At 42.2% G+C, this 57,671-nt stretch carries 51 protein-coding genes, 1 pseudogene and 1 riboswitch; of the genes and pseudogenes, 8 read left to right on the top strand and 44 right to left on the bottom strand.

Translation table 11 applies throughout. The annotated features are described in order from the left end of the window. Nucleotides 1-8: 8 nt before the first annotated feature. The 3 genes from D1155_RS09460 to metK all read right to left on the bottom strand — a co-directional run bounded on the left by D1155_RS09460 (nt 9) and on the right by metK (nt 3,021). Complete coding sequence (locus tag D1155_RS09460; RefSeq protein ID WP_160202153.1) at nt 9-512, bottom strand: hypothetical protein; 504 nt, start codon at nt 510-512, stop codon at nt 9-11. 604 nt (nt 513-1,116) lie between these two features. After that, on the bottom strand, nt 1,117-1,650 hold the full coding sequence (locus tag D1155_RS09455; protein WP_160202152.1) for a PepSY domain-containing protein: 534 nt from the start codon (nt 1,648-1,650) through the stop codon (nt 1,117-1,119). Between the two features lie 189 nt (nt 1,651-1,839). Continuing rightward, nucleotides 1,840-3,021, bottom strand: coding sequence for a methionine adenosyltransferase (metK, locus tag D1155_RS09450; protein ID WP_160202151.1), 1,182 nt, complete (start codon nt 3,019-3,021; stop codon nt 1,840-1,842). An 80-nt stretch (nt 3,022-3,101) separates the two neighbouring features. Then, a riboswitch (SAM riboswitch) is annotated at nt 3,102-3,220 on the bottom strand. A gap of 121 nt (nt 3,221-3,341) precedes the next feature. Between metK and D1155_RS09445 the strand changes: the two genes are divergently transcribed. Further along, a complete protein-coding gene (locus D1155_RS09445) occupies nt 3,342-4,535 on the top strand; it encodes a hypothetical protein (protein WP_160202150.1) in 1,194 nt (397 codons plus the stop codon). A 267-nt stretch (nt 4,536-4,802) separates the two neighbouring features. Here D1155_RS09445 and D1155_RS09440 read toward each other — a convergent pair whose 3' ends face one another. After that, nucleotides 4,803-5,552: an N-acetylmuramoyl-L-alanine amidase gene (locus D1155_RS09440; RefSeq protein WP_160202149.1), complete on the bottom strand. Its 750-nt coding sequence runs from the start codon at nt 5,550-5,552 to the stop codon at nt 4,803-4,805. A 108-nt stretch (nt 5,553-5,660) separates the two neighbouring features. On the opposite strand from D1155_RS09440, the gene D1155_RS09435 reads away from it, so the two are divergent. Then, on the top strand, nt 5,661-6,866 hold the full coding sequence (locus D1155_RS09435) for an alanine--tRNA ligase-related protein (protein ID WP_160202148.1): 1,206 nt from the start codon (nt 5,661-5,663) through the stop codon (nt 6,864-6,866). Nucleotides 6,867-6,893: 27 nt separating this feature from the next. Here D1155_RS09435 and D1155_RS09430 read toward each other — a convergent pair whose 3' ends face one another. The 11 genes from D1155_RS09430 to D1155_RS09380 form a co-directional block, all read right to left on the bottom strand. Then, nucleotides 6,894-7,787: a DMT family transporter gene (locus D1155_RS09430; RefSeq protein WP_160202147.1), complete on the bottom strand. Its 894-nt coding sequence runs from the start codon at nt 7,785-7,787 to the stop codon at nt 6,894-6,896. 81 nt (nt 7,788-7,868) lie between these two features. Further along, nucleotides 7,869-8,525 carry a 3-oxoacid CoA-transferase subunit B gene (locus tag D1155_RS09425; RefSeq protein WP_160202146.1) on the bottom strand — a complete coding sequence of 219 codons (657 nt, stop codon included), beginning with the start codon at nt 8,523-8,525 and terminating at the stop codon, nt 7,869-7,871. Further along, a complete protein-coding gene (locus D1155_RS09420; protein WP_160202145.1) occupies nt 8,513-9,226 on the bottom strand; it encodes a CoA transferase subunit A in 714 nt (237 codons plus the stop codon). Before D1155_RS09420 ends, D1155_RS09425 begins: the two co-directional genes overlap by 13 nt. A gap of 251 nt (nt 9,227-9,477) precedes the next feature. Beyond that, nucleotides 9,478-10,272: an OAM dimerization domain-containing protein gene (locus D1155_RS09415; protein WP_160202144.1), complete on the bottom strand. Its 795-nt coding sequence runs from the start codon at nt 10,270-10,272 to the stop codon at nt 9,478-9,480. A gap of 17 nt (nt 10,273-10,289) precedes the next feature. Then, nucleotides 10,290-11,843, bottom strand: coding sequence for a lysine 5,6-aminomutase subunit alpha (locus D1155_RS09410; protein ID WP_160202143.1), 1,554 nt, complete (start codon nt 11,841-11,843; stop codon nt 10,290-10,292). A 14-nt stretch (nt 11,844-11,857) separates the two neighbouring features. Beyond that, nucleotides 11,858-13,501: a DNA mismatch repair protein MutS gene (locus D1155_RS09405; protein ID WP_160202142.1), complete on the bottom strand. Its 1,644-nt coding sequence runs from the start codon at nt 13,499-13,501 to the stop codon at nt 11,858-11,860. A 15-nt stretch (nt 13,502-13,516) separates the two neighbouring features. Next, nucleotides 13,517-14,533 carry a hypothetical protein gene (locus D1155_RS09400; protein WP_160202141.1) on the bottom strand — a complete coding sequence of 339 codons (1,017 nt, stop codon included), beginning with the start codon at nt 14,531-14,533 and terminating at the stop codon, nt 13,517-13,519. 86 nt (nt 14,534-14,619) lie between these two features. Next, entirely contained in the window at nt 14,620-15,879 is a 1,260-nt protein-coding gene (ablA, locus tag D1155_RS09395; RefSeq protein ID WP_160202140.1) for a lysine 2,3-aminomutase, read from the bottom strand. A 154-nt stretch (nt 15,880-16,033) separates the two neighbouring features. Then, nucleotides 16,034-17,101: a zinc-binding dehydrogenase gene (locus D1155_RS09390; protein ID WP_160202139.1), complete on the bottom strand. Its 1,068-nt coding sequence runs from the start codon at nt 17,099-17,101 to the stop codon at nt 16,034-16,036. A 200-nt stretch (nt 17,102-17,301) separates the two neighbouring features. Beyond that, nucleotides 17,302-18,348, bottom strand: coding sequence for a zinc-binding dehydrogenase (locus D1155_RS09385; protein WP_160202138.1), 1,047 nt, complete (start codon nt 18,346-18,348; stop codon nt 17,302-17,304). Nucleotides 18,349-18,546: 198 nt separating this feature from the next. After that, nucleotides 18,547-20,622: a sigma-54 dependent transcriptional regulator gene (locus D1155_RS09380; protein ID WP_160202137.1), complete on the bottom strand. Its 2,076-nt coding sequence runs from the start codon at nt 20,620-20,622 to the stop codon at nt 18,547-18,549. Nucleotides 20,623-20,791: 169 nt separating this feature from the next. On the opposite strand from D1155_RS09380, the gene D1155_RS09375 reads away from it, so the two are divergent. Then, a complete protein-coding gene (locus D1155_RS09375; protein WP_251615466.1) occupies nt 20,792-21,172 on the top strand; it encodes a hotdog domain-containing protein in 381 nt (126 codons plus the stop codon). 201 nt (nt 21,173-21,373) lie between these two features. Here the strand turns inward: D1155_RS09375 and D1155_RS09370 are convergent, their stop codons facing one another. The 4 genes from D1155_RS09370 to D1155_RS09355 all read right to left on the bottom strand — a co-directional run bounded on the left by D1155_RS09370 (nt 21,374) and on the right by D1155_RS09355 (nt 27,803). Beyond that, nucleotides 21,374-23,131 carry an NADH-dependent [FeFe] hydrogenase, group A6 gene (locus D1155_RS09370; RefSeq protein WP_160202135.1) on the bottom strand — a complete coding sequence of 586 codons (1,758 nt, stop codon included), beginning with the start codon at nt 23,129-23,131 and terminating at the stop codon, nt 21,374-21,376. A 16-nt stretch (nt 23,132-23,147) separates the two neighbouring features. Further along, nucleotides 23,148-24,887: an NADH-quinone oxidoreductase subunit NuoF gene (nuoF, locus tag D1155_RS09365; RefSeq protein WP_243151062.1), complete on the bottom strand. Its 1,740-nt coding sequence runs from the start codon at nt 24,885-24,887 to the stop codon at nt 23,148-23,150. A 108-nt stretch (nt 24,888-24,995) separates the two neighbouring features. After that, nucleotides 24,996-25,481, bottom strand: a complete 486-nt coding sequence (locus D1155_RS09360) for an NAD(P)H-dependent oxidoreductase subunit E (protein WP_160202133.1) — start codon at nt 25,479-25,481, stop codon at nt 24,996-24,998. Between the two features lie 330 nt (nt 25,482-25,811). Next, the gene (locus tag D1155_RS09355; protein WP_160202132.1) at nt 25,812-27,803 is read right to left on the bottom strand and encodes an Ig-like domain-containing protein; all 1,992 of its coding nucleotides are present in this window, start codon (nt 27,801-27,803) and stop codon (nt 25,812-25,814) included. Nucleotides 27,804-27,990: 187 nt separating this feature from the next. Here D1155_RS09355 and D1155_RS09350 point away from each other — a divergent pair, with 187 nt between their 5' ends. Beyond that, complete coding sequence (locus tag D1155_RS09350; RefSeq protein WP_160202131.1) at nt 27,991-29,091, top strand: fibronectin type III domain-containing protein; 1,101 nt, start codon at nt 27,991-27,993, stop codon at nt 29,089-29,091. Between the two features lie 183 nt (nt 29,092-29,274). On the opposite strand, the gene D1155_RS09345 is transcribed toward D1155_RS09350, so the two are convergent. The 11 genes from D1155_RS09345 to D1155_RS09295 form a co-directional block, all read right to left on the bottom strand. Further along, the gene (locus D1155_RS09345; RefSeq protein WP_160202130.1) at nt 29,275-30,966 is read right to left on the bottom strand and encodes a [FeFe] hydrogenase, group A; all 1,692 of its coding nucleotides are present in this window, start codon (nt 30,964-30,966) and stop codon (nt 29,275-29,277) included. Nucleotides 30,967-30,980: 14 nt separating this feature from the next. Beyond that, nucleotides 30,981-32,867, bottom strand: coding sequence for an NADH-quinone oxidoreductase subunit NuoF (locus tag D1155_RS09340; protein WP_160202129.1), 1,887 nt, complete (start codon nt 32,865-32,867; stop codon nt 30,981-30,983). A 1-nt stretch (nt 32,868) separates the two neighbouring features. Further along, nucleotides 32,869-33,342 (bottom strand): NAD(P)H-dependent oxidoreductase subunit E, encoded by a 474-nt coding sequence (locus D1155_RS09335; RefSeq protein WP_160202128.1) that lies wholly within the window; start codon nt 33,340-33,342, stop codon nt 32,869-32,871. A gap of 228 nt (nt 33,343-33,570) precedes the next feature. Beyond that, nucleotides 33,571-34,767, bottom strand: coding sequence for an FprA family A-type flavoprotein (locus D1155_RS09330; RefSeq protein ID WP_160202184.1), 1,197 nt, complete (start codon nt 34,765-34,767; stop codon nt 33,571-33,573). A gap of 152 nt (nt 34,768-34,919) precedes the next feature. After that, the gene (glsA, locus tag D1155_RS09325; RefSeq protein ID WP_160202127.1) at nt 34,920-35,831 is read right to left on the bottom strand and encodes a glutaminase A; all 912 of its coding nucleotides are present in this window, start codon (nt 35,829-35,831) and stop codon (nt 34,920-34,922) included. A 33-nt stretch (nt 35,832-35,864) separates the two neighbouring features. Then, a complete protein-coding gene (locus D1155_RS09320; protein ID WP_160202126.1) occupies nt 35,865-37,232 on the bottom strand; it encodes an aldehyde dehydrogenase in 1,368 nt (455 codons plus the stop codon). Further along, a complete protein-coding gene (locus D1155_RS09315) occupies nt 37,219-37,809 on the bottom strand; it encodes a class II aldolase/adducin family protein (RefSeq protein WP_160202125.1) in 591 nt (196 codons plus the stop codon). The genes D1155_RS09320 and D1155_RS09315 overlap by 14 nt, the downstream gene beginning before the upstream one ends. Then, nucleotides 37,799-38,425, bottom strand: a complete 627-nt coding sequence (locus D1155_RS09310; protein WP_160202124.1) for a hypothetical protein — start codon at nt 38,423-38,425, stop codon at nt 37,799-37,801. The genes D1155_RS09315 and D1155_RS09310 overlap by 11 nt, the downstream gene beginning before the upstream one ends. Further along, entirely contained in the window at nt 38,418-38,843 is a 426-nt protein-coding gene (locus D1155_RS09305) for a GtrA family protein (RefSeq protein WP_160202123.1), read from the bottom strand. The genes D1155_RS09310 and D1155_RS09305 overlap by 8 nt, the downstream gene beginning before the upstream one ends. Nucleotides 38,844-39,061: 218 nt before the next feature. Continuing rightward, nucleotides 39,062-39,766 (bottom strand): phenylalanine--tRNA ligase beta subunit-related protein, encoded by a 705-nt coding sequence (locus D1155_RS09300; RefSeq protein ID WP_160202122.1) that lies wholly within the window; start codon nt 39,764-39,766, stop codon nt 39,062-39,064. A gap of 444 nt (nt 39,767-40,210) precedes the next feature. After that, nucleotides 40,211-40,723, bottom strand: a complete 513-nt coding sequence (locus D1155_RS09295; protein ID WP_160202121.1) for a hypothetical protein — start codon at nt 40,721-40,723, stop codon at nt 40,211-40,213. 132 nt (nt 40,724-40,855) lie between these two features. On the opposite strand from D1155_RS09295, the gene D1155_RS09290 reads away from it, so the two are divergent. From D1155_RS09290 to D1155_RS09280, 3 genes are all read left to right on the top strand, one after another. Further along, entirely contained in the window at nt 40,856-41,692 is an 837-nt protein-coding gene (locus D1155_RS09290; protein ID WP_160202120.1) for an AraC family transcriptional regulator, read from the top strand. 10 nt (nt 41,693-41,702) lie between these two features. Then, nucleotides 41,703-42,125 (top strand): DUF2000 domain-containing protein, encoded by a 423-nt coding sequence (locus D1155_RS09285; RefSeq protein ID WP_160202119.1) that lies wholly within the window; start codon nt 41,703-41,705, stop codon nt 42,123-42,125. 223 nt (nt 42,126-42,348) lie between these two features. Beyond that, nucleotides 42,349-42,894, top strand: coding sequence for an NADH peroxidase (locus tag D1155_RS09280; protein WP_160202183.1), 546 nt, complete (start codon nt 42,349-42,351; stop codon nt 42,892-42,894). A 347-nt stretch (nt 42,895-43,241) separates the two neighbouring features. Here D1155_RS09280 and D1155_RS09275 read toward each other — a convergent pair. The 3 genes and pseudogenes from D1155_RS09275 to D1155_RS09265 all read right to left on the bottom strand — a co-directional run. Beyond that, nucleotides 43,242-43,490: pseudogene (locus tag D1155_RS09275) on the bottom strand (Txe/YoeB family addiction module toxin); the annotation flags it as partial. Between the two features lie 122 nt (nt 43,491-43,612). Further along, nucleotides 43,613-43,762: a type II toxin-antitoxin system RelB/DinJ family antitoxin gene (locus D1155_RS16110; protein WP_347560989.1), complete on the bottom strand. Its 150-nt coding sequence runs from the start codon at nt 43,760-43,762 to the stop codon at nt 43,613-43,615. A 236-nt stretch (nt 43,763-43,998) separates the two neighbouring features. Next, entirely contained in the window at nt 43,999-44,508 is a 510-nt protein-coding gene (locus D1155_RS09265) for a helix-turn-helix domain-containing protein (RefSeq protein WP_160202118.1), read from the bottom strand. Nucleotides 44,509-45,417: 909 nt separating this feature from the next. Here D1155_RS09265 and D1155_RS09260 point away from each other — a divergent pair. Next, nucleotides 45,418-45,651 carry a helix-turn-helix transcriptional regulator gene (locus D1155_RS09260; RefSeq protein WP_160202117.1) on the top strand — a complete coding sequence of 78 codons (234 nt, stop codon included), beginning with the start codon at nt 45,418-45,420 and terminating at the stop codon, nt 45,649-45,651. Nucleotides 45,652-45,969: 318 nt separating this feature from the next. Here the strand turns inward: D1155_RS09260 and D1155_RS16000 are convergent, their stop codons facing one another. From D1155_RS16000 to D1155_RS09205, 11 genes are all read right to left on the bottom strand, one after another. After that, complete coding sequence (locus D1155_RS16000) at nt 45,970-46,092, bottom strand: hypothetical protein (protein ID WP_279261689.1); 123 nt, start codon at nt 46,090-46,092, stop codon at nt 45,970-45,972. A gap of 306 nt (nt 46,093-46,398) precedes the next feature. Beyond that, nucleotides 46,399-47,340 (bottom strand): DNA-binding protein WhiA, encoded by a 942-nt coding sequence (whiA, locus tag D1155_RS09255; protein WP_160202116.1) that lies wholly within the window; start codon nt 47,338-47,340, stop codon nt 46,399-46,401. Nucleotides 47,341-47,412: 72 nt separating this feature from the next. Further along, nucleotides 47,413-48,270, bottom strand: coding sequence for an HNH endonuclease (locus D1155_RS15830; RefSeq protein ID WP_243151061.1), 858 nt, complete (start codon nt 48,268-48,270; stop codon nt 47,413-47,415). Then, a complete protein-coding gene (locus tag D1155_RS09245) occupies nt 48,270-49,631 on the bottom strand; it encodes a VWA-like domain-containing protein (RefSeq protein WP_160202115.1) in 1,362 nt (453 codons plus the stop codon). Before D1155_RS09245 ends, D1155_RS15830 begins: the two co-directional genes overlap by 1 nt. Then, nucleotides 49,631-50,953, bottom strand: a complete 1,323-nt coding sequence (locus D1155_RS09240) for an AAA family ATPase (RefSeq protein ID WP_201759571.1) — start codon at nt 50,951-50,953, stop codon at nt 49,631-49,633. The genes D1155_RS09245 and D1155_RS09240 overlap by 1 nt, the downstream gene beginning before the upstream one ends. Then, on the bottom strand, nt 50,954-51,589 hold the full coding sequence (locus D1155_RS15585; RefSeq protein WP_201759570.1) for a hypothetical protein: 636 nt from the start codon (nt 51,587-51,589) through the stop codon (nt 50,954-50,956). It lies immediately after the preceding gene. A 15-nt stretch (nt 51,590-51,604) separates the two neighbouring features. Continuing rightward, entirely contained in the window at nt 51,605-54,913 is a 3,309-nt protein-coding gene (locus D1155_RS09230) for a DEAD/DEAH box helicase family protein (RefSeq protein WP_160202114.1), read from the bottom strand. A gap of 82 nt (nt 54,914-54,995) precedes the next feature. After that, nucleotides 54,996-55,220, bottom strand: a complete 225-nt coding sequence (locus tag D1155_RS09225) for a hypothetical protein (protein ID WP_160202113.1) — start codon at nt 55,218-55,220, stop codon at nt 54,996-54,998. A gap of 2 nt (nt 55,221-55,222) precedes the next feature. Beyond that, complete coding sequence (locus tag D1155_RS09220; protein WP_160202112.1) at nt 55,223-55,702, bottom strand: DUF3990 domain-containing protein; 480 nt, start codon at nt 55,700-55,702, stop codon at nt 55,223-55,225. Nucleotides 55,703-55,945: 243 nt separating this feature from the next. After that, a complete protein-coding gene (locus D1155_RS09210; RefSeq protein WP_160202110.1) occupies nt 55,946-57,082 on the bottom strand; it encodes a restriction endonuclease subunit S in 1,137 nt (378 codons plus the stop codon). Beyond that, nucleotides 57,082-57,540 (bottom strand): GNAT family N-acetyltransferase, encoded by a 459-nt coding sequence (locus tag D1155_RS09205; protein WP_160202109.1) that lies wholly within the window; start codon nt 57,538-57,540, stop codon nt 57,082-57,084. The genes D1155_RS09210 and D1155_RS09205 overlap by 1 nt, the downstream gene beginning before the upstream one ends. Nucleotides 57,541-57,671 lie beyond the last annotated feature (131 nt).

Below are 57,671 nucleotides of genomic sequence, written 5' to 3'. Positions count from 1 at the left end.
GAATTTTTCTACTCTTCTCGGGTAGCCAGCTGTTTCATTTTTTTCTCTATCACCGCAATACGCTCTGACATGTCCGCTATTTTAACTCTATCGTATAGTGAAAAAGTAAAACGCATTTTAAAACCTTCCTTTTCTGGAACAATCGAAAAACTATCCGCGGCAGACAAAATCTCATTAAAGTCTGCCAAACCTTCAACGCCGTCAATATCCAATATGAGATTCTCTCCGATATAGATGAGTTCTGCAAAATAGGTATCTTCACACGCATTCATTTTAACATATCCGCCCTGAATCTCTGCAATATGGCAAAGGGATGGGTAAAGTACCTCTACAAAATTATCCCACTTCTGCTCATTTCTTCTTCTTTCATATTGAGACTCTTTCGTTTCTATTAGTGATCGAAGCAAATCAAAATGCGCTTTTTGCTCATTTGTCAAAGGCATAGCCACCCCTTTCTCAAAAACTGATTTGTCCCACTGATGTTCTTCAATGTAATTAACTTCTTTTTTCATACTGCAACTCCCTATTAAACAAATATTAAGCCAACAAAGAATGTCATGTCTAAAGTTCCATTATATATGGGCATAGGCGTTAGTGCTGTTACAGGAATTGACAAAATGACAAATGCAACTAAACAAAGCTATTAGCAAACGACTATTGGGACTGCTTGCAGAGCGAAATATTATGCAGTATCAGCTTTTTACTAAAAGCGTTGTGCACAAGAGTACCACAATGGAAATGTGGTTAACGATGCTTACACATTATGCGATTTTCGCTCATCGCTATTCGATGATGAAAATCTTGAATCCTAGCCTCAAATCAATATGTCAAATTTATAATGTCATTCTCTTCTCCTAGTATACCATGAGATGTACAATTAATCTTCTATTTTTTTCTTCCATTTGTAATTATTATTGCAAGATGACATACAAGCCAAAAGTAATCGAAACTTCTCAGCACTAATCAGAAAGAACAATCCGCCATACTGCACTATTTCTCTTGTTTCAGCGTCAAATGGTACAAAAACACGAATTGCACCATTACCAGCATTTTTGCCTAAAATGGTGCAATCTATTGCTCAGTAGCTTATTGAAACAGCCTCTTTCTTTTCATCTTTTACACTTTATCTCTCTCATACTCAAGGATTGCGCCTCTCTTTGAGAATTCAAAATCATATTCGTAACCATCCTTATACGCCTCTGCCTCATAGACGTATCTTCCATCATCTCTAGTCAATTTTACGTAGATGATGATAGCGCCAGGCACTTTGTTTTTAATTTTGTTGCGAATGGTGGTTTTGCTTACAGCACCCACCTTGGAAGCTGTGTATCTGGAACCTTCGTTGTCCTTATCCTTATCTAAAATTCTGCCGTCAGACGCCGCTATTTCTATAGAGTACACATACTTGCTCTTTACCGCTTTACCTTTATAAACGCTGCGCCCGTCATCTCTGGTCAAATGCACATATTTTACAGTTGCACCCTTTGGCAGTTCTTCCTTAAAAATCGCTTTAGCTTTGCTCCACGAAATCTTAGAAGCCGCGGCGGCATCAGCACCTCCCGCTGCACCTGCATATGCAAAGGCGGTCACTACCAGCGATAAAGCCAGCAATATGCTTAACATTACTTTTCCAGTTCTTTTCTTTGTCATTTTTCTATCCTCCTAAATTAGATTTCTGTTTGATATGCTCTTACTATACTGAAGAAAAATGAAAACAAAATGAAAACGCTTTTTTATTTTAAAAAATTTTTTTCACCAGTTTTCTCCTCAAAGTCACAAAAAATCCCCGGCGTTTACCTTTGCTGGGGATTTTGTATTGCTCTATTATTCTGCTTACGCTTATTTCAAATAACCTTTCAACTCATCCACTTTATCCAGTTCTTCCCAAGGCAGCTGGACGTCCTTTCTGCCGAAATGTCCGTAAGCGGCAGTCTGTCTGTAAATCGGTCTGCGCAAGTTAAGATCGCGGATAATCGCTGCAGGGCGCATATCAAAATGCTTGTCGACAATGTCAGCAATTTCCTCATCGGAAAGCTTGCCGGTACCGAAGGTATCCACCATGATGGAAACCGGTTTTGCCACGCCGATTGCGTAAGCTAGCTGGATTTCACACTTGTCCGCAAGTCCTGCGGCTACCACATTCTTAGCAGCGTGTCTTGCCGCATAGGAAGCGGAACGGTCCACCTTTGTAGGGTCTTTACCGGAAAATGCGCCGCCGCCGTGACGGGCATAACCGCCATAAGTGTCAACGATAACCTTTCTGCCGGTCAGACCGGAATCGCCATGAGGTCCGCCGATTACAAATCTGCCAGTCGGATTGACATAGTACTTAGTTTCTTCATCCAAAAGTTCTGCAGGAATCACCGGTTTAATCACATGCTCAATCAGATCATTTCTAATCTGCTCCTGGGCTGCCTCCGGATCATGCTGCGTGGAAATCAAAACGGTATCGATTCTCTTCACCTTATTTCCATCGTATTCCACAGTAACCTGGGTTTTTCCGTCAGGACGAAGATATGCAAGTGTACCGTCTTTTCTTACCTTAGTCAGCTGCAGCGCCAGCTCGTGTGCCATCTGAATCGGCATCGGCATGTATTCCGGTGTTTCATTGCAGGCATAGCCAAACATAATCCCCTGATCGCCTGCTCCGATGGTGTCAATCTGATCATCGAGGGTGCCATCTTTATATTCCAAAGCCTTATCCACGCCCATCGCAATATCGCCGGACTGTTCATCGATGGCAGTCAGCACTGCACAGGTATTTCCGTCAAAGCCGTACTCTCCTTTGTTATAGCCGATATCCGTAATGACGTTTCTCACAATTTTCGGAATGTCGATATAGCACTTGGTGCTGATTTCTCCCATAACCATTGCATAGCCTGTGGTAGTTGTCGTTTCGCAGGCAACGCGTCCATAAGGATCCTGCTCCATAATCGCATCCAAAACGGCGTCAGAAATCTGGTCGCAGATTTTGTCAGGATGTCCTTCTGTCACGGATTCTGATGTAAATAATTTCTTCATGTTTTATTTCCTCCCAAATATTACCAAACAAAAAACCTTTTCTCTCATATGGAAGAAAAGGTCTGATTATCGGTCATCATTCCTCATCTTTCAGAATAAGATAATTCTGTAGGATTTAGCACCTTTTCTGTCAGTACTGGCTGACACCTAGGTTGCCGGGCTTCGCAGGGCCTATTCCCTCAGCCGCTCTTGATAAGGATTATCACATAAATTATACTCTTTTTAAATTCTTTGTCAATGACATATTGTATTTTTGTCAAAATAGGATATACTCTATTTATTGAACCATTTAAAAATTTTTAGCTTATTGAGGTAGATGTTTGAAAAAGAATCAATTTACAGTTTTACGCGGCGGCTTGCTTGACAGTGCCGCTACCAGCAGAAAAGAATTTGTATCAGCTTATATAACAAACACCCGATTGATGGGCGTACTGGGCATGTATATGCATTTTAAACTCCCGGATAATCTCGTCCAGCGAGATTTACATCAATTCTTTTACTTTGACGCCGAAGAATACGGCTTTGAAACCTATCACAGCGTTCTGGGCGAAAACAGAACACGCATCTTTGAAATTGAAAATTCCCTGATTGGCGGTCTTGGCGGCAAAAAAATCCCGCTAACAGAAAAGCAGGCACAGTATCTGCTGCAGGAATATGCCGAATTTAACCGTGCTCACAATATCCCTTTGCCGGAGGGACTTTCCGAATATGAATTTCTTCTTAGCGAAAAGGCTACTCTTTCAGAGCCCGAGCTTTACATTTTGATGCAAAAACAGTGTGTCAGACCCGAAAATGCTTACGAATCAATCAACTATTTTCTCATGCGTATTTTTGGCAGAGATTTCAAAGCCGCTGCATTTCTCTCTGATAGAGACATTTTGCTGGATGTTTTTCCAGAATATGACGCAGGAACCTTCTGCAAAAATACGATCGAGCCCACAGACGCACCGAACACTTTTCTGTGTCAGTCCCTGGTTGAATTTCGCAATTCCTATTATATCGTACTGACGGAAATCACATTGTCTGGTCTGACTGTTTGCAGCTTTGAAAGAAACAGCATCATGAAAATTTCTCCGATTGAAGCCGCTATGCTGCTATCTCGTTCGGAGTTTGTTACCGTCTATGAAATGCTAGAGGAGCCAGATTCCTTCTCCTCAGAAACGACTCCAAAAGCCATGACTGCAATGGTAACACCTCACGACACCGGAAAACTTTACATGATTTTTCATTCTGATAATAAACATGTCGCACGAAAGGAATATCGTCTCAATGAAGATGTCCTGGGCATGTATTTCGTTTCCGATGCGGGGCAGGTAATTGCTGCTGCTTATACGCTTGAAGATATCTATCTCTTGGAAAAAGACCTCGCAGGCTCTGCCATTTCCAAAAGTCTGATTCCAACTCAGCGTTACGAATTTCAGGAGCCAGTTCTTTATGAATTTATCCAAAGTACTATGGATCGTTTTGAAACTTTTGTAGATATTATTCAGAACAATCCTGGTGATGAAATCTAATCCCAAATTTACACTCAAAAAGAACACAAGTTGTCGTTTTATGTCAACCTGTGTTCTTTTTTAACGAAGATTTTTCAACAAGGGAGAATTCCTTGAATTTAGACATTTCAGCGACTTATCCACAAGGATAAGTCGGATTGTATACATTTTTTCGCACATTACGATATGGATAACTTTACAAAGCATAAACGTTCATTTTTCAATACTACTTCGTATATTACAAATTTGTCAATAGGAAGTTATCCACATTTTTTGTATAAATTATCCTCATGGATTTGTTCGACTGTCTACAATCTTTGTTCGCCCATTTTTTGGCAAAGATAAATTATAATATTCTGCCACTGCACTGATTATTCCTTCTGCAATCTTTTGCTGATATGTCGGATTTTTCAGATTTCCAAGGTCCTCCGGGTTAGATAAAAAACCGCATTCCACTAAAATCATCGGATGATCTGCATTTCGAAACAGATACATCCCGCTCTTAGGAAGTACAATTCTGTCAGCACCATCTCCCAGCTGCTCTTTTAGACTCTCCTGTATCTTCTCTGCAATTTCCTTGCTATCCTCCATAAGCGACGTTTCCACTTCTTTCGGATAAAACACCTGTGCCCCATGAACACTGCTATCCGATGGAAAACTATTGAGATGTATGCTGATAGTCAAGGTCGGTGATGCCGCCTCTATTACCTCTTTTCGCGCTTTTAAATCTCCAACCTTTGTCCATTTTTCTGTCCCTTCAGCAATAAGACCGTCCTCTGTTGCTCTGGTTAAAATAATCTGCATACCATAATTCTCCGCCTCTTCCTGCAAAGCCTTTACAATATCTAAATTTATCTTCTGCTCTTTTGTTCCGTCACCGCCTATCGCGCCGCCGTCCATACCTCCATGGCCAGCATCCAGCACCAGAATCACCTGTGGTTCCATCTTCCCTGCCGTTTCGACCACCTTACTGTAGCTCGGACTGAAACACACAAATGCAAGCAGCAAAAGAACCATCACTCCTTTTTTTACTCTCAAATTCTCTCTCCTTCCTTCTTTTTTCAATATATGAAGTAAAAACTAAAATCATGTAGATGTTTTAAGACCAAAGCTGTGTTATACTGAAAGGAAGAAAAGGAGCACAAAATGGATACAAGAAGACTATTTAAAGAAGATGTATACTTAAAAACTGCCAAGGCGGTAATCACCGATATACAAAGGGAGGAAGAAAATCTCGTGCTGATTCTCGATCAGACGATTTTCTTTCCCGAAGGCGGCGGTCAGAGCAGTGATATCGGCACCATTTCTGACCTTACTGTAACACACGTGTATGAAGATAAAGACTACATCTATCACCGCTGTGTCGAAAAAGAAAGCGAATTGTCGATAGGCGATGAAGTAGATATTGCAATCGAGTGGAAGCATAGATTCGATAATATGCAAAGACACTGTGGGGAACACATCTTATCCGGCAAATTCTATGAACTCTTCGGCGGCGTCAACCGTGGATTTCACATGGGTGAAGATTATATGACCATCGACATCAGTCTGGAAGAAAATCCAGCATATAATAAAATCACTTGGGAAATGGCAAAGGAGGCAGAGCTTGCTACCAACGAAGCAATCTGGGCAAATCTTCCGGTCATTACCCGCCACTATGACAACAGACAAGAAGCCGAACACCTTCCGCTGCGCAAAGCCCTTGCCTTTGACGAAGATATTTCCATCGTTTGCGTGGGAAGTATAGAAAACCCTGCCGACTGTGTCGCCTGCTGCGGCACCCACCCTGCTACTTCCGGTCAGGTCGGCATAGTAAAACTCTACAAGGTAGAGCCGAATAAAGGCATGTTCCGCATTTACTTTGAAGCCGGCAAGCGTGCCTTTCTCCACTATCAGGACCGTTACGATATCCTTACGAATCTGGAACATAAACTTTCCGCAGGTACAGACGACCTGCTGGACAAATATAACGCTCAGAACGCAAAAAACAAGGGTATCCGGGATGAACTTTATCATTTGAAGAAATGGGTCGTTGCACGAGAAATAGAAGATATAAAAGCGCAGATTTCCCCGGCTTTTGTCAGATATTACGATAAATTGTCTATTGACGATATACTGGAGATTGGACGCAGTCTCTCCGGCTGCATCCCCACCATCGCTTTTCTTGTCCATCAGCCGACGAACACCATTCTCCTGTTCTCCGATCAGCACGACTGCGGTAAACTGGTAAAAGAAAATGCCCCTATCTACGGCGGCAAAGGCGGCGGCAACCAAAGTTCTGCCAGAGCCATCTTCCCTAAAGCCGAATATGTAGATACTTTTATCGACCTAATAGAAAAACACCTGCGCTAACAGGTGTTTTTTCTATGTAATTTAAATTTACTTCTGTCTCTGTCCACCTAGGTTCATAATGGCGATGGACGCTAGCACCAGAACAATTCCGGCAAGCTTCCACAAGCTAAAATCTTCCTGTAAAATAACAAATCCGATGATTGCAGCAACTACTGTCTCTACCGATGCGATGACTGGTACCTTTGAGGTTTCCAGATTCATGGAAAGCCCTTTCATATAGATAAAGTATGCCACCACCGCTGTAATCAGTCCATATGCAAAAGCGCCCGCCATAAAGCCAGCAGAACACAAATCTCCTATCTCCAGCCATGGCTTTGCAATCACCGCCATAGTAAGAGATGCAAAGAGAAAACTGTAAAAAGTCACCGTCGTTGTATCATAGTCCTTCGCAATGGTTCCGAAGATTGTCATCAACGAGTACAAAAAACCGGCCGCAATACCGATTAGAACGCCATATCCTAGAAAATCAACTGTATCAAAATTACCGCCGGTTACCGTCAGTGCACAGCCTGCAATATTTACAGCAAGTCCTGCAATCTTATTTGCACCTATCTTCTCTTTAAAAATGATTCTGCTCATAATGCAGACAAAAATCGGTGATGTATAAAGCAGTACGGCAGCAGTTGCAGCACCAATACTGCCGATTGCCTCGGTATAGGCGTAGTTAAACATCGCCTGACATACAACACCTAGAACTGCACAGAGCAGCAGCCCTTTTCCATCGATGCGAAATAGCTTCGTTCCGCCAAGAAAAAGCATTACCGGTATAATCCAAAGGGCAGCCGATGCCATACGAAAAAATACGATCGTTGCTCCCGATGCACCGTAACTTCCAAGCAAGTTAATGAAAAGTCCCATGGTTCCCCAAAGGCAGCCGGAAACGAATACATAGATATATCCTTTGTTTGAATGATTTTTCATAACTTTCCCCGTAACAAAGAGGAGATCCGCATGCGGGTCTCCTCCGTAATTCTCAATCAGATTTTTCGTCCTGTTTGAAGATTATTCTTCTTCCATCGGTTTCATTTCTGGATCGAAGTGAAGTTTGCAGCCAGTTGCTGCCTGAATATCTTCTCTGCTGTAATCCGGATGTAATTCTGTTACCCAGATGCCATCTTCTCTGACTTCCATTACGCCCATTTCAGTAATGATTTTGCTGACGCACTTTTCAGCGGTCAAAGGTAATGTGCACTTTTCTAAGATTTTGTGATTACCCTTCTGGGTGTGCAGCATTACGATGATAACCTCAGGGCAGCCTGCACAAAGGTCCATAGCACCGCCCATACCAGCAACCTTCTTGCCTGGAACAATCCAGTTTGCCAGGTCGCCGTTTTCAGCAACTTCCATAGCACCAAGGACTGTAGCTTTTACGTGTCCGCCTCTTACAAGACCGAAAGATTCTGCAGTATCAAAGAACTTTGCTCTTGGCAGTGCAGTTACATATACACCACCAGAGTTGATGATATCAACATCTGTATTGGTTTCGTCTGCAACAGCATCAATACCTGCAAATCCATTTTCGGAGTGGCAGGTTACTGCAATGTCATCTGGAATATAGTCTGCTACCATGGTAGGAAGGCCGATTCCCAGGTTAATAAAGTCGCCGTCTTTAAATTCTTTTGCGCATCTCTTCGCAATTCTCTGTTTTAAATCTGCCATCTCTTTTCTCCTTCCACAATAGCATCTACGAGAACGCCTGCAACTGCAAAGTAGTCAGGGTCAATCTCGTTAATTTCAACAATCTTTTCCGGTGCAATGATGGTGTGCTCTGCAGCACCAGCCATTACATAGTTAAAGTTTTTCGTTGTCTTGGAACAATAGTAGTTACCAAATTTATCAGCTACAGTAGGTCTGATGAACGCATAGTCAGCGCGCAGCGGCATTTCGAATAAGTACTTCTTGCCTTCCAGTTCTACAACTTTCTTTTCTCTTCCTAATTCGTCCAGCTCTTCCTGCACCGGTGTACCAACACCAGTCGGAGTCAGAACACCACCAAGACCGTAAGCTGCTGCTCTGATCTTTTCTGCTAAAGTACCCTGTGGAACCAGTGTGCACTTCAGTGTGCCTGCTACCATGCCATCGCCAATCAGCGGGTTCATACCTACGTGGGAAGCGATGATGTGGTCAACCATACCAGCTTCGAGCAGTTTACCGATACCTCTTGCAGTCTTAGCGCCGTAAGTTCCTACTGGCAGACCGCCGTCGTTACCGATTACTGTCAAATGCTTAACGCCTTTTCTTACAAGTGCGTCCATGATAACTTCCGGGGAACCTGTGCCCAGGAAACCGCCGACCATAATGGTCATGCCGTCTTTAACGCCTGCAACTGCTTCATCAGCAGTCATAATTTTGTTAATCATTTTACAATCACCTTTCTATATCATATTAGTTTAAACAATAACAACCCCACCCTTCCACGAAGCAAAGCTTCGGGCGGGTGCCCGGGAACCTTGTTGTCCTAAGGCAATAAGTGTTCATGAGAAAATCATACACCAAACGGATACATCTTGCAAGAGGATTCTTGTCCAAAATCTGTACCCTCCGCATGTGATAATGGGCGCTGAACTTAAAGTTCAGGCGCCCGCAACTCATGTCATATTATCATATGAGATTAGCGATCAGCGATATTTTTCTTATCCTGCCAGCCTCTCTTTTCTACTTCCTGCATGATGTAGGACATAACGTGTTCTGCATACTTTCCAGGACCAAAACCTGCGTCGTAGCCCAGTTCCTGTGCTAATTCGTGGGAAATTCTAGGACCGCCGCAAGTCAGGATAATTTTGTCACGCAGACCTTCTGCTTCCATCAGTTCAACCATTTTGGTCAGCTGCTGGATGTGAATATCCTTCTGTGTTACTGTCTGGGATACCAGAATTGCATCAGCGTTCAGTTCTTTTGCTTTTGCAATTAACTGTTCACAAGGAACCTGGGAACCCATGTTATGCGGATCTACATTCTTAAATCTTTCCAGACCGAAGTGACCGTGGAAGCCCTTCATCTGAATGATTGCGTCGATACCTACAGTATGCGCGTCAGATTCGATGGATGCACCTACAACGGTGATATCTCTGCCTATGTGTTCGCCAATCCATTCGCCGCATTCAACACGATCCATTACAGTACCTTCAACCTTAGGAACATTGATAGCTGTAAAGTCGATAGTTGGCTGTGCGGAGCCGTAAACGTTAAAGAATGTATATCCTGTTGTCAGTTCGCAGTAGTAAGCTACGTTTGGCTCAGCCAAACCTAATTTCTTGGCATACTGCTTTGCGCATTCTTCAGCTTCTTCACCGTAAGGTACAGGAAGAGTGAAGGCTAACTGAACTTTACCGTCGTTAAGTGCATCGCCGTAAGGCTTAACACAAGTTAAATCTACACTGCTTGTTGCTTTGCATTCTGTTGTCATGACCTTGCACCTCCTTATTATTCATGATCCATAAACAATTCAATAAACGGATTGAAGTAGTTTTCACCTTTAGTGGAAACACCTTCCAGACCGTGACCACCGTCAAACGGACGTTTCACGCCACCGAAGATACCCTTTTCGATTGTGGAGAAGAGACCTTCTTTTTCAACTTCAGCAAGAAGAGCGTCTGCTTTGCCCAGAACTTCCTGTGCTCTCTTCTGAATGATACCGTCCTTCTTGAACTCAACTTCTTCACCGATGTGTCTGCAGTTGTTGAAAATGTAACGAGCATTTTCAATGGACAGATATCTATCCTGCATCAGCGGTGTATGAATTGCTTCTGTCAGCATACCAGTCAGCAGCAGGGACTGATTCGTCCAAACTGTTACTAAGTTGAACAGCGCATCCTGCAGATGACCTCTAAAGATGTTACCTGTCATGAACTTTGTAGGAGGCATGTATTTTAATCTTGCCTTAGGGAAGATTTCTCTTGCCATCTGTGCCTGAGACAGTTCAAGCAGGAAGCCGTCTTCAGTAGCAGGATCCATTTCAAATGCGTGACCCAGACCCATCTGTTCTTCAGGAATGTTAGCAAGTACTGCAAACTGTTCGTTGATGAACTGAGAAGCAGTTACAGTGTGAGCTGCTTCGATTGCGTCGTCTGTTGTCAGGTAGTTGTCTTCACCGGAGTTAAAGATGATACCGCAGTAACCGATGATAACACGGCTCATGAACTGGTCAACCAGTGTTCTCTGCATGTTGATATCTCTGAACAGGATACCGTAGATAGCGTCATTTAACATTACGTCTAATCTTTCCAGTGCGCCCATTGCAGCGATTTCAGGCATACACATACCGGAGGAGTAGTTACACAGTCTGATGTATCTGCCAACTTCTTCACCAACTTCGTCCAGTGCTTTTCTCATGATTCTAAAGTTTTCCTGCGTAGCGTAAGTACCACCAAAGCCTTCAGTTGTTGCGCCATAAGGTACATAGTCAAGCAGGGACTGTGCAGTAGTTCTGATTACAGCGATGATGTCTGCACCCTGTCTGGCAGCAGCCTGTGCCTGAATCACGTCTTCGTAAATGTTACCAGTAGCAACGATTACGTAGATGTAAGGCTCTGATCCTTCACCGATAGTGTCTAAGTACTCCTGACGCTTTGCTTTCTGCATGTCAATTCTTTCGAAAGTAGCTTTGATTGCAGGCTTTAATGCTTCAGCAGCTTCTGCCTGGGAGCAGGTCGGAAGTTTTGTGATATCCAGTTTGCCTGCAGCCATTTCTTCTGCGATTTCCTGCGGTGTCTTGCCAGTCTGTACGATTGCATTACCAATCCAATAAGCGACACCTGTCGGCAGCGCACCCGCATCCTTCAGCTGGTCTACTACCACGTTTGGAAGCGGTGTGTCAACATCGTCTACACCGTCAACTCCCAAAAGTCTCAGAATTGTTCTCTCTGTGCTGACTGTAGTGTGTCTGTCAATGAAGTCCTGCATGTCATGTGCAATGTTTGCCGCATGCTGACGAGCACTGTCAACTACTTTTGGGTCAAGGTTTAATTTGCTTTTCATCCTTTTCTCTCTCCTTATTTTATATATTTTTGTGCTCCATCAATAATTTCCTTATTGATGCCTAACATTTTCGCGATATTAAGCGCGTCTTTTGGTATTTGCCCTTGTTTTTCTACCGTATATAAACGATAGTCCATATACTTAGAAATTATATTAATCCGCTCTTTCCTATTCGCATATTTTAACTCGCTGTCGAGTTTGCGGAAGTCAACATCTGCCAGGCCTCGCACCTGCATATTCTTAACCCCGTTTTCCTCGGTCACCGCCTCAAAATGCGTAGTCATGAGGGTAATATACGGTTTGTCTTTGAGGTAATCCACAAGGCTTCTGGTCAGCGCCAGACCCTCAATCGGATTGGTTCCGCTGGCAATCTCATCGATGAGAAGCAGCGAACGATTCTCACTGTGATCTAAAATTTCTTTGAGTTCTTCCATCTCGCTTCCGAAACTGGAAAGGCCTCTCTCGACCGACTGGCTGTCTCCAATTAGAATCTGCATATAGTTAGAAAGACCCACCTTTGCCTTTTGACAAGGAACAAAGAATCCATACTGCGCCAAAATCGGCACCAGTCCGGAAAGCTTCAGTGAAATGGTCTTACCTCCCATATTGGCACCTGTAATACAGGTAACTCCGTCAGTCAAGGAAATGCTTACCGGACAGTAAGTTTTCCCCTTGGACTTCAGCACGTCTTCAACTTTGGATTGTCTGCCTTCTACGATTTCAACGATATGCGCCTCAACGATTTCCGGCTTTACGCAGTCGTGCTTGATGGCATAAAGGGCTTTGCCCAATGCCACATCGAGAAGTCCAATTCGTTTACAGTTACGCAGAAGCACATCTGCAAACTCTGCTATTTTTAGGGAAAGACGCTGCCTTACAACGGTTTCTTCTTCCTCAATTTCGGTAACCAGATTTTCCATCTGCTCTGTCAGCGCATAAATCTTTTCATCAGGTTTTAATTCAAAGGTTACGGTCATGTAATCTTCATCCACCTGCTGCAAATCCGGCACGGCTTTATACTTTTCCAGCTCTCCGCCGGTCTTCGATACTGCACAGTCAAACTTCGGTGTTAAAATGATACCGTATTCTCTCTGAATCTCCGCTTTTTTCGCCTTCTGCGTCTTTCTGATGGAAACCTCTATGCTGTGCTTTTCCTTTCGCAGCTGCGCCAGCTTTTCAGAAAAGTCATCATAGATATAAAAAGTATTAATTCTGTCTTTGCTTGGATCCAGCTCGTCCAAAAGGGCTTCCGTCGGTTCCAGCGTAAACTCTACCGGAACTTTCGTGGTCGTTTCCCCACAAATCTTTTCAATTTTTCTCATCATCAGAAGCAGAGTCTTTACTTCGTAGAGTTCTACGACGGAAAGTGCATTTCTACTGCTTCGCTCGATGGTATATGTAGTATCTTTAATTTCCATGAAGGCTTCTGAAAGCAGCTCTACGCAGCGCTGATTTTCCTTCGCAAAGGCAATCATGTCCTCGATCTTATCAAGTTCTGCGCGAAGCTCCTCTTCTTCACCCGGAAAAAAAGGTTTGGTTTCTTTTAATATATTTTTACCAAAAGGGGTATTTAAGTCAATCTGCTGCATGACATAGTCAAGACCAGTTTCTGCTTTAGTCTTGACATTGGCAAGCCGCCTGTTTGAACCGTGTTTCATAAATCCTCCTTCTGTTTATATTCTAACGTCAATGACCGGAATATCCGGAAGCGCTTCCTGCATAGCATCTCGCAGAGCTTTGTGGTCGAAAGAGTAGCCGCTAGGCGCAATCGGGTTGACCGTTACCGCCGCAACTTTGATGTTCTTCATGACACTGACCTTGAACTTCTTCTTGCGAAGCTTGCCCCAGTCCATCTGATTGATGAAAATCTTAGTCGGGTCTTTGAGAACAAAGTGGACTCTTTTTAGCTTACTTGGGTTGATGTCTGCAATTACGCTGTTTGTAAATGCGCCCGGAATGTATACATATTCCGTTTCATCATCAATTGCTTCATCGATAAAGCGGCTGGATCCAAGACCCGTTGCAAGGTCTAAGGCTTCTATATTATCACCTTTGATAAGCAAAATCTTGTCCAGATTCATATGCTCTGCAATGAGCGCTCTTGCCTTGCATTCTTCCAATTCAGGAAGGCTGTAAAGCCCGATGATGTGCGCTGTATCCTCGATTACTTTCTTCATGCTGCGGGACAAAACTGCGCCAGTGGACAAGATAATTGCGTCTGATGTCTCCGGCGAAGCGATAGACTTTCGGTCGATAGCTCCGTCGATGAGAATCAGTTCACAGCCCATTTCAAACATCTCTTCACACATTTTCTTCGTGTGAGCAGTCGCCACAGGTCCTGCTATCTGCACATAGCCGCTATCAGCGACTCTGCAGAGGAGCAAATCTCCGATAGAAGTTCTGTAATCTGATTTTTTTACGATTTCAAGTCCTGCTTCCGCCAAATCATAAAGCTGTGTCGGAACGGACACGATGGTATCTTCGTAGAGATATACCTTTGGTTTTTCGGTTCCCGTTACTAAGTCCTGTGTTTCCCCGTCTCTGCCGGTAGAAGTAATGCCCAGAGTAATACCCTCATCATCAGCTTCTTCAATGAGATAATTGAGCGCTGTAGTCTTTCCTGCATTCTTCGCCATGCCAACGATGGAAAGCGTTTTATATTTTTGTGACAAATCGTAAAGTAAACCCATTTCTTATCCCTGTTTGTTCTAAAATTTCTGTATTCCTCGTTATAAAGGTATAGGGAGACCCAAGCCTCCCTATACGCATACACCAATTAGTGTTTGTTTCTTTCGTGTCTTGCCAGGTTGGAAGGTTCCATAGATTTAATCTGTAATCCTTCTCCTAATGCAGATACACCCTGATACTTATAAGTCTTCTTACCAGTGCAGTAGTCGCAAGTGCACTTCAGATCCGGCAGACGAGGCTGAGTGTAAGTAGTGATAACGCCTTCGTAGTTTCTGAGAATTACCTTATCAGGTGTCTCGGAAATAATGTACTGAGGCATTACCGGAGTCTTACCACCACCACCAGGAGCGTCAACTACGAATGTAGGAACTGCATAACCGGAAGTGTGTCCTCTCAGACCTTCGATGATTTCGATACCCTTCGCAACGGATGTTCTGAAGTGTTCGATACCAACAGACAGGTCGCAAATGTAGATGTAGTAAGGTCTTACTCTATTCTTAACCAGCTTGTGTACTAATTCTCTCATGATGTGCTTACAGTCGTTAACACCTCTGAGCAGTACGGACTGGTTACCAAGAGGAATACCTGCGTCAGCAAGCTTACGACATGCTTCTGCTGCATCTTCAGTGATTTCCTGTGGGTGGTTGAAGTGAGTGTTCAGCCAGATTGGGTGATACTTCTTCAGCATGTTAACCAGGTTATCAGTAATTCTCATTGGCATTACAACCGGAGTTCTGGAACCAAGTCTTACGATTTCCACGTGGTCAATCTTTCTCAGTTCGCTGATGATGTATTCTAATGTATCATCTTCTACGCACAGAGCGTCACCACCGGAAAGCAGAACGTCTCTAACAACCGGTGTCTTTCTGATGTATTCGATACATGCATCGATATCTTCTCTGGATCTAGCACCGTCAGTTTCACCTGCAAGTCTTCTTCTAGTGCAGTGTCTGCAGTACATGGAGCACTGGTCAGTGATGAGGAACAGTACTCTGTCCGGATATCTGTGAGTCAGACCAGGAGCCGGGGAGTCAGCGTCCTCGTGAAGAGGGTCAGCATCGTCAGCTTCAGATCTGTGCATTTCAGCCAGTGTAGGAACTGCCTGCATTCTAACTGGATCTCTCGGATCATCTGGATCCATCAGGGAAGCATAGTAAGGAGTGATACCTACTCTGAATCCACCGATAACTTTCTGGATTTCTTCTCTTTCCTGGTCAGTCAGGTTTAATACCTGTTCGATATCTTCCAGAGTAGAAAGTCTGTGAGATACCTGCCAGTGCCAGTCATTCCACTGTTCATCGGTAACATCCTTAAACAGAGGAATGTCTTTCCAATTTCTGATTGCCATAATAATAAATCTCCTTAAATTCGTGATTTAAATTTGTATGATTATAAATTAAATTGAAGTTTTTCTTATGATAGCCACAGCTTCCGAAAAGGAAGCCGTGGCAGTAAAGTTTGTGTTATGTTGATTTTATAATTTGATGTACATCATCGATTGATTATGCGTACATTTCTTCGAATAACTTTCTCAGTCCTTCGTGTTCTCTCAGGCACTGCAGAGTGATTGCTGCGTGACCCTTAGTGTAACCGTTACCAACGATCATGTTCACGTCTTTACCAACACCTTCTGCACCAAGAGCTGCCTTAGTGAAGGAAGTAGCCATGGAGAAGAAGTATACAACACCGTCATCCTTAGTAGCTAAGATGGAGGCCATTTCTGTGTTTTCAATGTTTACACAGTTAATAACTACGTCGAACAGTTCGCCGTCAGTTAATTCCATAGCTTTGTTGTACATGCCAACTGCATCTGTAGCGTCCATGTGGAAATATTCGTCAGCTAAATCTAATGCTCTCGCTCTGTCTTCGGACTTCTGGGAACCAGCTGCGCAAACAACTTTACCAGTTACGCCAGCTCTCTTCTTTGCTTCGTATAAGCACAGCAGGCCGGATTTTCCGCCGCCACCGATAACCAGAATTTTCTGACCGGACTGGCACAGTTTAGCAGCCTGTGCAGGAGCACCAGCTACGTCTAATGCGGATAAAGCAAGTCCTTCCGGCATATCGTCAGGAATGATTCCGTAGATACCGCTCTGGAACAGGATAGCCTGACCTTTGATATCAACCTGGTCGATGGTTGGTCTCATTTCCAGAATTTCTTCGATTACCAGTGGAGTCAGGGACAGGGATACTAATGTAGCAATCTTGTCGCCGACTTTCAGTTCTCCAACGTAGTTAGGACCAACTTCTTTAACAGTACCAAGCAGCATACCGCCGGAACCAGTCCAAGGGTTCTTGTGCTTACCAGCTTTAGCAACAATGTTCATCATTGTCTGCTTTACTTTTTCCTGATCTTCAGGAGAGTTTTCGATATCTGCAGGCTTCTTGCCATCGCAGGATCTTCTAACGATTTCAGTGAAAGAAGCAGAGTCAACGTTTAAAGTCTTAACGTCAATCAGTACTTCGTTATCGTAAATTTCCATAGTGTTATCGATCACATCTGCTGGCTGTGGTAAAACACCTTTTGGTGAAATAACTCTGTGGGTTCCGTAAGGGCATCCTTTTTTCATAATAATCATCCTCCTAGAAAAATATTAACTCTTTTAAAATTTATGCCAAGGCATAATTTATGACTATCTATATTATAAAACTGTTGCCGCTTAGTGTCCATAGTCCAATTTTAGCTCACTTCTAAATAATTTTTAAATTAACAATCGAACCGATTTGTGTTCGTTTTTCAAAAGAACAGAACCACTTTCGGTTCATTCGTTTATGCATAAAGTTCAGCAAACAGTCTCATGATTCTTTCGTCTTCTCTAAGAACCTGAAGAGCTGCATTGGCATGTCCCTTTGTATAACCGTTACCAATGAGCATGTTTACGTCTTTGCCGACACCTTCTGCACCTAAAGCAGCCTTTGTAAAGTTGGTCGCCATGGAGAAGAAGTATACCATACCGCCATCTTTGCATGCCATAATGGAAGCCATTTCTGTGTTAGGAATATTAACTACGTTGATCACAACATCAGCCAGTTCACCGTCAGTTGCTTCCATGATTTCGTTATACATTTCCACAGCGTCAGTTGCATTGACTACCATGTATTCGTCAGCACATTTTACAGACATTGCTCTGTTCAGGGATTTCTTGAAGCCGTCAACGCAGATAACTTTGCCGTTGATACCTACCTGCTTCTTTGCCTGCCAGCAGCACAGGATACCGGATTTTCCGCCGCCGCCCATTACGACAACAGTGTCGCCAGGCTTACAGATCTTTGCAGTCTGCGCAGGTGCACCAGCTACGTCCAGAACAGACAATGCCAGTTCTTTCGGCATATCTTTCGGCAGAATACCGAAAAGTCCAGACTGGAACAAAATAGCCTGACCTTTGATATCAACCTGGTCAATGTCAGCTCTCACTTCTTTGATCTCGTCAATCTTCAGCGGTGTCAGAGACAGGGATACCAGTGTTGCGATTTTATCGCCAACGCGCAGATCCCCTTTGTAGTTCGGTCCGATTTCCTTTACTTTACCGATTAGCATACCGCCGGAACCAGTCCAAGGATTCTTGTGTTTTCCTGTTTTTTCTACAATGCCCAGAATGATTTCCTTAATTTTTTCTACATCACCCTCCGCTCTCTTTTCAATTTCAGTAAAAGAAGCAGAGTCAATGTTCAGTGTGTGAACATCGATTAAAACCTCGTTATCATAAATCTCCATCGTATTGTCGATGATGTCAGCCGGCTGCGGAAGTGCTCCTTTCGGACTGATGACTCTGTGGGTGCCATAAAGGTCGCCTTTTTTGTAAGTTTTGCTTTCCATATATATCTCCTTTTTCATTATATTAACGTATTTGTGCAACGATCATTCTAATAAGCAAAAGTCGTGCCAAAACTAAAAACCCACTGTTACCAATGGGTTTGCAGTTTTTCCTGTTTAGTTTTTCTATTTTTCGAACCGTTTTGTGTTCATAAGCTTTTTATGCGAACCGTTTTGTGTTCGCTTGTGGTGAGAACTCATTTAAAGCTCATACTTTTTCTTCTTGCGCACCAGCTGTGTCTGGCTAATTCCAATAGCTTTAGCAACTTTTCTGGTCGACCCGTACTTTTCACAGGCATGCTTGATAATGTTTTTTTCAAAGTTGTCTACCATCTTCTCCAAATCCATCACCTTTCCAGTCTCCTCCTGCATAGAAGCAAAGTCCAAGCTGCTGGTTTCAAAGACCTCCGCGTGAAGTTCTCGCATGACATCAAGAAGGGTAATCTGCTCTCCTTTTGCCGAAATCATCAGCCTCTGCACCATGTTTTCCAGTTCCCTGATATTACCCGGCCACTCGCACTGTTTCAGATATTCCACAGCATCGTCGTCTATCTTTCTTTGAATTTCAAACTTATCACTATATTTTTTAAGAAAATGGTTCACCAAAGCCGGAATGTCTCCGGAACGTTCCCTCAGATTTGGCACTTTAAGGCGCACTACGTTGAGTCTGTAGTAAAGGTCCCGACGAAAGCGCTGTTCTTCTATCATATCCTCAAGATCCCGGTTGGTCGCCGACAGAATTCTCACATTGGTCTTAATTGGCGTAGTGCCACCGACCCTGAAAAACTCACCATCCTGAATGACACGAAGCAGCTTTGCCTGCATGTCCGCCTGCAGTTCGCCGATCTCATCCAGAAAAATATCCCCATTATCCGCAAGCTCAAAAAAGCCTTTTTTCCCCGCAGCGTTAGCGCCAGTAAAGGCCCCTTTCTCGTATCCAAAGAATTCAGATTCTATCAGGGTTGGGGAAATTGATGCGCAGTTCACTTTGATAAAGGGCTGCATCTTCCGGTTACTGTTTTTGTGAATGATATTGGCAACTTTTTCTTTACCAACGCCGGTATCTCCTGTAATCAGCACGTTACAGTCGTATTTTGAAACGGTCAGAATCTCGTCCAAAACGCTTGCCATGGCTCTGCTTTCACATACAAAATCCTCCAGCAAAGTCTGTCTCATCCCGGAGACCTCCATTAGACGTGTCTGCCTGTTAATCGGATAGGATGGGTCGTCGTCCACACTTCTGTCCGTAGTTTCAGCCTTTTCGATATACGGCACCATATCCTTGACAATTTCAATATCGAATTCATCATAGGCCTCCAAATAGCCGTCAGCACATCTGATATCCAGCTGTCTGGAGATAGATTCCGTGATATAAAGGGCGATATTATAATTGTTAATCAGGTTCGCAAATACAACAGTTCCACCGCTTTTTGTAGCAAGAATATTGATTGTTTCCGCTCCCGGAATGTCCGCACAGTTAATAGATAAATCAAATAGCGAATCCGCCTGCAGACCGGAAAGACACTCCATCGGCTTTAAAATATCCACATAATGAACTTTAGTAAATACTTTTGCAATCAAATCGTCAATGGACTTTCCACACAGCACTGCGTCGGTTTTTTTGTCCAGTAAACACACAACCTCTGCATCTTCGCGCGCCACTTTACGTACCGCATAGCCAAAGAGCAAATTAGACAAAAGATTGTTTCCTACGATAAGAAATTTTCGTTTGCCAACCGCCGTATTACTGATTCTGTAAAGGGTTCCCGACTCATTAAATGCAAAAAGCAGCAGGTTAATCGGAATCCCTACAGGTCTTCGAACCAGCGGTACTTCATCATATAAAATAGCGTAGCCCTCTACCTCTATTTGCCCAAAAGCTTTATCTATAGACAGAATTTTATCTATATAGATTGGCACCGATGCCAAAGATGCATTGCAGACAACCTCTTCCCCGGGCACAAAATTTTTTTTGTTGTCGTATTCAGGTCCAATTTCTGACACTGTACCATACACCAGTCCGCCTGTATCCGTCACTGGATTGTGCAGCTTGCCACGTCTGATTACAATGTCCATTATTTTCTGCTTGATTCGCTGGTCGTTGTCATTGGCTTCCAGACAAATTTGTTTAAAGCTGGTTCCCTCTATATGAATTCGCTTAATATCCACCCTAATTTCTGCCGGCGACAGCTTACGTCCGTTGTCAAGTCGCCATGCCGAAGTCGGCAAAACATGCTGTGGCTCCAATACACGATTGGTTCCATAATTATGGGTCATTTTCGATTCACTCCTTTTTCATGCGAACCCATTTCGGTTCATTTCCTTTGTAATTTCAATAATAACCCATTGGCACATAATTTGCAATTATTATTTACAGATAATCTTTTTGGTTATATAATAAAAGTAACTTTTTTACATGATAAGGAGAATTAAAATGGAAGAGAAAATCACATCATTAATCAGAGTCAGAATGTCCGCTAAAGATGCTCACTACGGTGGAGAGCTGGTTGACGGCGCACATATGGTTCACCTGTTCGGCGATGTTGCTACTGAACTGTTAATCAAGCTAGACGGAGATGAAGGTCTGTTCTGCGCTTACGACAACGTAGAATTCTTAGCTCCTACTTACGCTGGAGACTACATCGAAGCTTACGGCGAAATCACTAAAATCGGAAACACTTCCAGAAAGATGACTTTCGAAGCAAGAAAAGTTATCGTTTCCAGAAAAGACATCAACGCTTCCGCTGCTGATTTCTTAGAAGAACCAATCGTAGTTGCAAGAGCTACTGGTACTTGCGTAACTCCGAAAGATTTCAAGAGAAAATAAGTTTTTTGCAAAAACTTCCCCTTGCCATTCTGTTGGCGAGGGGTTTTCTTTTGCACTTTTACCGGAAAGTAAGAAGGTGCAAAGCATACCATAGTTCGGCTAGCGCAAACAATGTACTGCATCACAATCCCGTTCCCACTTGTAAGGAGAACGCCCCAACTTTACAAGTCGGGGCGTTTAGGAAAATGTTTATTAGAATTATTATCTAGCATGATAATGGGTGTGGAGCAGGTGGTGTGCCTTCTCACTGCCCGGCTTCTCCAGATAAGTCTTATACAGTTCCTTGATGACAGGATTCTTGTGAGACTTTCTTACGAAGCTTTCGTGATCGCTCTTGTACAGCGCTTTTGCTCTCTCCGCGCCTAAATCCATCCAGTTGCGAACAGAAGAAGGCTGCTGCGGCTGACCGCCGCCGTTGACACATCCGCCCGGACAAGCCATGACTTCTACAAAATCAAAATGCTCACCCGCCTGGATTCTTTCCATCAAAGCCCTCGCATTGCCAAGACCATGAGCTGCGGCCGCTTTAATCGTTACATCGCCAATCTGCAGCTCTACTTCTTTAATTCCTTTTTCTTTTCCGCGTACATCCATGTAATCGATAGAATCAGAACTTTCACCCGTGATAATATCTGCAACAGTACGCAGCGCTGCTTCCATGACACCACCAGTCGCGCCGAAAATCGTGGCAGCACCGGTGGAAACGCCCAGCGGATTGTCAAAATCGCCGTCAGGAAGCGCCGGAAAGTCGATACCAAATGCCTGAATTGCCTTGGCAAGTTCTCTGGTAGTCAGCACCAAATCTACATCAGGATAGCCTGTTGCTGCAAGTTCTTCTCGCTGTGCCTCAAATTTCTTCGCCGTACAAGGCATAATAGAAACAACTGCAATATTAGCAGGATCAATACCAGCCTTCTCCGCATAATAAGATTTGATCATCGCACCAAGCATTTCGTGCGGAGATTTGCACGAAGAAAGGTTATCCAACATATCCGGGAAGAAATGCTCGCAGAACTTAATCCAGCCCGGTGAGCAAGAAGTAATCAATGGCAGTTTTCCGCCGTTCTGCAGACGATTGAGAAGTTCGGTGCCTTCTTCCATAATCGTAAGGTCAGCGCCAGTATCCGTATCAAACACTTTATCAAACCCGATCATGCGCAGTGCAGTTACCATCTTTCCTGTTACATCTATGCCCAGCGGCATATCAAATTCTTCACCGAGAGCCGCTCTAACAGCTGGCGCAGTCTGAACCACGACATGCTTTGTCGAATCTTTCATAATCTCCCAAAGTTCGTCAAGGCTGGAATGCTCCTGCAGCGCACCGGTTGGGCAAACGTTAATGCACTGTCCACAGTTGACACATTTAGATTCGTCAATCGGACGATTGAATGTTGTGCTAACAACCGTGCCGAAACCTCTGTTGATGACATCAATTGCGCCAACTGTCTGTACATTGTGGCAGACACTGATACATCTTCTACATAAAATACACCGATTCGGGTCACGCATGATGGAAATACCGTTGTCGATATCCATAACCTGATTGGCTGTCACCACTTCCTGATTCTTTGCATAATTGGCAAACTCTGTATCCATGGTGTTAGCCAAAGTCTTTAGTTCGCATCCCGTAGAACCTCTATTGCAGCTCTGGCACATAGCAGGATGATTGGACAGAATCAACTCCAAATTCTTTTTTCTAAAGTTGAGAATGTCCGGCGTATGGGTTTTGACCACCATACCCTCCGCAACCTTCTGCACGCAGGAAGCCTGCCAGTTCTTTGCACCTTCCACTTCGACAAGGCACATACGGCAACAACCGATTTCGCAGACGTCCTTCAAAAAACACAAGGTAGGAATTTTGATGTTGACCTGTTTTGCCGCCTGTAATATCGTGTAATCCTCTGGCACGTTGACATCCATGCCGTCTATGGTTAATTGTACTCTTTTCTTATTCTTCATCACTTCGCCCTCCAGTTTATGCGTTCTTCATGATAGCCTTAAACGGACATTTTTCCATGCAGACGCCGCATTTGAGACATTTTTCATTGTCGATGACGTAAGGTGTTGTCTTGCTGCCAGAAATACACTGCGCAGGACAGTTTCTCGCGCAAAGACCACAATGCTTACAAAGTTCATCATGCACCACGAACCGCAGCATCGATACGCATACGCCAGCCGGACATTTTTTGTCTACCACGTGGGCTTCATACTCATCGCGGAAATATTTCAGCGTAGACAGTACCGGGTTCGGCGCCGTCTGACCCAGACCGCAAAGTGCACCCTTCTTGATGTTTTTCGCCAGATATTCCAGTTCGTCCAGATCTTCCAACGTACCTTTTCCATCGGTAATCTTCGTCAGAATTTCCAGCATTCTCTTCGTACCGATCCGGCATGGAGGACATTTTCCGCAGGATTCGTCTACGGTAAATTCCAGATAGAATTTTGCGATATCCACCATACAGGTATCCTCGTCCATGACGATCATACCGCCGGAACCCATCATGGACTGCAGCTCGATCAGAGAGTCATAGTCGATTGGGCTATCAAGGAATTCTGCCGGAATACAGCCACCGGAAGGTCCACCGGTCTGCACTGCCTTAAATTTCTTTCCGTTTGGAATGCCGCCGCCGATTTCGTAAATGATTTCACGCAGCGTCGTACCCATCGGGACTTCTACAAGTCCTGTATTGTTGATCTTTCCGCCAAGGGCAAAGACTTTGGTGCCGTGGGATTTCTCCGTACCGATGCCGGCAAACCAATCTGCGCCTTTGATGATAATCTGCGGAATATTAGAAAGCGTTTCCACGTTATTGATAATGGTCGGCTTTGCAAAGAGACCTTCTACTGCCGGGAATGGCGGTTTCAGTCTTGGTTCGCCGCGGTTTCCTTCGATGGAAGTCAAAAGCGCAGTTTCTTCACCACATACAAAAGCGCCAGCACCCAATCTGATATCTAAATCGAATTTAAATTTCAGACCCAGTACATTATCTCCTAAAAGACCATATTCTCTCGCCTGCTCGATGGCAAGGGCCAGTCTCTGTACTGCAATTGGATATTCCGCACGAACATATACATAGCCCTGGGACGCGCCGATGGCATATCCTGCGATTGCCATTGCTTCAATGACGGCATGGGGATCGCCTTCCAGAACAGATCTATCCATGAATGCGCCCGGGTCGCCCTCGTCAGCGTTACATACCACATACTTTTCCTTTTCCTGCTGATCTGCAGCAAACTGCCACTTGACGCCAGTCGGAAAACCGCCGCCGCCTCTGCCGCGCAGCCCTGCGTCTTTCATCGTCTTGATGACGTCTTCCGGCTCCATCTCTGTCAGCACCTTTGCCAACGCTTCATATCCGCCGTAAGCGATATATTCGTCGATGTTTTCTGGATCGATTCTGCCGCAGTTTCTCAGAGAAATACGCATCTGCTTAGAAAAGAAATCAAGTTCATTTTCTGATTTCAAACGTTCTACGACTCTGCCATTTTTGATGTGAGCTTCCCAGATTTCGTTGATGTCATCCGGCGTTACGTTGGTGTACATGACGTTTTCCGGATAAACCATCAAAATCGGACCCTCCGCACAAAGACCAAAACATCCCGTCTGCACGATATGCACACGATCATGCAGCCCGTCTCTGTCCATCAGTTCATTGAGTTTTTCCCGATTTTTAATTGCGCCTGATGAAGTACAGCCTGTACCGCAGCAGGTCATTATGTAAATTCTGTTATCATCGTTTCCGATTCTGTTGCCAAAAGACTGCAGTGTTGTATCTTTAATCTTCTGGATATCTTTGATTGTCTTAACCATCGTTTCCTCCCGTTATTCCATAAACTCATACTGATTCATGATTTCGTCTACCTGTTCCGGGGTCAGTCTTCCGTAAACCTCATCGTTGATGGTGACGACAGGCGCCAGACCGCAAGCGCCAATACACCGGCAGGAATCCAGGGAGAATTTACCGTCCGGCGTACATTCTCCAACATCAATGGAAAGCCGTTCCAGGAATTTTCCCAAAATGTCTCCAGCACCTTTTACGTAACACGCCGTTCCCATACAGACATTAATTTTGTACTTTCCCTTCTTTTTCAAGGAAAATTGGGAATAAAATGTTACGACGCCGTAAACCTTCGCCATGGAAACGCCCAGCCCGTCGGCAATTCGCTCCTGCACCTCATACGGCAGATAGCCAAAGACCTCCTGCGCCTCATGGAGGATTGGAATCAGCGCGCCTCGCTCATCTTTATGCTTTTCGATGATTTCGTCAAGCTGCGCAAACTTTGCAGTCATTTCTTTGCAGTTACACATGTTTTTCTCCTTCGAAAATGATAGATATAGATATAGATATAGATATAATTCCATAAGATGGCAACCACCCGTTAAATTTTTAACCCGAATTGGTTAATTTTTTAACCTTTACCATCGTTTTCATTTTATAACAAATTTTCTGATTTGTCAACTTTTCGTCAGATAAAAAATAAAAGATTTTATGACATTAAAGTAAGATTTGTGAATTTACCACAAAATCCAAATATATGTGCAACGAATTTTATGGGTTTTATCATAACAAAAAACGCAGCACGCCGAACCTGCCGTTCGGCGTGCTGCATCAATTCTCTACAAAACTGCTGCCTATGTTCAATAAACAAATTGTATCAAGTCTATTACTTTTCCACCTGAGATATATACGTACACCACTTGATTTCCACTTCTGTAAACCCACTCTTTAATGCCGTAGTAAGTCGCTTTGCTGACAGGCTTCCCCCAAGTTGTCAAGAGCGCCTGCTTACTGGTCATGCCGACATATAATTTATTCCCAAAATACACCATATCGCTATAAGAATCCAATTTCTGCCCGCGCGAATTATATAACGATGCACTTATTTTTGTGCCAGCAGCATGGGTGCCGATATATACCTTAGTCTTCAGCAATTTCTTCGATTGATTAATTTTTTTCTTATATGTCTTTCCACCAATCTTTATTTTTATCATATCGCCTGCAGAAACATTTGAACACTCCACATACGCATATTTTGATGATTTATATACATATTTATAAATCTCAAGATTGGCAGACTTTCTTTTTTTCACCGTCTTTGTGATACTGGTACTGCTTCCGTAATCATTTGTTACAGTAATCTTGATTTTCTTTCCAAATTTCTGCTTCGGAATTTTCAATTCAAATTCACCGCTTCGTTTATCAGCAACAGTTTTGTAGGTTTTGCCATCTAACACTGTCTTTACCGTTGCGCCCAGCGCTGCTTCGCCGACAATCGTACTCGTTTTATCGTAGATATTATTGACCTTAATATAAACTTCTGCATTTTCAACAGTTCCTTCTGTTGTAATTACCTTTCCGGAATCATCTTCCGCCGTGATAATTATCTTTTCGCCCAACTTTTGCTGCGGATAAGGGGCATCCAGCGCAACAGTAATTTCATCATCAATAATTTTACACGGGTATGTTTCGCCGCCTACCGTAACTGTTGCTTTTACAATTTTCTCATCGGGGAGTTTACTGATAAATGCCCCCATTCCTTTTCTTTCTGCAATAACAAGAAAGAACTCCGTACTGCTCTGCCCCACATTGACAGTTACAGTCGTAGATACCTCACCAAAAGTTTTCGAGCCGACTGTCTTTACAGTAATAATGGCAGTCCCCGGCGCCTTTGCCCGAATCACTCCGTCGGCGTCTACTGTCGCTACAGCAGGATTATCCGACGTATAAGAAAAGCCTGTACCATCTCCCGAAGCCTTCGCCTTTATTTGCACCGGATCACTTTTCGGAAACAAATCAAATGTATTTTCTTTAATTGTGATTTCCTGTTCTTTCGGTGCAATTTCAAAGTATCTGGTAATCGTGCCGTGAAATTTGCCTCTCCCTATAATATCTACTCGAGCCGTACCAACTTCTATATTATTAGAGTATTTAAGAACATAATCACTAAGCTCGCTCAATTTCTTTCCTTGATAAGTTACAATGATTGGCTCGGCATTTTGGCGCTTACCGTTATAAACTTTTTTAGGTTCGTATTGCACTTCAGCTTTTGCGATGTTGATACGTGTCTCATAACGATAATTCACTTTTCCAGAAAATCCTCCGATACCGCGAATTTCAATATAGCCACAGGTTTCTTCATCAGTATAATTACCAACAGTATAGTCTTTTCCTTCTTCTAAAAGCATTTTCCCATAGGTAATGGTAAATTGCGGCCGCTCTCCCTTTTCTGTGAATTCCGGAAAGTTAAACTTGCAATAAGTTCCGATTGATCTCGGGTAAATGTCTAGCTCACTACGCAGTTCTCCACAGTAATCATTAATTCCTTTAGCAATAACCTCCATTTTGCCCGGCATCACATTGTTTCTATACTCCAGTGTATAATCAACACCTTCCGTCAATCTGTGATTCGCCACCCATACTTCTACTTTGTTCGCAATCAGCTCTTCCCCTGTATACGTAAAAGTCGATGGATCTGTACGCATAAATGAATCCCTGGATATATCTATCTTCTGCACTTCTTCCTGTCCAGGGGACTGTGTCTCATCCCCTGCATCTTCTGCAAAAATACCCGCAGGGAAACTGCAAAGCAGCATCATCAAAGATAATACAATCACAATGGCTCGTTTCATTTCATTCTTCCTTTCTTTCGCTGTGTCTTATTACTTATTATTATATTCCAGCCAATCACATCTGTAAAGCCCCCACTGTTTTTTATAGAAAATACTCAATAAATGAAAAGGGATTGTCACTCAAGTAGCTACATGATATAATACAATTAAAAAGACGATTAATTATTATAAATATGGAGGAATCAACATGATGAAAAAGAAAATCTTTGTAATTTTTCTTTCACTTGCACTGATTGTTGCATGCATTCCAGGTAATATGCTCCTATCTTATGCTGATTTTAGTCCTGCCTACGATTACGATTACGATGATGATGAATTAGGTGGCGACGATTACGAAATCGAATTTATTGACGCAACCGAAGAAAAAGGACAGTTATTTGTTTATTGGGTACCTAAGCACGGATTCAACGAGTACGATGTACTCCACTACGAGGTTTCTGTCAAATATCCTGAAAGCGATGAGTTTGTATTTCTTAAAAAAATTGCCAGTGATGACGAAGAATATCAGTACTGGGTCCCAGTTGAGGTTGAAGACGAATATGGCGATGATGAAGACGGATGGGCAGAAATGGATGCTTACGGATTTGACTTTCCAGTTACCAAAAGAGGGTATTACGAATTCAGAGTCCGCGCCTGCTACAGGGACGACTGGGAAGAAGGAGAATTCTACACAGAGTGGGTCACCGGCGGCGGTCTATACCTGAATATGAAAAAGCCCGTCGTAAAAACGAAAACTTTAAGTTCTACAGAAGTACTTCTATCTTGGGATCCTGTTGAGGGCGCATCCGATTATATCGTTTACCGCGCAAAGAGCTTAAAAGGTAAATATTACGAAATGGGAACTGTGAATGAATTTTTTCCTGGAGAGGAAGTCTCCACATACTGGATTGACGAAGGTCTTCCTAACAGAACATACTATTACTATGTAGTACCCGCTGCAAAGTATGTCGGATTTTTGCACCATGGAACTCCTTCCAAAACGGTAACAGGAACCACTGGCGTCTTAAAATCTAAAATCAGCAGCATCTCTTCTTCCGCAAAGAAAGTAACCATTCGCTGGAAGAAGGACGTGACTGCCAGCGGCTATGAAATTTACAGATCTACCAGCCCATCCAGTGGCTACAAAAAAATAACCACCATCAAGAGTAGTTCCAAAACTAGCTATACAGATACCAAAAAAGCCCCTGGAAAAAAATATTACTATAAAGTGCGCGCGTATAAGATAATCGATGGCAAAAAAATAACAGGACCTTACAGCAATCGAAAATCTATTACCGTTAAAAAATAACTATGTCTTATCGCGGAGTGCACCGAAAATTTCGGCGCACTCTGTTGCGATTACAGACAAAAACTCGTTTTATGCTGCTTGCGCTGGCCTCCTTCACACTTTTGTCTCCAAAGGCCGCGTAAAAATGCCGAAACGGCTGAAATCTTTTCAGCCGCCCCAGCATTTTTCATAGCGTTCTACATTTTATTTCTCGTTATGCAAAAGCTTATGCTCTTTTCCTTTCAAGATACCATCATACAGGCTCAGTGCCACCGGGTTCTGATCTGATGACTTAATCTGGGAACGGCTGTCAAAACGATAAAGTCCCGCCTGTCTTGCCGCACTGTTGGTAGTTTCCTGACCGTTGGAAACCGGCTGACCGCCGCCGTTTACACAGCCGCCAGGACAAGTCATAACCTCAATGAAGTCATATTTCACATTACCTGCTTCCATCTCATCAAGAATCTTGCTTGCATTGCCAAGACCGTTTATGATAGCAATTCTTACATCCTTGCCATCAAGGCTCACCGTCGCTTCCTTAATAGCGTCATTGCCGCGAACGCCAGAGAACTTGATTTCATCCAGTTCTTCCGGTCTGCTGCTCTTTGTCAGATAACGAAGCACCGCTTCTGTTACGCCTCCTGTGTTTCCGAAGATTGCACCTGCACCGGAGGACATTCCAAACGGCATATCGAGAGCTTCCGGTGTGATTTCAGCCATGTTGATACCAGTGGATTTAATCATGCTGGCAATCTCGGTTGTAGTCAGAACGTAATCCACATTCTGTTCGCCATCGGTGAAATGTTCCGGACGGATAATTTCACCTTTCTTCGCAGTACAAGGCATGATAGAAACCACAACAGTTCTTCTGGAATCCTCCGCCTTCTTCATTCTTGCCTCTTCCTTAATCAGCGCCCCAAACATCTGCTGCGGAGAGCGACAGGTAGAAATATGTTTTGCAAACTGCGGATATTTGTCCTCACAGAACTTCACCCATGCCGGACAGCAAGAAGTGAACAACGGCAGATTTTCGCCGGATTTCAGTCGCTCTACAAACTCGCCTGCTTCTTCGATGACCGTCAGGTCAGCACCGAAGTCTGTATCGTAAACCTCTTCAAAGCCGATATAACGCATTGCAGCTGCCAGATGTCCCAGCGCATTGACGCCTTTTTCCATGCCAAAAGCTTCACCAACTGCCACACGAACTGCCGGCGCAATCTGTGCAACAACGCGTACATTCTTGTCCTCCAATAACTGCCAAACTGGTTCTGTATCAGACTTAATGGTGATTGCGCCGGTCGGACAAACCACGCGGCACTGTCCGCAGCCAACACAATTGGTTTCGTTTAAATCTCGCATAAACGGTGTTGTCATCAGCATGTTGGAGCCTCTGTTTGTGAAACCCAGAACACCGACTCCCTCTACTTCGTGGCACATACGCACGCAGTCACCGCAGAGAATACACTTATTTGCATCCCGCACAACACAAGGAGATGTGGTATCCATCGGATACTGCTCTCTATAATTCTCAAAACGAATGTCAGTTACGCCCAGACGGTTTGCCAGATTCTGCAGATCGCAGACACCGTTTGCAGCACAGGTTGTGCAGTCTCTGCAGTGAGCAGCAAGCAACAGCTCGATGACCATCTTTCTGTGGTGCTGAATTTTACGGGTATGTGTAAAAATTTTCATGCCATCTCTGGGTCTTTCGGAACAAGAAGCAAAGACTTTTCCCTTGTCATCCTCCACTACACACAGACGACAGGCGCCGTGGGTAGAAAGCTCGGAGTGATAACAGAAAGTAGGGATGTCAATGCCTGCGTTACGAATGACCGTCAGGACATTTTTTTCATCTGTAAATTCTACTTTTCTATTGTTGATTGTCATAAATCCCATGATTTTTCTTCCTCCTACCACTCGATATGAATTGCATCAAACGCACAGTCAGACAGACATGCGCCGCACTTGATACAAGTCTCAGTGTCAATATGATATGCTTTTCTAATCTGACCGGAAATCGCACCTGCCGGGCAGTTTCTTGCACACTTGCTGCAGCCCTTGCACTTATCAGGGTCAATAATAAATTTCTGCAGCGCAGTACAGTTTCTGGAAATACATTTCTTTTCCAGCACGTGCTGCTCATATTCTTCACGGAAGAATTTCAGCGTACTCATAACAGGCTGTGCCGCGCACTTTCCAAGACCGCAAAGTGCTGTATCCGTAATAGTTTCCGCCAGTTCTTCCAGCATGTCGAGATCTTCCAGTGTTCCCTTGCCGCCAACGATTCTCTCTAAGATTTCCAGCATACGCTTGGTGCCTTCACGACATGGAACGCACTTACCGCAGCTTTCGTTCTGGGTAAAGTTCATGAAGAAACGGGATACCTCTACCATACAGGTATTTTCATCCATGACTACCATACCGCCGGAACCGATCATCGCGCCGATTTTCTTCAGGGAGTCAAAGTCCAGCTTCATGTCCAGATGTTCTTCCGTCAAACAACCGCCGGACGGACCGCCAATCTGTACCGCCTTAAACTTTTTATCGTCCTTAATGCCGCCGCCGATATCAAAGATAACTTCGCGCAAAGTGGTTCCCATCGGCACCTCAATCAGCCCTGTATGTTTTACGCTTCCGGTCAGGGCGAACGCCTTTGTTCCGGAGTTATTTTCTGTTCCAATGCTTGCAAAAGCCTCAGCGCCGTCTGCGATAATCATCGGCACGTTGGCATAGGTTTCTACGTTGTTCAAAACAGTCGGCTTGTCAAAGAGCCCCTGTTCTACTGTTCTAGGAGGTTTTACTCTCGGCATACCGCGGTTTCCTTCGATGGAGGAGGTCAAAGCACTTCCTTCACCACATACAAAAGCGCCGGCACCTCTGTTGATATGTAACTTAAAGCTGAAATCTGTGCCCATAATATGGTCGCCCAGAAGTCCTGCTTCTTCCGCCTGTGCAATAGCATTTTTCAGACGGCTGATTGCCAGAGGATATTCTGCACGAACGTAGATATAACCTTCATCAGAGCCTACAGCGTAAGCTGCCAGCGCCATACCTTCGATCATCTTGTGCGGGTCGCCTTCCATGATACTTCTGTCCATAAATGCGCCCGGATCGCCTTCGTCACCGTTACAGACAACGTAACGTTTCTTCTCTTCCTGTCTAGCAACCTGGGTCCACTTTTTGCCCGTCGGGAAACCTGCACCGCCTCTGCCGCGAAGACCTGCCGCCAGCACCTCATCGATGACCTGCTGCGGGCTCATTTCAAATAAAGCCTTCTCCAAAGCCGTGTAGCCGCCGATCGCAATGTATTCCTGAATATGTTCGGCATCGATGGAACCGCAGTTTTTCAGTACGCTTCTGTGCTGCTTTTCGTAGAAATGGATTTCATCCTGCTTTGGACATTCCTTACCATCCTGCTGGAACACCAGTCTGGTAATCAGTTCCCCTCTTTCGATGGTTCTGTGGAAAATCTCTTCGCAGTCAGCAAGCTTCACCTTAGTGTAAAGGATATCCTGTGGCTCAATTTTCATCAGAGGACCCATTTCGCAGAAACCGTGACAGCCGCTCTTGCGAACTACAACGTCTCCATCACCATGAACAACCTCCGGTTCAAATACTACCTCCACATCTGGATTCTGTGCAACCAGCTCACACATCTTATCGTAAATCTCTGCAGAACCTCCTGCGATACAGCCGGTGCCCGCACAGATTAAAATTCTGCACTTATTGCTTTCTATTTCTTTCTTCGAAGCCTCACGAACTTTAGCGAGAGACTGTCTGTCTGTAATTTTATTCATGTTACACTCCTCTCAATTCGCGAACTAAATCAATCGCCTTTTCCGGCGTCATTGCCGGATACACCTTATCATTGACCGTTAATACCGGTGCAAGACCACATGCTCCCAGGCAGGATACGGTTTCCAAGGTAAACAGCATGTCTTCTGTAGTCTGCTTTCCCTTAAAAAGCCCTAGCTCACTGTACAGCGCTTCCAGAATTGGAATGGACTTGCGCACATGACAGGCAGTTCCGTCACAGACTTTAATCAAATATTTGCCCTTTGGCTCAAATGAGAAGTTCTCATAAAAAGTCGCTACACTGTAGGCCTGGGACTCCGGTATGTTCAGCTTACCTGCAACATAACTGAGTAGCTCCGGCGGAAGGTAGCGATACTCTTCTTGTATCTCCTGTATAATTGGAATTAGGTCCTTTTGGGTTCGCCCATGGGACGCTATGATCTCATCGGTTTTGTCATAATACTCTTTTTCCAGCATGTTTGTTGTACACCTCGCATCAATGCCTTGTTCGGCAAAAACGACGCCTTTTCCTTTCTATCTTTTTGTTATGCTTTCATTCTATTGGTTTGATATTTGCTTGTCAACAGGCAAACGCGAAATTATCCAAAAAAATATATAAAAATGCGTAAAAAGAACAAAAACTGCTACTTTTTAGCAGCAGTTTTTGGGTAATAATCCTATTTTATTGTAATATGCACTGTTATCTTACTGCAGGCTTTCTGCAATCGTATCAGCCAGCTGTTCCAGCTGTGCATAAGTATCTTCGTTCAAGGAAGAAGCCACAGTCAGCCCTTCGTTTAAAAGGGTCGTGTTCTTCATCTTGCTGACAGCTTCGATCATCTTTGGACCTGCCTGCGGTGCCCATGTGCCGTTGCAAACCGTGGCCACAGTTCGGTTCTGCAGGTTCAGCGCCGCCATGTCCTCCAGGAAATTTGCCATAACCGGGAACACATTCAGGTTATATGTAACGGAAAACAGCGCCAGATGGCTGTACTTAAATGCCTCTGCGATTAGATAGGATACGTGAGTGCAGGACACATCGTAAAGCGCTACGTTAGCAATGCCTTTTTCGCACAGCTTTGTTGCCAGAATATTAGCTGCCGCCTCTGTATTCCCATACATGGAAGCATAAGCGATCATCACGCCCTTTTCTTCCGGCGTATAAGTGGACCACTTGTTATATTTGTCCAGAATGTAGTCAAAATCCTGTCTCCAAACCGGTCCGTGGAGCGGGCAGATATATTTAATATCCAGACCAGCCGCTTTTTTCAGTAGGTTCTGCACGTTGGCTCCAAACTTGCCGACGATATTGGTGTAGTATCTTCTGGCATCGTCCAGCCAGTCTCTATCGAAGTTCACTTCATCTGCAAAGAGTTTACCATCCAGAGATCCAAAAGATCCAAACGCATCAGCAGCAAAGAGCACACCGTTTGTCGTATCGAAGGATACCATCGCCTCAGGCCAGTGCACCATCGGCGCCATAACGAAAGTCACCTGATGTTTTCCAAAGGACTTCACGTCGCCTTCTTTCACGGTTTCCACATTGTCTGTATGGAATCTGAACTGTCTCATAAAGTCAGCTGCCTTGACACTGCAGATAATCTTTACATCCGGATATCTGAGAAGAATCTCCTCAATAGATGCACCATGGTCCGGCTCCATATGGTTGATCACCATGTAATCCAGTTTTTTTCCGTCTAATACATATTCAATATTGTCCAGGAACTGTCTGCAGACAGACCAGTCCGCTGTATCAAACAGAACCGTCTGCTCATCCATCAGCAAATAGGAATTGTAAGAAGTTCCTCTCGGAATCGGATGAATATTTTCAAATAAATTTAATCTCTTGTCGTTTGCTCCAACCCAGTAGAGATCATCTGTTACCTTTCTAACACAATGCATAATCACTCATTCCTCCTTTATCACTCTAATCGTTATCATTTTACCACAGAGTTCTTCAATGTCAAACACTGTTGAGATTTTTCGTATCATGAAAAATCTCAGCAAAAGTATAAAAATCTTTAATAGTTCCTTTATACCCTCTTTCTTTCAGCTTAAAAGATACTCAGTTCCCATTCTTTGCTCAGTGCTTCCAGCATTTTAATCCCGGCAACGCTGTTGCCTTTGCGATCCAAGGCAGGTGAATAGATTCCGATTCCCATGCGATTCGGGCAGTCCGCCATAATACCACCGCCAACGCCGCTCTTTGCAGGAATGCCTACTGTCGTTGCAAATTCGCCGGAGCCATCGTACATACCGCTGGTAATCAGTACTGCATTGAGAAAACGAGCATCAGCTTTTGGAATAATCTGCTCTCCCTGACGATTCTTTCCGTGATTCGCAAGCATCAGCGCGATATTTGCAAGGTCCCGGCAGTTGACTTTCATCGAACACATAGCAAAATACACATCTAAAAGTTCATCTACACTGCCGTAAATCATGCCGGAATTTTTCAGAAGATAGCCCAGCGCCCGGTTCTTGTTTCCCGTTTCCCGCTCTGAGCGGTAGACCTCTCTGTCGATTTCCAGATCCGGGTTTCCCGTAATTTTTTTAGAAAACTCCATCAGACGGCGGAATCGCTCTTCATTATCCTTCGCCTTTACCATGCCGCAGACTGCAATCGCACCAATATTTACCATTGGATTGATATGCTCCTTCAAAATCACCGAATCACCGTAGTCAATGGCATTAAACGGTTTTCCCGTTGCTTCTACACCTACATGGGACTTCACCACATCAATACCATTGTCAATGGCGGCGAGCATGAGAAAAATGGTTTTGGCAATACTTTGAATGGTAAAATTCTTGTCCCAATCGCCTGCACAAAATTCTCCTTCTTTCATCGCTACATAAACGCCGATTTTCTCATTGTCAGCCTTAGCAAGTTCAGGAATATAGGAGGCAACCTGCCCTTCCAGGGTGTACCTTCTGCAGTCCTCCAGCACTGCATTTAAAACTTTTTCCATAATAAAATCCTCTCATTATCAAACGATCTCAATTTATTTCAAAAACTTTTTCAGAAATCTCAAGCTGTCCGGATAAGGTGCATAGCGCATCGGCATATCGATCAGCGTAGATTTTTTCAGCACACTCTTTTCATGGGTGAATGTCCTGAAGCTGTATTTTCCATGGTAACAGCCCATGCCGCTTGCTCCCACGCCGCCAAAAGGCATAGATGTGCTGACAAGGTGCATGATGGTATCGTTGACACAGCCGCCGCCAAAAGACAAATGGGTCATAAGATACCGCTCTCTTTCTTTTGACTTTGTAAAGAAATACAACGCCAGTGGCTTCGGGCGAGCCTCGATTTCCCGCTTTACCTCTGCCAGATCCGTAAAGGTCAGCACCGGCAGAATAGGTCCGAAGATTTCTTCCTGCATGGACAGGCTGTTCCAGTCAGCGTCATCCAGAATCACCGGTCCAATCTTGCAGCATCTGTCGTCTGCACCACCAAAGTAGTAAGGGGTTTCTCCCTCTAACATTGCGCCCAGTCTTAAAAAATGCTTTTCACTGATGATCTTACCATAATCCTTGCTTTCCAGCGGATATTGCCCATAGAGCGCTTCTATATTAGCAACCATTGCTGCAAGGAGTTTTTCCTTTATACTGCTGTGCACCAGCACGTAATCCGGCGCTACACAGGTCTGCCCGCAGTTTAAGAATTTGCCCCAGACAATACGCCGTGCTGCCATAGCAATATCGGCAGTTTCATCTACAATGCAGGGGCTTTTTCCGCCAAGCTCCAAGGTGACTGGACACAGATGCTTTGCTGCAGCTTCCATGACCTGCCGGCCCACTGTTTTTCCACCGGTAAAGAAGATATAGTCAAACTTTTCAGCAAGCAAATTCTCATTGGCCTGCCTGCCGCCAGTTACCGTGTACACATAACCTTCGCTGAAAGTCTCATGCAAGATCTTTTCGATGACTTTGGACGTTTCCGGTGAATATGCCGAAGGTTTTACGACTGCGCAGTTGCCTGCTGCCAGCGCACCGATCAGCGGCACCAGCGTAAGCTGCAGCGGATAATTCCACGGCGACATGATCAAAACAACACCGTAAGGGGCTTTGTAAATAATACTCTTTGCCGGAAAATTTGCCAGCGCCGTGCGCGCCCGCTTAGGTCTTGCCAGAGACGAGAGATGTCGCACCATATAGGTGATTTCGCTGTATACAATCCCAATCTCCGTTTCATAGGCTTCGTACCTGGATTTGCCCAGATCCGCATATAATGCCGCATAGAGTTCCTCTTCGTGACGTCTAAGATTCTCCCGAAGTCGCAAAAGTCCCCGCTGTCTATACTGCAGATTCCTACTAATACCCTCTCGAAAAAAAGTTCTCTGTTTTTCTAAAATCTCATATAATTCCATTTAATCCACCCGCTTCCCATCTGCTTTCGATATATCTGCCGCAATACTCTTCCAGCATGCAACAGTTTTCGAAAGCGTCTTTAAGAGTTTTTCCCACACATAACATGCCGTGACTTGCCATAATACATCCGTTATTTTCCCCTAAAGCCTCCAGCGTATGCGTCCAGAGTTCCTCGGTTCCCGGCAGTGCATAAGCTGCCAGCTTTACCGTCTTTCCAAATATTTCCTGCACTTTCACATCTTCTATGGGAACGTCTTTTCTTGCCGCCGCAAAAATAGCACAGTATTTGGAGTGGGTATGGATTACTGCGCCCACATCCCTTCGCACCCTGTAAATTTCCCCATGTAGTCCCTTCTCAGAAGTAGGTCTCAATGAACCTTCCCAGACAAGAGTTTCCAGATTTACCTTTACCATATCCTTCGGCTGAAGCCCTGCATAGTCCAGTCCCGAAGGCGTCACCAGCATAGAGCGTTCGTCCTGCCTCACAGACAGATTGCCATAAGTACCTTGGACGAGTCCAGTTTCCAAAAGTTTTTTCCCATAGACGACTAAATTCTCTCTGTACTCATGCTCCATGGTTCGCCCTTCCTTCCTGGGATTTCACAGCGTTTTCTGCCTTAGAATAATTCTGCAGATAATTCTCCCGCATGAAAACCGCCTCTTCTTCGGAAACAGGGACCGCACCGCCGAGTACCTGGGCTTTGAGTGCGACTTCTGCCTGTTTTTCCAAAACCTGCAGCGCAGTTACCGCTTCAAAAAGGCTGCGCCCCGTGCAGATGGTATAACGATCTTTTACAAAACAGCCTGCGGCATGCTGCAGCGCCGCTTTAATCTGGGGTTCCTCGTAAGGCAGCACTTCTGCTTTCGGACCTATAACCTGCGCCATATCATCGAGGGAAGCCTTAAGAGGTTTTTGTCCCTGTGCTGCCTGCCTGCAATAACGAGTATTGGAAAGCACGATTGCACAGACTTCACTGCCGCCCATAAGGATTGATCCTTCGACAGGATAGATCTGCCGAAGTGCGTCACCAGCATTTTCTCTAATCGTAAATGCGCCGGCAAGATCACCCTCAGTCTCGTAAAAAACGCCGTCCACCCTTACGAGGACTTTATACTTCGCCAGCTGACTATCATCTATCTGCGTCAGCATTTTGGCGTATTTATTTATCATTACAGCAATTTGCTTATTCACGGTTTGCCCTCTTATTCGTATTGATACTGCTGCCAAATACAAAAAATCTGTCATAAAGAAATTCGGTTATCAGGTTGATTAGCATAGTGCCAAAGAGTACAATATACTCGTTTATGCCGCCATCAGTCAGCACACTGCCCCACCAGGTGGACAGCGGTGTAAACACACAGTAAAAGCCGAATACCTTTGCCATGGCAAGAGGCACGTTGCCCGCCGATTTAAAGGTAAATTCCCGATTCAGCGTAAAGTTCCACAGTACTGATGCGATCAGCGCAATCAGATAACACGGCCAATACCTCCAGTGCAACAACTCATTGAGCAGTGTAAACACACCGGTCTGAATGACACCTGCCGATATGGAAAACAATACAAACTTTAACACCTGTAAACGATTTTCTTGCTTCGATAGTTTCTTCATCTCCTTCTCCACCCTTACTTTTAAAAAAATATACCGCAGCCATTGGCTACGGTAATATTATCTCAATAATTCAACCTAAAGTCAAGCCGGCTGCCTAATGCGTCCATGGCAAACGTGTCAGGCAGAAAATGTGGGGTCTTGCCTTGCTGTCATGGCCAAATTCGTTGACAAAAATAGAAATCCGTCAACGCTGGTTCAGCGCTTTAGAGCGGCTGCCCCTATTCTACCTCAAAGACTCTATTGTCCTTGTCGATATATCCGACAGACGCCTTGACTTTGAAAAATTTCTCAGCAAGAGCTGCCAGTTCCTGCGCCGCTTCCTCTACCTTGTCCTTATTCAGGTCTGTAAATCCATCGATCGGGAACAGCACATCACTGGTTTCCTCTGTGATCTTACCGATCTCGCTCTGTCTCCATGTCCAGCGGCGTGTTCTGACCTCGCCTGCGGAAACATATACGACTTCTCCCTCTTCCGGCTTTTCCATCTCGCCGTTTCCAAAAGGTATGAATGTATCTTCTGACTTAGAATGGCGCACCTCCAGCGCTTCATCGATGGTTGCCATATCATGCGCGCCAATCGGCAGATGATACTTAATCGATACAGCATTGCCCAAATCTACGATGGCGTTGATGTGTGGGAATCCCTTGCCCTTAGCAATGCGGTCAAGCAGTGCCTCTATGGAACACATATATCTGTTAGGGTTGATGCCCATTGCACGAAACGCTTCTCTGTAAGGAACGATATCGTCAGCATTCTTTACTTTAATTCCCTCAAAATCCTTCTCGCAGACTTCGATATTTGCCTGCAGCATTGCCTCAAGTTCCGGAATATCTTTGGTATTGTCCATGCCCTTTACTGCTACAATACCAAAATATCCATTAGGCAGAAGGTCAAATACTTCTTTTGCAATTTCAAATCTCATATTCTCTTGTCTCCTTTACATTTTTTGCCCCAGTAAAGTCTACAACTTCTCCTATTTTTTTAGTTTAACACAGTTCTGGAGTAAAGTACAAGAGTATATTTTACTTCTGCCACGGCAAACCTGTGAAATGCCATGGATATTGGATTTTCATACCTAATCCGTTTTTTTGCAAAAAAGGTACTAAGAATTAGGAGCTATTTTATATTAATTAAAAGATTTTTAGCAAATAAAACGGAATTTATCGTATTTTTCTGTTTTTCATGCGTCTATTCCCGTAAAAACTTGCCATCTTATGAAAGTCAACCCCTCAAATTCCATATAATGGATAGTACAATTCAAAGGTTTTAGTACCTTTTTTGTAAAAAACGACTAAAGGTACTAGTCCTACATTTCGTAGGAAGGGGATTCATGCATCTGCCGTGTTACCTCTGCTTGCCTTCTACGTTACTCCCAGGGTTCAATCCGAAGCACCAGTCCGCCAGGAATACCAGTCTCCATATTGGTCGGGTAAAGCCCCACGCGAAATTTCTGTTCGCCTGCCCGATAATACCAGATATAATAATTGAGCGGTTCCTGCCGTTTGGAAGCCTCCGTCATGCTGGCATAGTGATAGCCGCTGCTGCTTTGATTTGACTCTCCACTTCGTTTTTCACAAGCGCGCCATACGCTTTGCGCATAGCCGTCCACCAGTTCCTGGTTCATTTCTTCATCAATGTCAAAAAGGATACTATATGTACCATCCACTACTTCCAAACTCTCTTTTGCTGTACCACAAGGTCTCCCAAAGTCTTTGATTTCACACGCTTTTTCGATGACGTCAGTCCAGGCTGCGCAGCTTTTTTCCATTAAAATCTGTCCTTTTGTCTGCACTTGGGTTTTGCCTGAGCATGCTGTCACGAGAAACATCATCACCGCTGCAAAAGAAACTAGAGTGATTGTCCTTATTTTTACTTTCATTCCATACCGCCTCCTGCAAACAGTGTATGTGCGGACAAAAAAAACAGAACTCAAAATGAAGATATCTTACAAGCATGTATTTAAAATCCATGATACACTATCACTAATCAAAACCAGAAAGGATGGCTTTCCATGGAAAAAGAAACTAGAACAATCTGCTACGATACCGATTTAAAAATTGAAGCCTATCGCTTCGCACATATAAGGCAGCCCTTTCCCAATCACTTCCACGGTTACTATGTACTTGGAATTATCGCTGAGGGTTCGCGGAATATGACTGTCAAAAATATCGACTACTGTGCTCGCGCAGGTGATGTGATAGTCTTTTCTCCTTACCAGAATCACGCATGCCTGCCCGATGGCAACGCCGCTCTTTCCTATTATGGGCTCAACGTTTCCTCGAAAATCATGGAAGAAAGATGCCTAGAGCTAACCGGCAAAAAGTTTCTTCCTGCTTTCGTATCACCGCTGCTGCAGGACGAGGAACTTTACTCGTACATCTACCAGCTTAACCAGTTAATCTTTGAAGAAAGTAAGGAATTTCAGAAAGAGGAACTTTTCCTTTGCCTCATTGAACGTCTGCTCCGCCGTCATGGGTTTGTCCAAGAGGATGATTCGCAGAAAGACTGCGCTAATCCTAGCAGCATAGAAAAAGTCTGTAATTATATCGACGAAAATTTTGATCGGCACATTTCACTGAATGACCTATGCGATATTGCCTGTCAGAGCAAGTCCACCCTGCTGCGCACGTTTACCAGGGAAAAGGGAATCACACCCTATCGATATCTGGAAACGGTTCGGATTAACAAAGCCCGCCAACTTCTGGAGGACGGTTTAAATCCTGCTGAGGCTGCTCTCAACACAGGCTTTTCGGACCAAAGCCATTTCAATCGCTATTTCACCATGTTTACCGGTCTGACACCAGCCCTGTACCGTGATATCCTTCAAAAAAAATTAACAAGAAAGTGAGAATTTTGTCATGAATTTACAAGAAGAAAAATGTGTTATGATTATTGATGAGACGCTGCCCCTTGGCATTATTGCCAACACCGCAGCAATTTTGGGAATTACTCTGGGCAAAGAACTGCCTGAGGTCGTTGGCTGTGATGTGACCGACAGTTCCGGCTCTTTACACAAAGGAATCATCGAATTTCCTGTTCCCATCCTTCGGGGAAACAAAAAAATTCTGCGAGAAATTCGAGAAAAACTCTGCAGACCGGAATTTTCCGACTTGCTGACAGTAGATTTTTCGGATTTGGCGCAGACCTGTAAAACCTATGAAGAATTCACTTTCAAGATGGGCAACACTGCCGAAAGCAACTTAAATTACATAGGGATTGCCATATGCGGATCCAAGAAAAAAGTCAATAAACTAGCAGGCAGTATTGCACTGCTTCGATAAAATAGATGCATAAAAAGGCAGAAACAGCAGTAATCTGCTGTTTCTGTTCGTGACCCTTCGTCAAGGTTTTTCTGCGGGTACACTCTAACCCTAATCGATATCTTTCACTGTTCATAAAGTTTTTATAAAAATTCCATAGAACTTTTATAAAAAAGTGTTAGATTTAAGAAAAAATGTGGTACAATAGACATAATTAAAAAATGAAATTCAAGGAGGATTTAACATTATGAAATGGGTATGTTCAGTTTGCGGATATGTTCACGAAGGCGACCAGCCACCTGAAAAATGTCCACAGTGCAAAGTTCCTGCAGACAAGTTCATCAAGCAGGAAGAAGGTAAAGTAGAATTTGCAGACAAGCACGTTGTAGGCGTTGCTCAGGGAGTTGACCAGGAAATCATCGACGGTCTTCGCGCTAACTTTGAAGGTGAATGTTCTGAGGTAGGCATGTACTTAGCAATGGCTAGAGTTGCTCACAGAGAAGGTTATCCGGAAATCGGTCTGTACTGGGAAAAGGCTGCTTGGGAAGAAGCTGAGCACGCTGCTAAATTTGCAGAACTGCTGGGCGAAGTTGTAACCGACTCCACTAAGAAGAATCTGGAAATGAGAGTAGAAGCTGAAGCTGGCGCTTGCGCTGGTAAAAAAGCTCTGGCTACTATGGCTAAACAGCAGAATCTGGATGCAATTCACGACACCGTACATGAAATGGCTAAGGATGAGGCAAGACACGGCGCTGCTTTCGAAGGTCTGTTAAAGAGATACTTCGGCTAAGCAAAATTGTTTAAAATTCAATGCTTAGAAAATAGAGGAAGCTTGGAAGGGCTTCCTTTTTTCGTGGGAGATTCAGCGTGAGAAAGCGGATGAAGTTGTCACTTTCTGATTGTGCAATCAATAATTCTTAAAGAACTTGTCACTTTTTACAATAATATTATACTACAATTTCATTGAAATTTCAACGTTTTAAAACATTTTCGCAACATATTTTAACATCATTTTACAAATCCGAACTACATCGTAACATCTCACAACAGCTTAAGAAAGTTACCGCAAATGTGCATAAAAAAAAGAAAAGGTATGACTGCAAAAGCAGCCACGCCTTTTCTGCGTTTTTGAGTTCTTTAGTTACCATAATGACCTTTGCACTGATAAACCTCTATTTCACCATCTACTATGCGATAAACCAAGCGATTCACCCCATCTATACGTCTGCTCCAGTAGCCATTCAGATTTACTTTTAATCCTTCAGGTTTTCCAAATCCTTCAAAAGGATTTCGCCCAATATCCTTTAGCAAAGCATTGATTCTTTTTAAGGTTTTCTTATCCTGCGACTGCCAATAAAGATATTCTTCAAAAGCCCTTTGTGTAAAATGATTTTACTCATCTGCCATTGCCTCTAATTCTTCCATCGTTTTCACTATCACGTTTCCCTTTTCCATCTGTTCAATGCTTTCACGTAAGCAGGTCATATTCATATCACTATAAAACGGGTCTATGGAAACATCAAAAGGAATTCTCTTTTCCCGGCTAAGCTTTTGGCAAAAATAGTAAATGCCGCGCTCATGCTCAAACCTAGTTCCTCACATACATTTTCAACATCCTTTTTCAGATTATCGTCCATTCTAATGGAAATAGTAGCCATGTTATCAACTCCTTTCAAGATTATTGTACTTCTTTTTCATACTATGTCAATACAACGTATTCGCTTTTCGCGAGTCAGAGGATAGATTCTGTGAAAAGAGCGAATTTCTAAAGTAAAACTATTTTACCCCAGAAACATACGTCCCATGAAAGAATTCTGCAGATACCTATAACCGATTTTTTAAAATCCATCTCCCATTTCATTCTTCCCTTAAAACCCTAGGACTTTCGCCGTCATCATTTCCCGTTATTATCTTCTTTACTCCTTGGAGAAGTAGAATAGAAATCAGAATGGGAAAAAGAATGTGAATGAGAAAGATAATTGCGCCCTGTTTCTATACTGCTTGTTGCGGTATCTGCGGTATCGTCCTCAAAAAAATAATCCTCTGGCGGCAGAGTATTTAAACCATACTCTTTAATTCTTCTTTGAATCGTATCTACTGAACAGTTAAATATTTCCGCAATATTTGCTTGCGTTCTTCCCTCCATCAAGCACTTTGCAAGTTCATCTTTTTGAATATTGATTTTCTTTCGATAGTTTGGCTTGGCGCTATCAATGCTCGCTATCACATTATCAAGACCATAAAGCCATACTTTATCTTCTTCATCTGGCAGTACGCCATATAATCCATATTGCATAACCGCATTAATATAATTGTTCGCACCCTCTACTTGCTTTGCCTTTAAAAGCCTTTCAAACTGCGCATATGCGCTTTCATATAATACAAAACTCTGTTTATAACTCATTTTGTATTCCTCCTATCTTAAAAATTTCTTTGAAAAGGATAAAAAAGAAACGCGTAGCAGGTGGAGTTCTGCCGCGCGCTTCACATATATCTATAACGGCTAAGCCGTAGTAAAGAATTTTAATATATTATATCTATATATGCACGTATTTGGAGCGACCTCCTCTACTAATTTCAGATGGTAAAAGTGCCATAAATTTTAAGGTCGATTCCTTTGCGGTAAAATTGCGTCTGCCGCAATTTCTCTTTTATTCTCTTTCTATAATATTATATAGATTTTAAAAAAGGTTCAAATTTTGAAGAGGTTGGAAATTTTAGTAGACAAAAACACAGCCGCTGCTATGTGGAAAATATTGCTTTGATATTGAATTTTATTCTTCTTTGTGGTATATTGGTTTCAAGAGGAAAGCCATTGAAAACGGCTAACCTAACAGTTTATGAATAACTGCCAAAGTTGCAAGCTGTGGGCAGTTATTTTTTTATGTAAATAGTGATTCTTACTCTACCAAAGGTAATTGTAATCCTCATCATATTACCACCTTCCTTTTAGTCCAAACCCCCTTTCGAGTTTCGAGGAAGGCTAACCGCTTTCGCTTGTCCTCTTGACAAGTATATTATATCATTTCTGATATAGGTAACCCACTATGATTTTTACTATAATAAATTATAATTATTTATTATAAGATTCCTTATACTTATTAGTACTTTTCGACAACCTCTTCTCAGTTAAATTTATAAAAGAAATTGCTGCAAATGCCGCATAAAAAAGGTATGACTACAAAAATATCCGTACCCATTTAAACTTTGCAGTCTTTTAGGGCAATCCGACCTATTTTTATTTTAAGTCTTGACATTACCTCGTTGCTTATGTCATACCAAAATCATAATAATGAAAGGAGGTAAATAGGATATGACATTAAAAGAATTTGACCGGGTAGGAATGGGTGTTCGCATCCGTCTCAGCAGAGAATGTGCAAATTTTTCCAGAGAACAACTTTCTGAACATCTGGATATTACGCCTAAATTTCTATCTGACATTGAATGCGGCAACAGAGGACTCTCTATGCAGACATTCATACTACTTATTCAAATCCTGGACGTTTCTGCAGATTATTTAATCTTCGGAAATATTGTCGAAGACTAACTAAAGTAGGACTGTAATTCCATCAGCTTCCATGCTGATAGGAAGATTGAAGGCACCGCAAAAGCGGTGCCTTGGTCTTTTCGTTTTAATGATAACGTTCTATACGAGATGAAGCATCCCTCTCTGAAAATATGCCAATCTTTCCTGATATACGAATACTTACATTTTTCTTTGAAAGAACGTAAATCAACCGACTCAATTCTACACTATTGTTATTTCCAGTAGAAGAGAATACTCCAGACGGACTTGTAGAAATTGTGTAAGTGCCTTTCCTTCAACGCTTACTTTTTCTTCCCCTATAAAATCCTCCCATACGGTTTATATAACCCAAGCTCGTTTCTGCATTCCATACACGCTCATCGGCACAAAAAACAGCGAAATCACTACTGCAGTGCAAATGAAAACCTTAATCTTTGTTCCAAACATCTTCATCGCATCCATAGCTCCCTCTCTCTAAACCTTCTGTTAAATAATACTTATATTTTCTCTTATGTCCAAGTAAAGCTTGTGCTCAAATGAAAAGAAAGACCGCAGCAGCAGTCTTTCTTTTCATAGATGCAATATGATAATTTATGTTAAAGTCGTGCAGAGGGGAGTAAAGCCTTTGCCTAACCGTAACACCAATTTTTTAGGTTCTTTCATTCTACATCTAAACGATTAACTTTTCAATAGTAAATTTCAAAATTTTTCTTATTTAATATATTTCATTCTCAATTTTTAAGATTCCAAAAACATTAATCTGAAACCTTACAGTTTTGCAGCCAGTTCCTCTATTCTTCTGAACCTGTTATTGATACCTGATTTTTTCATCGGCGGGTTCATCATCTCCGCTAACTGCAATAGATTCGCCTCCGGATGCGCCAGGCGCAACTCTGCAACCTCCTGTAGTTTTTCAGGTAGCCATCCAAGCCCCTTTGCGCTCTCAATTTTTCGGATTGCTGAAATTTGCCGCTGAGAAGCGTCCAAAGTTCTATCCGTATTAGCGTTGTCACAGTTTGTAATCCTCACCGCGTTGTTGACAAGCTCCTTCTTTATCTTCACATCTTCAAAGGCAAAAACCTGAGTATGAGCACCCATAATAGCCAGCGTATCACTGATATACTCCGAATTTTTCATATATACAATATAGCTTTCTTTTCGCTGCACCACCTTTGCGGATAAATCCACAAAGCTGTTTATCATTTTTCGAAGATCCATGGCAAGATTCTTGCTGGCGCACACAAATTCTAAATGGTAGCTTTTCGCAGGGTCATTCATCGTTCCCGCACCCATAAAAATGCCGCGCAAATACGCTTTCTTACAGCACTTGCTGCGAATAAGACCATCAAATATTCCATCAGAAATATAATTGTTGCCTTCCCGCACCATCAAAATTCCTGTTTCACGCAAAATTTGCTCACTGCGCATTTCAGGACTGATGGCAAGCATATAGATTCTGCCTTTCTTGGGCGGTGGTGCGTCCTCCACTTCTAATTCCGTATCTACTTGAAAATATTCTTTAATCAGTTTTTTATAATGCCGCGCCACTGCCGGGTTTTCCGTAGTAATGACAATCTTAAACTTTCCGCCTCCTGCCAGCCTGAGACTGCCAGACACTCTAAGAAAGCCCGCAATTTCTGCAAGCATACAGCATTTCTTTTCTGGCTCAATTCTAGCCAACTCGTTTTTCGTTTCCGCCGCAAATGACATGATCTGTCCTCCATCTATCACATCTGCATCTTTTTATATTCTACACGGGATTGCTTAAAAGTACCAAATGATTTACTCTTTAGCCAATTTTGCCTTAATTTCTTCAATGGTATATACTCCGTCACTTTTGCTATGCAACACAAGATGACAGTTCGGACAAACAGGAATAAGGTCTTCAATAGGATTAACCACATAAGCTTGTTTTATTTCATTTAAAGGTTTTCTATGGTGTACCTCTATTTTACCTGTGAACTCTGGTCCATACACTTCACCGAAATCAAACCCGCATATTGTGCAAGCCGTACCATAGTAAGCTAAGCATCTATCTCTCGCCCAGGAATTCCTCTCATACCTGTTAGTAAGTACGTTTTTCATCGCACCTTCAACAGATATTTCTTCTATCGCTCCCTGCTCTGACATAGTCTCCTGTTCAAAATATGAAAGGGCTTTAATCTTTCTGGTATGATCCTTTAGCCATGCATATAAATTTTTTTCAAAAAATGAAATTTCGGAATCAAAAATCCGATCTAAGCCACTCTGTATTTGTGAAAGATTATCCGCTTCATAAAAAACGCTCCACGCCGCCAGCGTTATTAAATCTCCTTCAGCAACAGCTACATCCATGGATGTTATCAACTGCTCATATTGCTTTTGAATTTGCTTTCCTACAACATAACGCTTATCCAGTGTTACTGTAATAAAAAGATTTTCATTGACGTTTAGAATTTCATAGCATAAAGTGTACCCGCTCTTTTGTTCATTCTTCGGAAAAACAGCATTGATATTATCACTTGTAAATCTTATTTTCTGCACTCCCGAGCAGAGGGATTTCTTAAAATGTATATGCGCATTTTCTTCCTGCTTCTGAAGACACCATTCGATGAGAACCTGCCCAATCAATTTGTCTTTAGTATTTAATAATCCAGACATTAATTTTCACCTTCTTCAAAGCCTATAACCGCTCCATAAGGATTCTTTAACGACAATTCCCTTCTGCTTCCAGTTATAACCCATAAGTTTCGATATGTCAACGGTTTCGGAATCTTATTTTCACCGTATCCATCAGTAAAATATATTAACAGGGAATCTCTATAATATTTATTCCTATTCACATACTCTATCACCGGAGTAAAGGCAGTTCCACCACGACCTGCAACGTCATATTTTACATCACTTGGCTGTTTTACAGTATAAATTCGCTGTATCTCACTGTCACACTCAATTACAGTAATGCAATAATTCTTTTTTGACAGAATTGAAAACAACTCATTAAAAATTAAAGAAAGCTCTCTCCCGGTAACAGATGCGGAAGTATCAATTGCCACAACAATCTTTAATATCTTATCATTTATCTCCCCGGACAAATCATATCGCTCTGGTTGTCTGCGATTTAATCTAGCTTTCGTTTTACGTTTTCCTGCTGCAATTGTCCCTATATACTTTTTCAGAATTTTTTTCCACGACAACTTAGCCGGTTCATTTACTCTTCTTACCTGCTCCAAAAAGTAAGCCGGCATAAGTTTTCTGGTTTCGTCATCCATCATTTCCGCTGCCGCATTAATAAATTCCCCAACGATAGCAGTTATTTCATCAACATCGTCACCAGCTTCCCAGTTATGATCCTCATATCTATCACACTTCCCCTCTGTGATAAACTCATCAGAATCTGCACCTATGCCATTTTCTTTACCGTCAGGTAAATCTTTTTCCTCAATAAGCCGATAATAGTAATAATAGCTTTCCAGCGGCGCTACAGTTCTTAAACCGAACATTTTTTTAAGAGTCTCCGGTAAAATACACTTTTCCCAGACAGTCATAAATAACCGATGTTCAGCCTTAATCTCATATCTTAGTCGGCCATTGACCGAAGCGTCCGCTGCAAGATTAAATTTTGCATGAGTCTTCTCATCTCCCATCGGGTTACATTTTACCATCTCCGAGGGGTGATTCAGTATAATATGCTCAATTTCATGACAAATGATAAAGATAATTTCTTTCAGCGTAAGTTTGCATAAAAGTAGTGGATTAGACACCATTACCAGAGGATAAACATTTAACTTGATACCTGCAATAGTATTGCTGTAAAAATCAACTTTGAATGACAAATTCATCATAAAATAGCCGTAATAACTATCCCTTTCAGAAATCAAGAACAACTTAATTAATTCCATAAACTCATGAAAATCATTTTCAATTTCATTTAAAATTGCATCTTCAATAATACCATTTTCCACTGCCGTTATATTATCTTTAATTCTATATAAGTATTCAACAATCGTATTGGTTGCCATCAGCTTTCCTCAATAAGCTTTCTTGTTTCATCTGATAAGTCAAGCATCTCAATCAATTCTTTTTCAAAAACATTAAAAAGTATTTTAATCAAACTGTTACCATCATTAGAAATCGAATTCGAGAGTTTCTGTGCAAATAAAAGTCTCTCCGAAGAATCAAGCATTCCTACCAGTGTTGATAGCTGCTTTTTACTAGTATCAAACTGTGCCGTATTAAGCATCATAAACTCGATATTCTCTTTTAAATATGACAGCATAAGATCGCAAGTTTGAATTTTCTTAGCAGCTGGCAAGTTTTCAAGTTTTTTAGACAGCTTTGAAAGATTCTCATCATCAGCAAAGATTTCTTCTGGCATTAGTGCTCTTGTCTGTGAAACCATGCTCGCAAAGAACATCGTTGCAACGGTTGCACCAAGCTTTGCAGAAACGAGATTTTTCATATCCTTTTCAACAACCTTAGGATCATTTTCTTTCTCTGTAAAAAAATCTCTAAGTAAAGGTTCTGATCTTAACAGTGTATCCACCATATCCCAACCTCTAGGTGATGGCGTTGGTTTTTCGTCGTCCTGCAGTTCTTTATCGTTACTTGAAAGGCACTTAGGATTATCTTTAATAAAATTTAAAATCTCTGGAGAAAGTCCGACTTTTTTCCCATATCCTAGCCATTCTTTTGTACTATCAGAGACTTTAATCTTCAAAAAACGATCCAACTGTGCTGGGTCCATTTCATTTGTAGCATACAGACTATTTTGTGTGCTTGGGTTCATCGCTCCTACAAAGAAGACCCACCATGGAAAGCTATATCCATTTACACTTCTTGTTAAAAGGATATTCATTAGTTCTTTATATACTGAATTCTCGGTTCGATTAATCTCATCGATAAATATGATAACCGGCTTTATCTTTCTGCTTTTCAGCATTTCGAGTTTTTCTTCAATTGTAATATCCTCAAGAGCATATCTGTTTTCATCGCCCTGTAGCAATGATGGCCTTGTCGTTTCTTCTGACATAAAGAAAATACGTTCCTGCTCATTTTGGATACGTTCTACTGCGTAATAAGGCAAAAAACGAAACCTTGTATTGCCTTGTTCATCTTTATATTGATATGGAAGACCAGTAATTTCTCCTTCTTTAAGAGTTCCTCCCTCAATTGTAATGCAAACACCACCTAGTTCTTCCGCAATAGATTTTATCATTTGAGATTTTCCAATACCATGCTTTCCGGAAATCAGCGGAGTGATTGCTAAATCCTTTTTCTCACTAACAACATTTGCAAGTATCGCCCTTTTTATTAGACGTCTAGCCTCATTAATTGTAATCAATTAAAATTTCACTCCTTTCAAACGCAGAAAAACATCAAGCTGCTTTGACCGCTTTTCTTTTTTCCGCCACTCATTTTTTCCCTTTTTTAACACCGTCTCAGCATCAAAATCAGCAAAATGCCGTTGGAAAAAGCTTTCACTGAATTGTTGATATCTTGCAATCTTATCTTTATCCAATGCGGTAAAGTATTTTTCAAGAAACGCTTCGCTAAGCTGCATCTCTAAAAGCACTGCACCCATTTCATTGCTGTCAAACATATTAAAATGCACATCAACAAAGCTTTCATCAAATTCTTCATGGGTTTTAATATATGTTTTAAATCTGTTTTTATAAGACTCCGACGTCCGCATAATCGTTAAGTCAGCTTTGAACTGCTCTAAAAAGGAAATTTGCGAGATGTTCTGAGCAGGAACTATCTGCGATATATTCATTTTCCCTGCAGCCACCCCGTTATTCCGACTTTGTTTTGCCTTTTTATTTTCCTTATTCCAATTCTCCAAGGTCTTTATCAAATCAAGACACTCTTTCTTGTATTCTTCTGAATAACTTCCCACAGCAAGTTCTGTTCTAAAGAGTGCAAAATCCTCAGGTAACAAATCATCCTGGTTGCCTTTTAATATTGCTAGTATTTCCAAAGCATTTACTCCCCTTTACTGAACAGGTTTATGAACTCCGTTAATCAAATCCTTGATTAACGTCAATTTATCGCCAAAAAGGTCAACGACATTATAGTCACAGAATGGACTTACTTGCTGCAAATCCATAAATGTGATATCCCCGTTAGTTTTAGCATAATCTAAAATCTGATCCAAATACCCTCTCTGCATCTCACTCAACGTCTGGTCGCTTAGAATAGCGCCAAACTTGGTCTGTATCGCTTCATCAGCAATATCGGTTTGTAAGCGGATAAACGGTAACAGGGCTTTATTCTCCGACCACATATTAAACTCTGTGATAGTACCAAGCTGATTATAGAATATATCCTCTAACTCATTTTTCTCATCATCAGAAAGCATATCCAAATTTCTAATCTTTGCAAATACAGGATTTTGGCTGTTCTGTATATATTCCTCAGCTCTCTCAGCGTAGGACTTTTCAGGAGATGCCGCAGGCGTTTGCTCATCTATAATTTTGTCTGGAATATTTACAATCCAATAATTCTTTTTATCCGGAAGATATTGCATCAATCTCCTAAGCTGCTTACGGATATTCTCAGTCTTTTCAAGAGAAAAATTTTCATAAAGATAGTTACAATCCGTCATGTCTTTGATGAGCTGCTCATTTTTAACAACGTCTGGAATCGTCTTTAACTTTAGTAATTCCTTCATGCGAGTCGATATTGCATCAGAAACATTTATAAAACCATTTCTAATCTTCAGAGGATCCTTTCCCTCATCAATTTTCTGCTTATATTCGTCTTCTACCACATACATCAGCATATCAAAGCTTTTAATCTTCACGTGGTCTTTCTCCGCCGGAATCAACGATAAAATATGCTCTTCAATTTCTTGCTGCGTTATCTCCGTTATACCCACCCAGTTTTCTGCCGTTCTGTACTTACTAACAAAAGGCATATTGTACTGAACTTCAATCTCATCATTGTTTAAAGAGCGTATTTCAGCAACGAAATAGTCCTTTAAACTGTCCTGATATTTGCGTTCAAAGGCTGTGAGTTTTGAAGATTCTTGAAGCTGTTTCAATATGCTAAGCTTACGCTTATTTAAGTTGTAAGTCTGTGAATGACCGGTAAAAGACTTTGTATCTGCATTCATCGTCTTCCAGTTACCCTGCGTATTAAAATAGCCAAAGTTGTCAAAGTAGTCAAAAATAAGAAATCCTCGCTTATCCTCGCCCGGTCCAAAAACATCAGAAGACAGCCTTGTCCCTCTGCCAATCATCTGCAAGAATTTTATCTTAGACTTCACTGGTTTAAAAAACACAAGGTTTAGAATGTCAGGCACATCAATGCCCGTATCGAGCATATCTACACTAACAGCAATCTGTGGAAGACTGTCTCTTTGCTCAAACAGTTCTATCAAATTATCACTGTTTTCCACGTGACTGTCTATAAGGGCGCAAAAATTTTCCCCTGCACCCTCATAAAGATGATTAAACCGTTCTACGATTTTAGCAGCCTCAATATGACTATTTGCAAAAATGATAGTTTTTCCTAATTTATCACCACCATCAATTTTTAGTCCATTCTTCATAAGGTCACCAAGCATGGCATCTATTGTTCCAATATTGATAACCCGTCTTCCAACTTGCTTACCGTCAATTTCTGTTCCTGAAAAATCACTGAAAGCAGCATCTTCCGGCGTAAATTCCTCTTCAAATTGTTCCTTTTGCTCTTCTGTGAGGTCATCATATTTTATGCCTCTCTTCATCGCTTCAGTTGTTTTATCCAGTACACTAAAGCCTACAAGATATTTATCCGCTATGGCCTCTTCCAGTTCATACGCCATATCCGGTTCATTATTTTGAAGATTAAACACTTCGTAGGTACTTTTATTTTCCTCGCTTCTCGGGGTAGCTGTAAGCCCAAGCATAAGCGCATCAAAATAATGGAATAGCGCACCATATTTCTTAAAAATTGAACGATGTGCTTCATCAATAATGATAAGGTCAAATCTGCCGATTCCAAACTCCTTTGTATCATCATTAATCAGATTTATCATGGTCTGATATGTGGAGAATATGATTCTGGCATTCTCATCTCTCTCAAAATTTCCGCCGGCATAAATCGACGTTGATGCGTCCTGCAGCAGTTTATTAAAGTTCTTATGGGCCTGTTTCACCAGACTCGTGCGGTCTGCAAGAAAGAGAACATTTTTCACCCAATTTGCTTTCATAAGCACGTCTACTGCTGCTATTGACACTCTGGTTTTTCCGGTTCCTGTTGCCATTACAACAAGACTGTGACGACGAAAATCAGAAAAAGCATTACAGATCGCTTTTACCGCATTTTTTTGATAGTCGCGGTTTATAATTTCTTCATTGATGTCCGGATTTGTAATATCCGTACGAATACCTGCTCTGAGCTTCAAAAGCTCCAGCTCATCAACTGTATGAAAGTCAAATATGCGTCTTGCTTTGTATCCCAACTGGTCGATACAGTAGATGTGATATCCGTCAGTATAGTAGATAATCGGCTTATATCCATGCTTCTGCTCCATCAAATCAGCAATTTTAATTGCCTTATTTCTGCCGGAAACAGGATTCTTTTTCGTCTCAGTCTCTTCGATTATTGCAAGAGGCTTATTATCTCTTCCATTGAGAACATAGTCAATAAAGTCGCCACTGTCATCTATCATGCAATTTATGCTGGCACAGCACGGCATCGCCTGATTTTCTACGCTGACAATCTTCCATCCTGCTTCACGCAAAGATGCCTTTATAAATAACTTTTTATTCTCATTTTCATCTCGACCGTGTTCTGTCGAAAAAACAGTTTTGCGCATTCTCTGTGCAAACTCCGCAACAATTTCAGGCTCAACGACAACCTTTTCTTTGCTTACCGCAACAGTTTTCTCCGGCTCTGGTTTCGCTCTTTTAGCCGGTGCTTCAAAGACAGGATAATCATCGACCACGCCGAACATCATCATCATTTCACCAACGAGAAAATGTAGATTTTCAAGGACTTGCAATGCTTCCGCCGAAGTCAATTCACCCTGATGCGTTGCTACATTTCCCATCTTCCGAATGAAGTGAATTGAATTCATGATATAGTCATCATTTATGTAATTGGCGAATCTGTAATCGTCGACAATATCAAAAATGCTCCGGTTCTCCACTGGCTCAATTTTTGAGGCAAAAACCAGTTTAACCAAATATTCAAGAGCCTGTCTCGCCGACATGCCGCTTAGGTATGGTCTTGAATGTACAAGCTGCTCTGCATCGCTGCAAAATAGCGCAAGTTTTTTCATCTTTGGATTTTGTTTCAAATAATCAAAGTTCATTTTTATACCTCGTTGCTCATCCTAGATTCTAATTGTTACTTGACCTTCTATCTAATGTTTTCGCTTAGATTTAGTTCATATTTTATTTGAATAACTCTTTTTCGGTATCTATGAGTATTTCCGATAATACTTTATAGTCTAGGTATTGAATTCCCTCTTGCCCACGCTGGATTTTATCTGCTAATTTGCTATTATAATATATATCCATGGCTTTTTCATAAGTAAGATGGTTTATTTCCGCAAGATAAATGATAATTCTTTCTTCCAGATTCTCTTGATATACTCTTTCTAAAATTATTTCATCCATCTTCACACCTCATAGTATGACTCAAAACTCAGCAATTGGTCGATTGATTTTTGACTGATAAAAGCGATTTGATCATATGTAGGATAAACCTTTATTTCTTTCAGTGCACGCTCTTTGTCCCAGATTCCAGCCTGATACATGTCTACTACCCGGAATACTTTGTCATTTGCAACTTTACCAATAATAACATCGTATTGTAAGTACTCACTTCCACCATCTCTACATGCGCATACGAAATCAATCCATTCGCTTAGATCCTCTGAAAACACTTTATACAATAAGCCTAAAGAATCTTCTCCCATCTGATATACATTGACAATCCCTTTTTCCTGTCCTAAAATATCTGCCTTTCGTCTAGCCCATCGTTCAGCTTGTTCTCTTACGGAAGTTGTATAGAAACCTTTGCCAAAATCCAATGACCTAAAAGAATGCTCTATATCTGGTTTTTCGATGGCTATACTTGATCCATGATAAATAATCATACCAATATCCCCCTTGCATTAAGATAATCGTTAATATCTTCTACTATATACTGCGTGCTTTGCGTATGAAGAATCTCATAATTGGGCACTAAAAAATTTGTTATACAATTTGCTGTTTGCATTTTCTTGTATACTACAGACGGACTCACACCCCATTTATTTGCACACGCATGAATCATATATACAATAAATGACAATACGTCTTTCGTCATATCATTTTCCTTTCATTCTTCAATTGGTTTACTAATTGTAACATGCTCTTCTTTCTAATACAACTTTTGATTTTTCTACTTGATGGACAAAGGCAGCAAATTGGTTTTGGAGTTCCATCGGCGGTACTGGAACAACCAAATTCATTATATCCCTATTTGATATATTAGCTTGTCTTACGCCTCTACTAATACCTGTAAGTTTTTTCTTTATTTGCTCAAACTTGAGAAGTTGTAATAAATAATATTTATCAATTCCCTCTTTAATCTCCAATTTAGCATTTCGCTGATTTAGGTAGTACATATCATAGTCATCACCAAGTATACAAACATTGCCATAATCATCCTTGCCTACAGTTCCAGTTAATGACATGACTAAATCACCTGGATACATTGCATATCGCTCAAGGCTTGAATCTCTCTTCCAAAAAACCATATTAACTGACTTGAAATACCCAGCATTGATATTTCCTATTCGTAATACTGGAACACCATCTTCTTCGTCAAACATATCACTCTTAAATGCATATCCCCCTAACACATTGAGTTTTTCAGACAGTTCACATTCGATCCACCCTTTGGAATTAGTTTCTGGATTCCCAAACATCTCTACAAATCGGGCTTTTACTAATTCGTTAAGTTTAGTGAGCTGCTGTTTATATAGAGAAATCATCGTTACTACTTTATCCAATAATGCGGCTATATTACGTTGCTCTTGAATAGAAAACAACGGAATTTCGTAGGATTTTAGCCATTCTGTACTCATATTTTTTTGCGCTACACCCTTAGAAGACACTATGCACCTTTGCTCAAAATAATCAGAATTGAACAAGTAATATAGAAACGTTCTATCAGTTGTTTTGCTATTTTTAATTCTCAAGCAAGCAACTCGCTGATTCAATGCCGCAGGTAGCATATCAGGTGTTAATATAGCCACACGTCCAACATTACCAGTTAGTGACATTAACAAGTCGCCTTCGCAAAGCATGTATCTTTCAATTTCTTTTTGAGAAGATAGCGGGTAAAATTGCGGACTCGAATCTTCAATATATCCCTTTTGAACATTAGCAATTCGAATAATCCGAATACCATTTGTAGCATAGTTGCTACTCTTAAATGCATATCCGTTGAGAATATCGCATATATCACCAATTTTTACTGTTGTTCCCATTATTTGTTCTCCACCTTTTGAATAAAAATCGACTTTTTAAAATACCAAAACATATTTATTTCGTCAGAGAGTTTTTCGTCTTTAATAAAATCATTCTTCTCTAGTACCCTTACAGATGTTGGATTGCTTGGTAATGCCCATATTTCCTCATAATTCGTGGATTGAAATATCCACTGACATAATGCTTCTATCGCTTCTGTCATAAATCCTTTATTACGGTATTCTTTTTCAGTTCCACATGATATTTCAAATCTGCCTCGTTTCCCCACAAAATAAACATGACAAATCTTCTTTTCTAGGTTATCTTTATCATAAAAAACAAACCCATTTTCTTCCCCTGTCATGGGTTTCAATTCTAATATATTAGTAAGATTATCTGGCTTTTCTTCGCGAAAAAAGCCGCTTTCTATAACTATATCAGATTTTGCTATCATTCTTTTCGTATAAAATTCTGTCATAGCATTTTCCTCTTTTCCTTTAATACTTTTGTAATCTTAAAGCCAATTTGTTTTGATGATGCAATCTCTACATGTGTTTAAACGAGGCATGTCTTATTTATTTGCACATATTAATCTGCAAATCCAAATTT

It is taken from the genome of Anaerotruncus sp. 80, from assembly GCF_009936115.1.
GTDB classification, from domain to species: Bacteria; Bacillota; Clostridia; order Peptostreptococcales; family Anaerovoracaceae; genus Senimuribacter; species Senimuribacter intestinalis.
Note: the sequence above shows the minus strand (reverse complement) of the source record. Positions and strands in the feature narration are given on the sequence as shown.

Coding starts and splice junctions, on each gene's coding strand:
- D1155_RS09455 (WP_160202152.1), bottom strand. CDS start 1,650: ATGACAAAGAAAAGAACTGGAAAAGTAATGTTAAGCATATTGCTGGCT.
- D1155_RS16110 (WP_347560989.1), bottom strand. CDS start 43,762: ATGGCTACTATTTCCATTAGAATGGACGATAATCTGAAAAAGGATGTT.
- D1155_RS09355 (WP_160202132.1), bottom strand. CDS start 27,803: ATGAAACGAGCCATTGTGATTGTATTATCTTTGATGATGCTGCTTTGC.
- D1155_RS15830 (WP_243151061.1), bottom strand. CDS start 48,270: ATGTCTGGATTATTAAATACTAAAGACAAATTGATTGGGCAGGTTCTC.
- D1155_RS09415 (WP_160202144.1), bottom strand. CDS start 10,272: ATGACAACAGAATGCAAAGCAACAAGCAGTGTAGATTTAACTTGTGTT.
- D1155_RS09210 (WP_160202110.1), bottom strand. CDS start 57,082: ATGGGAACAACAGTAAAAATTGGTGATATATGCGATATTCTCAACGGA.
- D1155_RS09390 (WP_160202139.1), bottom strand. CDS start 17,101: ATGAAAAAAGGATGCCCTTACGGAACCCACAGAGTTATTTCACCAAAA.
- D1155_RS09410 (WP_160202143.1), bottom strand. CDS start 11,843: ATGAAAAGCAAATTAAACCTTGACCCAAAAGTAGTTGACAGTGCTCGT.
- D1155_RS09265 (WP_160202118.1), bottom strand. CDS start 44,508: ATGAGTTATAAACAGAGTTTTGTATTATATGAAAGCGCATATGCGCAG.
- D1155_RS09225 (WP_160202113.1), bottom strand. CDS start 55,220: ATGGATGAAATAATTTTAGAAAGAGTATATCAAGAGAATCTGGAAGAA.
- D1155_RS09260 (WP_160202117.1), top strand. CDS start 45,418: ATGACATTAAAAGAATTTGACCGGGTAGGAATGGGTGTTCGCATCCGT.
- D1155_RS09385 (WP_160202138.1), bottom strand. CDS start 18,348: ATGGAAAGCAAAACTTACAAAAAAGGCGACCTTTATGGCACCCACAGA.
- D1155_RS09405 (WP_160202142.1), bottom strand. CDS start 13,501: ATGAAACACGGTTCAAACAGGCGGCTTGCCAATGTCAAGACTAAAGCA.
- D1155_RS09460 (WP_160202153.1), bottom strand. CDS start 512: ATGAAAAAAGAAGTTAATTACATTGAAGAACATCAGTGGGACAAATCA.
- D1155_RS09205 (WP_160202109.1), bottom strand. CDS start 57,540: ATGACAGAATTTTATACGAAAAGAATGATAGCAAAATCTGATATAGTT.
- D1155_RS09245 (WP_160202115.1), bottom strand. CDS start 49,631: ATGGCAACCAATACGATTGTTGAATACTTATATAGAATTAAAGATAAT.
- whiA (WP_160202116.1), bottom strand. CDS start 47,340: ATGTCATTTGCGGCGGAAACGAAAAACGAGTTGGCTAGAATTGAGCCA.
- D1155_RS09315 (WP_160202125.1), bottom strand. CDS start 37,809: ATGGAGCATGAGTACAGAGAGAATTTAGTCGTCTATGGGAAAAAACTT.
- glsA (WP_160202127.1), bottom strand. CDS start 35,831: ATGGAAAAAGTTTTAAATGCAGTGCTGGAGGACTGCAGAAGGTACACC.
- D1155_RS09345 (WP_160202130.1), bottom strand. CDS start 30,966: ATGGGATTTATGACAATCAACAATAGAAAAGTAGAATTTACAGATGAA.
- ablA (WP_160202140.1), bottom strand. CDS start 15,879: ATGGCAATCAGAAATTGGAAAGACATTCCTCTGTTTAAGGATGTTACC.
- D1155_RS09320 (WP_160202126.1), bottom strand. CDS start 37,232: ATGGAATTATATGAGATTTTAGAAAAACAGAGAACTTTTTTTCGAGAG.
- D1155_RS09290 (WP_160202120.1), top strand. CDS start 40,856: ATGGAAAAAGAAACTAGAACAATCTGCTACGATACCGATTTAAAAATT.
- D1155_RS09430 (WP_160202147.1), bottom strand. CDS start 7,787: ATGAAAAATCATTCAAACAAAGGATATATCTATGTATTCGTTTCCGGC.
- D1155_RS09220 (WP_160202112.1), bottom strand. CDS start 55,702: ATGATTATTTATCATGGATCAAGTATAGCCATCGAAAAACCAGATATA.
- D1155_RS09305 (WP_160202123.1), bottom strand. CDS start 38,843: ATGAAGAAACTATCGAAGCAAGAAAATCGTTTACAGGTGTTAAAGTTT.
- D1155_RS09335 (WP_160202128.1), bottom strand. CDS start 33,342: ATGCTGGAAAAAGAGTATTATGACAAAACCGATGAGATCATAGCGTCC.
- D1155_RS09380 (WP_160202137.1), bottom strand. CDS start 20,622: ATGACCCATAATTATGGAACCAATCGTGTATTGGAGCCACAGCATGTT.
- D1155_RS09420 (WP_160202145.1), bottom strand. CDS start 9,226: ATGATTAACAAAATTATGACTGCTGATGAAGCAGTTGCAGGCGTTAAA.
- D1155_RS09330 (WP_160202184.1), bottom strand. CDS start 34,767: ATGCATTGTGTTAGAAAGGTAACAGATGATCTCTACTGGGTTGGAGCA.
- D1155_RS09350 (WP_160202131.1), top strand. CDS start 27,991: ATGATGAAAAAGAAAATCTTTGTAATTTTTCTTTCACTTGCACTGATT.
- D1155_RS09360 (WP_160202133.1), bottom strand. CDS start 25,481: ATGTGTAACTGCAAAGAAATGACTGCAAAGTTTGCGCAGCTTGACGAA.
- D1155_RS09295 (WP_160202121.1), bottom strand. CDS start 40,723: ATGAAAGTAAAAATAAGGACAATCACTCTAGTTTCTTTTGCAGCGGTG.
- D1155_RS09340 (WP_160202129.1), bottom strand. CDS start 32,867: ATGAATAAAATTACAGACAGACAGTCTCTCGCTAAAGTTCGTGAGGCT.
- nuoF (WP_243151062.1), bottom strand. CDS start 24,887: ATGACCTGCTGCGGTACAGGCTGTACTTCATCAGGCGCAATTAAAAAT.
- D1155_RS09230 (WP_160202114.1), bottom strand. CDS start 54,913: ATGAACTTTGATTATTTGAAACAAAATCCAAAGATGAAAAAACTTGCG.
- D1155_RS16000 (WP_279261689.1), bottom strand. CDS start 46,092: ATGGATGCGATGAAGATGTTTGGAACAAAGATTAAGGTTTTCATTTGC.
- metK (WP_160202151.1), bottom strand. CDS start 3,021: ATGAAGAAATTATTTACATCAGAATCCGTGACAGAAGGACATCCTGAC.
- D1155_RS09300 (WP_160202122.1), bottom strand. CDS start 39,766: ATGAGATTTGAAATTGCAAAAGAAGTATTTGACCTTCTGCCTAATGGA.
- D1155_RS09370 (WP_160202135.1), bottom strand. CDS start 23,131: ATGAAGAATAAGAAAAGAGTACAATTAACCATAGACGGCATGGATGTC.
- D1155_RS09435 (WP_160202148.1), top strand. CDS start 5,661: ATGGATACAAGAAGACTATTTAAAGAAGATGTATACTTAAAAACTGCC.
- D1155_RS09400 (WP_160202141.1), bottom strand. CDS start 14,533: ATGGGTTTACTTTACGATTTGTCACAAAAATATAAAACGCTTTCCATC.
- D1155_RS09285 (WP_160202119.1), top strand. CDS start 41,703: ATGAATTTACAAGAAGAAAAATGTGTTATGATTATTGATGAGACGCTG.
- D1155_RS09425 (WP_160202146.1), bottom strand. CDS start 8,525: ATGGCAGATTTAAAACAGAGAATTGCGAAGAGATGCGCAAAAGAATTT.